General features: G+C 69.4%; 58 protein-coding genes (2 of these 58 cut by a window edge). 29 read left to right on the top strand and 29 right to left on the bottom strand.

The window, feature by feature from the left end; genetic code table 11:
* From ACWZJV_RS07825 to ACWZJV_RS07810, 4 genes are all read left to right on the top strand, one after another.
* Positions 1-965, top strand: the end of a protein-coding gene (locus ACWZJV_RS07825; protein ID WP_008362013.1) for a DEAD/DEAH box helicase. Its footprint begins 1,243 nt before the window's first position; 965 of the gene's 2,208 nt are visible here — the last part of the coding sequence; its start codon lies off the left edge, out of view; it ends in the stop codon at positions 963-965.
* An 84-nt stretch (positions 966-1,049) separates the two neighbouring features.
* Positions 1,050-1,190 (top strand): hypothetical protein, encoded by a 141-nt coding sequence (locus tag ACWZJV_RS07820; protein ID WP_196873127.1) that lies wholly within the window; start codon positions 1,050-1,052, stop codon positions 1,188-1,190.
* A 106-nt stretch (positions 1,191-1,296) separates the two neighbouring features.
* A complete protein-coding gene (trxA, locus tag ACWZJV_RS07815) occupies positions 1,297-1,665 on the top strand; it encodes a thioredoxin (protein WP_196873128.1) in 369 nt (122 codons plus the stop codon).
* 43 nt (positions 1,666-1,708) lie between these two features.
* Positions 1,709-2,008: a chorismate mutase gene (locus ACWZJV_RS07810; protein WP_196873129.1), complete on the top strand. Its 300-nt coding sequence runs from the start codon at positions 1,709-1,711 to the stop codon at positions 2,006-2,008.
* Between the two features lie 25 nt (positions 2,009-2,033).
* On the opposite strand, the gene ACWZJV_RS07805 is transcribed toward ACWZJV_RS07810, so the two are convergent.
* Positions 2,034-3,284, bottom strand: coding sequence for an FAD-binding protein (locus ACWZJV_RS07805; RefSeq protein WP_457180923.1), 1,251 nt, complete (start codon positions 3,282-3,284; stop codon positions 2,034-2,036).
* A gap of 127 nt (positions 3,285-3,411) precedes the next feature.
* Here ACWZJV_RS07805 and ACWZJV_RS07800 point away from each other — a divergent pair, with 127 nt between their 5' ends.
* Both ACWZJV_RS07800 and ACWZJV_RS07795 read left to right on the top strand, forming a co-directional pair.
* Positions 3,412-4,557, top strand: a complete 1,146-nt coding sequence (locus tag ACWZJV_RS07800; RefSeq protein ID WP_457180921.1) for an endo-1,4-beta-xylanase — start codon at positions 3,412-3,414, stop codon at positions 4,555-4,557.
* Positions 4,558-4,646: 89 nt separating this feature from the next.
* On the top strand, positions 4,647-4,835 hold the full coding sequence (locus tag ACWZJV_RS07795; protein ID WP_457180919.1) for a hypothetical protein: 189 nt from the start codon (positions 4,647-4,649) through the stop codon (positions 4,833-4,835).
* A 12-nt stretch (positions 4,836-4,847) separates the two neighbouring features.
* Here ACWZJV_RS07795 and ACWZJV_RS07790 read toward each other — a convergent pair whose 3' ends face one another.
* The 10 genes from ACWZJV_RS07790 to ACWZJV_RS07745 all read right to left on the bottom strand — a co-directional run bounded on the left by ACWZJV_RS07790 (position 4,848) and on the right by ACWZJV_RS07745 (position 15,252).
* Positions 4,848-6,347: a CoA-acylating methylmalonate-semialdehyde dehydrogenase gene (locus ACWZJV_RS07790; protein ID WP_196873133.1), complete on the bottom strand. Its 1,500-nt coding sequence runs from the start codon at positions 6,345-6,347 to the stop codon at positions 4,848-4,850.
* 20 nt (positions 6,348-6,367) lie between these two features.
* Entirely contained in the window at positions 6,368-7,669 is a 1,302-nt protein-coding gene (locus ACWZJV_RS07785) for an aminotransferase class III-fold pyridoxal phosphate-dependent enzyme (protein WP_457180916.1), read from the bottom strand.
* A 153-nt stretch (positions 7,670-7,822) separates the two neighbouring features.
* Positions 7,823-8,950, bottom strand: coding sequence for an ABC transporter substrate-binding protein (locus tag ACWZJV_RS07780; protein ID WP_457180914.1), 1,128 nt, complete (start codon positions 8,948-8,950; stop codon positions 7,823-7,825).
* Complete coding sequence (locus tag ACWZJV_RS07775) at positions 8,947-9,726, bottom strand: ABC transporter permease (RefSeq protein ID WP_457180912.1); 780 nt, start codon at positions 9,724-9,726, stop codon at positions 8,947-8,949. Before ACWZJV_RS07775 ends, ACWZJV_RS07780 begins: the two co-directional genes overlap by 4 nt.
* Positions 9,723-10,589, bottom strand: coding sequence for an ABC transporter ATP-binding protein (locus ACWZJV_RS07770; protein WP_457180910.1), 867 nt, complete (start codon positions 10,587-10,589; stop codon positions 9,723-9,725). The genes ACWZJV_RS07775 and ACWZJV_RS07770 overlap by 4 nt, the downstream gene beginning before the upstream one ends.
* Positions 10,586-11,464, bottom strand: a complete 879-nt coding sequence (locus ACWZJV_RS07765; protein ID WP_008362033.1) for an ABC transporter permease — start codon at positions 11,462-11,464, stop codon at positions 10,586-10,588. The genes ACWZJV_RS07770 and ACWZJV_RS07765 overlap by 4 nt, the downstream gene beginning before the upstream one ends.
* 2 nt (positions 11,465-11,466) lie before the next feature.
* Positions 11,467-12,492 carry a TIGR03842 family LLM class F420-dependent oxidoreductase gene (locus ACWZJV_RS07760; protein WP_457180908.1) on the bottom strand — a complete coding sequence of 342 codons (1,026 nt, stop codon included), beginning with the start codon at positions 12,490-12,492 and terminating at the stop codon, positions 11,467-11,469.
* A 4-nt stretch (positions 12,493-12,496) separates the two neighbouring features.
* Positions 12,497-13,930 (bottom strand): dihydropyrimidinase, encoded by a 1,434-nt coding sequence (gene hydA / locus ACWZJV_RS07755; RefSeq protein ID WP_457180906.1) that lies wholly within the window; start codon positions 13,928-13,930, stop codon positions 12,497-12,499.
* 10 nt (positions 13,931-13,940) lie between these two features.
* Positions 13,941-14,789: a nitrilase-related carbon-nitrogen hydrolase gene (locus ACWZJV_RS07750; RefSeq protein ID WP_008362039.1), complete on the bottom strand. Its 849-nt coding sequence runs from the start codon at positions 14,787-14,789 to the stop codon at positions 13,941-13,943.
* 163 nt (positions 14,790-14,952) lie between these two features.
* Positions 14,953-15,252 (bottom strand): hypothetical protein, encoded by a 300-nt coding sequence (locus ACWZJV_RS07745; RefSeq protein WP_040756489.1) that lies wholly within the window; start codon positions 15,250-15,252, stop codon positions 14,953-14,955.
* A 250-nt stretch (positions 15,253-15,502) separates the two neighbouring features.
* Here ACWZJV_RS07745 and ACWZJV_RS07740 point away from each other — a divergent pair, with 250 nt between their 5' ends.
* Together ACWZJV_RS07740 and ACWZJV_RS07735 are read left to right on the top strand one after the other, a co-directional pair.
* Positions 15,503-16,780, top strand: a complete 1,278-nt coding sequence (locus ACWZJV_RS07740; RefSeq protein WP_008362042.1) for a DUF445 domain-containing protein — start codon at positions 15,503-15,505, stop codon at positions 16,778-16,780.
* Between the two features lie 178 nt (positions 16,781-16,958).
* Positions 16,959-17,201, top strand: coding sequence for an RNA-binding S4 domain-containing protein (locus ACWZJV_RS07735; RefSeq protein ID WP_008362043.1), 243 nt, complete (start codon positions 16,959-16,961; stop codon positions 17,199-17,201).
* A gap of 135 nt (positions 17,202-17,336) precedes the next feature.
* Here the strand turns inward: ACWZJV_RS07735 and ACWZJV_RS07730 are convergent, their stop codons facing one another.
* The 8 genes from ACWZJV_RS07730 to ACWZJV_RS07695 form a co-directional block, all read right to left on the bottom strand.
* Positions 17,337-17,711 (bottom strand): FKBP-type peptidyl-prolyl cis-trans isomerase, encoded by a 375-nt coding sequence (locus ACWZJV_RS07730; protein ID WP_008362044.1) that lies wholly within the window; start codon positions 17,709-17,711, stop codon positions 17,337-17,339.
* Between the two features lie 6 nt (positions 17,712-17,717).
* Complete coding sequence (locus ACWZJV_RS07725) at positions 17,718-20,339, bottom strand: DUF4153 domain-containing protein (protein WP_457180902.1); 2,622 nt, start codon at positions 20,337-20,339, stop codon at positions 17,718-17,720.
* Positions 20,336-21,037 (bottom strand): response regulator transcription factor, encoded by a 702-nt coding sequence (locus ACWZJV_RS07720; RefSeq protein ID WP_040756491.1) that lies wholly within the window; start codon positions 21,035-21,037, stop codon positions 20,336-20,338. The genes ACWZJV_RS07725 and ACWZJV_RS07720 overlap by 4 nt, the downstream gene beginning before the upstream one ends.
* Positions 21,038-21,114: 77 nt before the next feature.
* Complete coding sequence (locus tag ACWZJV_RS07715; RefSeq protein WP_008362047.1) at positions 21,115-21,546, bottom strand: CBS domain-containing protein; 432 nt, start codon at positions 21,544-21,546, stop codon at positions 21,115-21,117.
* Positions 21,547-21,599: 53 nt separating this feature from the next.
* A complete protein-coding gene (locus ACWZJV_RS07710) occupies positions 21,600-22,472 on the bottom strand; it encodes an inositol monophosphatase family protein (RefSeq protein ID WP_008362048.1) in 873 nt (290 codons plus the stop codon).
* Between the two features lie 98 nt (positions 22,473-22,570).
* Entirely contained in the window at positions 22,571-23,584 is a 1,014-nt protein-coding gene (rsgA, locus tag ACWZJV_RS07705; protein ID WP_457180899.1) for a ribosome small subunit-dependent GTPase A, read from the bottom strand.
* A gap of 4 nt (positions 23,585-23,588) precedes the next feature.
* A complete protein-coding gene (aroA, locus tag ACWZJV_RS07700; protein WP_457180897.1) occupies positions 23,589-24,896 on the bottom strand; it encodes a 3-phosphoshikimate 1-carboxyvinyltransferase in 1,308 nt (435 codons plus the stop codon).
* Between the two features lie 69 nt (positions 24,897-24,965).
* A complete protein-coding gene (locus ACWZJV_RS07695; protein WP_457180895.1) occupies positions 24,966-27,533 on the bottom strand; it encodes a sigma-70 family RNA polymerase sigma factor in 2,568 nt (855 codons plus the stop codon).
* Between the two features lie 293 nt (positions 27,534-27,826).
* Here ACWZJV_RS07695 and ACWZJV_RS07690 point away from each other — a divergent pair, with 293 nt between their 5' ends.
* The 5 genes from ACWZJV_RS07690 (at position 27,827) to ACWZJV_RS07670 (ending at position 32,741) form a co-directional block, all read left to right on the top strand.
* Positions 27,827-28,549, top strand: a complete 723-nt coding sequence (locus tag ACWZJV_RS07690; protein ID WP_457180893.1) for a hypothetical protein — start codon at positions 27,827-27,829, stop codon at positions 28,547-28,549.
* A gap of 41 nt (positions 28,550-28,590) precedes the next feature.
* Complete coding sequence (locus tag ACWZJV_RS07685) at positions 28,591-29,361, top strand: SOS response-associated peptidase (protein WP_457180891.1); 771 nt, start codon at positions 28,591-28,593, stop codon at positions 29,359-29,361.
* Between the two features lie 4 nt (positions 29,362-29,365).
* The gene (locus tag ACWZJV_RS07680) at positions 29,366-30,004 is read left to right on the top strand and encodes an alpha/beta hydrolase family protein (RefSeq protein ID WP_008362060.1); all 639 of its coding nucleotides are present in this window, start codon (positions 29,366-29,368) and stop codon (positions 30,002-30,004) included.
* Between the two features lie 75 nt (positions 30,005-30,079).
* Entirely contained in the window at positions 30,080-31,861 is a 1,782-nt protein-coding gene (locus ACWZJV_RS07675; RefSeq protein ID WP_457180889.1) for an IlvD/Edd family dehydratase, read from the top strand.
* A 10-nt stretch (positions 31,862-31,871) separates the two neighbouring features.
* Entirely contained in the window at positions 31,872-32,741 is an 870-nt protein-coding gene (locus ACWZJV_RS07670; RefSeq protein ID WP_457180887.1) for a fumarylacetoacetate hydrolase family protein, read from the top strand.
* Here ACWZJV_RS07670 and ACWZJV_RS07665 read toward each other — a convergent pair.
* Positions 32,731-33,819, bottom strand: coding sequence for a LacI family DNA-binding transcriptional regulator (locus tag ACWZJV_RS07665; protein WP_231380185.1), 1,089 nt, complete (start codon positions 33,817-33,819; stop codon positions 32,731-32,733). The two genes, ACWZJV_RS07670 and ACWZJV_RS07665, sit on opposite strands and share 11 nt — an antisense overlap.
* A gap of 250 nt (positions 33,820-34,069) precedes the next feature.
* On the opposite strand from ACWZJV_RS07665, the gene ACWZJV_RS07660 reads away from it, so the two are divergent.
* The 6 genes from ACWZJV_RS07660 to rsrA all read left to right on the top strand — a co-directional run bounded on the left by ACWZJV_RS07660 (position 34,070) and on the right by rsrA (position 39,817).
* Entirely contained in the window at positions 34,070-34,978 is a 909-nt protein-coding gene (locus ACWZJV_RS07660; protein ID WP_457180884.1) for a carbohydrate ABC transporter permease, read from the top strand.
* Positions 34,975-35,841, top strand: coding sequence for a carbohydrate ABC transporter permease (locus ACWZJV_RS07655; RefSeq protein WP_457180882.1), 867 nt, complete (start codon positions 34,975-34,977; stop codon positions 35,839-35,841). The genes ACWZJV_RS07660 and ACWZJV_RS07655 overlap by 4 nt, the downstream gene beginning before the upstream one ends.
* Before the next feature lie 33 nt (positions 35,842-35,874).
* Complete coding sequence (locus ACWZJV_RS07650; protein ID WP_457180880.1) at positions 35,875-37,203, top strand: ABC transporter substrate-binding protein; 1,329 nt, start codon at positions 35,875-35,877, stop codon at positions 37,201-37,203.
* A gap of 73 nt (positions 37,204-37,276) precedes the next feature.
* The gene (gene arfA, locus ACWZJV_RS07645; protein WP_457180878.1) at positions 37,277-38,785 is read left to right on the top strand and encodes an arabinosylfuranosidase ArfA; all 1,509 of its coding nucleotides are present in this window, start codon (positions 37,277-37,279) and stop codon (positions 38,783-38,785) included.
* Positions 38,786-38,912: 127 nt separating this feature from the next.
* A complete protein-coding gene (locus tag ACWZJV_RS07640) occupies positions 38,913-39,557 on the top strand; it encodes a sigma-70 family RNA polymerase sigma factor (RefSeq protein ID WP_269210709.1) in 645 nt (214 codons plus the stop codon).
* Positions 39,554-39,817: a mycothiol system anti-sigma-R factor gene (gene rsrA / locus ACWZJV_RS07635; protein WP_008362072.1), complete on the top strand. Its 264-nt coding sequence runs from the start codon at positions 39,554-39,556 to the stop codon at positions 39,815-39,817. Before ACWZJV_RS07640 ends, rsrA begins: the two co-directional genes overlap by 4 nt.
* A gap of 67 nt (positions 39,818-39,884) precedes the next feature.
* Here the strand turns inward: rsrA and ACWZJV_RS07630 are convergent, their stop codons facing one another.
* A complete protein-coding gene (locus ACWZJV_RS07630) occupies positions 39,885-39,959 on the bottom strand; it encodes a 50S ribosomal protein bL37 (RefSeq protein WP_370249596.1) in 75 nt (24 codons plus the stop codon).
* 79 nt (positions 39,960-40,038) lie between these two features.
* A complete protein-coding gene (locus ACWZJV_RS07625; protein WP_457180875.1) occupies positions 40,039-40,878 on the bottom strand; it encodes a DUF2785 domain-containing protein in 840 nt (279 codons plus the stop codon).
* A gap of 83 nt (positions 40,879-40,961) precedes the next feature.
* Between ACWZJV_RS07625 and ACWZJV_RS07620 the strand changes: the two genes are divergently transcribed.
* A complete protein-coding gene (locus ACWZJV_RS07620; protein WP_196873149.1) occupies positions 40,962-42,452 on the top strand; it encodes a sensor histidine kinase in 1,491 nt (496 codons plus the stop codon).
* Positions 42,453-42,488: 36 nt separating this feature from the next.
* Here ACWZJV_RS07620 and ACWZJV_RS07615 read toward each other — a convergent pair whose 3' ends face one another.
* The gene (locus ACWZJV_RS07615) at positions 42,489-42,743 is read right to left on the bottom strand and encodes a WhiB family transcriptional regulator (protein WP_008362075.1); all 255 of its coding nucleotides are present in this window, start codon (positions 42,741-42,743) and stop codon (positions 42,489-42,491) included.
* 334 nt (positions 42,744-43,077) lie between these two features.
* Between ACWZJV_RS07615 and ACWZJV_RS07610 the strand changes: the two genes are divergently transcribed.
* Complete coding sequence (locus tag ACWZJV_RS07610; protein WP_457180873.1) at positions 43,078-43,425, top strand: hypothetical protein; 348 nt, start codon at positions 43,078-43,080, stop codon at positions 43,423-43,425.
* Here the strand turns inward: ACWZJV_RS07610 and ACWZJV_RS07605 are convergent.
* The 3 genes from ACWZJV_RS07605 to sodN form a co-directional block, all read right to left on the bottom strand.
* A complete protein-coding gene (locus tag ACWZJV_RS07605) occupies positions 43,422-44,171 on the bottom strand; it encodes a SigB/SigF/SigG family RNA polymerase sigma factor (protein ID WP_457180871.1) in 750 nt (249 codons plus the stop codon). The genes ACWZJV_RS07610 and ACWZJV_RS07605 overlap by 4 nt on opposite strands.
* A 49-nt stretch (positions 44,172-44,220) precedes the next feature.
* Positions 44,221-44,601 (bottom strand): ATP-binding protein, encoded by a 381-nt coding sequence (locus ACWZJV_RS07600; protein WP_008362079.1) that lies wholly within the window; start codon positions 44,599-44,601, stop codon positions 44,221-44,223.
* Positions 44,602-44,731: 130 nt separating this feature from the next.
* Positions 44,732-45,133, bottom strand: coding sequence for a superoxide dismutase, Ni (sodN, locus tag ACWZJV_RS07595; protein WP_008362081.1), 402 nt, complete (start codon positions 45,131-45,133; stop codon positions 44,732-44,734).
* 54 nt (positions 45,134-45,187) lie between these two features.
* On the opposite strand from sodN, the gene ACWZJV_RS07590 reads away from it, so the two are divergent.
* The 4 genes from ACWZJV_RS07590 (at position 45,188) to ACWZJV_RS07575 (ending at position 49,699) form a co-directional block, all read left to right on the top strand.
* Complete coding sequence (locus ACWZJV_RS07590) at positions 45,188-45,562, top strand: S24/S26 family peptidase (RefSeq protein ID WP_196873152.1); 375 nt, start codon at positions 45,188-45,190, stop codon at positions 45,560-45,562.
* Positions 45,563-45,725: 163 nt separating this feature from the next.
* The gene (locus ACWZJV_RS07585) at positions 45,726-46,928 is read left to right on the top strand and encodes an NAD(P)-dependent malic enzyme (protein ID WP_457180868.1); all 1,203 of its coding nucleotides are present in this window, start codon (positions 45,726-45,728) and stop codon (positions 46,926-46,928) included.
* 61 nt (positions 46,929-46,989) lie between these two features.
* Positions 46,990-47,958, top strand: coding sequence for a zinc-binding dehydrogenase (locus ACWZJV_RS07580; protein ID WP_196873153.1), 969 nt, complete (start codon positions 46,990-46,992; stop codon positions 47,956-47,958).
* Positions 47,959-48,169: 211 nt separating this feature from the next.
* Positions 48,170-49,699: an MDR family MFS transporter gene (locus tag ACWZJV_RS07575; RefSeq protein WP_008362089.1), complete on the top strand. Its 1,530-nt coding sequence runs from the start codon at positions 48,170-48,172 to the stop codon at positions 49,697-49,699.
* A gap of 51 nt (positions 49,700-49,750) precedes the next feature.
* On the opposite strand, the gene ACWZJV_RS07570 is transcribed toward ACWZJV_RS07575, so the two are convergent.
* Positions 49,751-50,386, bottom strand: a complete 636-nt coding sequence (locus ACWZJV_RS07570; protein ID WP_008362090.1) for a TetR family transcriptional regulator — start codon at positions 50,384-50,386, stop codon at positions 49,751-49,753.
* A 146-nt stretch (positions 50,387-50,532) separates the two neighbouring features.
* Here ACWZJV_RS07570 and ACWZJV_RS07565 point away from each other — a divergent pair, with 146 nt between their 5' ends.
* The 3 genes from ACWZJV_RS07565 to ACWZJV_RS07555 are packed head-to-tail and all read left to right on the top strand — an operon-like array spanning position 50,533 to position 53,006.
* The gene (locus ACWZJV_RS07565) at positions 50,533-51,627 is read left to right on the top strand and encodes a flavin reductase family protein (protein WP_457180864.1); all 1,095 of its coding nucleotides are present in this window, start codon (positions 50,533-50,535) and stop codon (positions 51,625-51,627) included.
* 24 nt (positions 51,628-51,651) lie between these two features.
* Complete coding sequence (locus tag ACWZJV_RS07560) at positions 51,652-52,776, top strand: fatty acid desaturase family protein (protein WP_457180862.1); 1,125 nt, start codon at positions 51,652-51,654, stop codon at positions 52,774-52,776.
* 26 nt (positions 52,777-52,802) lie between these two features.
* Positions 52,803-53,006 (top strand): hypothetical protein, encoded by a 204-nt coding sequence (locus tag ACWZJV_RS07555; RefSeq protein ID WP_457180860.1) that lies wholly within the window; start codon positions 52,803-52,805, stop codon positions 53,004-53,006.
* A 101-nt stretch (positions 53,007-53,107) separates the two neighbouring features.
* Here ACWZJV_RS07555 and ACWZJV_RS07550 read toward each other — a convergent pair whose 3' ends face one another.
* A complete protein-coding gene (locus ACWZJV_RS07550; protein ID WP_008362094.1) occupies positions 53,108-53,284 on the bottom strand; it encodes a DUF6104 family protein in 177 nt (58 codons plus the stop codon).
* 12 nt (positions 53,285-53,296) lie between these two features.
* A complete protein-coding gene (locus ACWZJV_RS07545) occupies positions 53,297-53,983 on the bottom strand; it encodes a TetR/AcrR family transcriptional regulator (protein ID WP_457180858.1) in 687 nt (228 codons plus the stop codon).
* Positions 53,984-54,068: 85 nt separating this feature from the next.
* Between ACWZJV_RS07545 and ACWZJV_RS07540 the strand changes: the two genes are divergently transcribed.
* Positions 54,069-55,269 carry the 5' portion of an MMPL family transporter gene (locus ACWZJV_RS07540; RefSeq protein WP_457180856.1) on the top strand. 983 nt of this gene lie beyond the right edge of the window, so only the first 1,201 of its 2,184 coding nucleotides appear in the window; it begins with the start codon at positions 54,069-54,071; its stop codon lies off the right edge, out of view.

The raw sequence follows: 55,269 nt of genomic DNA, 5'->3' as shown, positions 1-55,269 counted from the left end.
AGCCGCTCAACGGGCTGCTCGAGGGGCTCGAGGAGACCGGGCTGACCCCGCAGGACAACAGCTTCTACGGTGCCGCCCGCCGTGTCGTCGTCAACCAGGGCATCGTGCGCCGCCGCAAGATCGACGTCGCCAGCGACATCCCGGCGCGGCGCGTGGCCGACCTCCCGGTCGAGCTCGACGACGCCGAGGGCCGCTCGATCCGGGCCGCCGAGGCCGAGCTGGCCAAGCGGATGATGCAGCGCTACGACACCGCGATCGAGACCCGGGTGACCGGTGCCAAGCCGGCTCCGGGCGAGCTCGACCTCGAGCTGATCCGTCGGGTCGCCACCTGGGAGCGCGAGGACCAGGACGCCTCCACCGGCGAGAACGTCTTCGGCATGATGCGCCGCATCGGCCGGGCGAAGGCGTCGCTGGCCGCCGACTACGCCGCCCAGCTGGCGCGCAACGTCGGCAAGGTCGTCTTCTTCGCCAAGCACATCGAGGTCATGGACACCGCGCAGAAGCTCTTCGAGGAGCGCGGCATCCGCTACTCCACGATCCGCGGCGACCAGACCTCGAAGGCGCGCGAGAAGGCCATCGACGAGTTCATGAACGACCCCGAGGTCGAGATCATCGTCTGCTCGCTGACCGCCGCCGGCGTCGGCGTCAACCTGCAGGCCGCCTCCAACCTGGTCCTGGCCGAGCTCTCCTGGACCGACGCCGAGCAGACCCAGGCGATCGACCGGGTCCACCGCATCGGCCAGACCGAGCCCGTCACGGCCTGGCGCATCATCGCGAGCCAGACCATCGACACCCGGATCGCCGAGCTGATCGACTCCAAGGCCGGCCTCGCGGCTCGTGCCCTGGACGGCTCCGACGAGGAGGTCACCGACTCCGCCGACGTGCAGCTCGAGGCCCTGGTCTCGCTGCTCACCGACGCGCTCCGCAAGCGCGAGTCGGGCCGCCGGGGTCGCCGCGCCGCCTGACCCGGTCTCCGGGACTCGATCCGGGCCCCATCTCAGGGAGAATCCTGAGGTGGGGCCTGGGTGCTGCGGCGTACGCTTGCTCACATGTTCTGGATCATTCTCCTCCTCGTCGCGGCGGCCGTCGGTGGCTACGTCTTCCGGGTGCCGATCGTCGCCAAGCTGACCGGGCAGCCCCGCAGCCGCATCGAGCGGCACATCGGGCCGAAGGCCAAGCGCCTTCCCTGATCCCGCGGGCAAGCGCCCCGGGAATCCTCAGCGACACCCGTGCGTTGAGGCGTACGTGTCCGCCGATCCGGCGCGCACACGAATTCAGACCGGAAGTGAGAGCCCCATGCCCACCGTCGAGCTCGGCGCAGAGAACTTCGAGAGCACCGTCACCGACAACGAGATCGTTCTCGTCGACTTCTGGGCGTCTTGGTGCGGCCCGTGCCGCCAGTTCAGCCCGATCTACGACGCCGCCTCCGAGGAGCACCCGGAGATCGTCTTCGGCAAGGTCGACACCGAGGCCGAGCAGGCGCTCGCCGGTGCCGCCAACATCACCTCGATCCCGACGCTGATGGCCTTCAAGAAGGGCAACCTCGTCTTCTCCCAGCCCGGTGCGCTGCCCGCGCCCGCGCTGAAGCAGGTCATCGACGCGGTCGTCGACCTCGACATCGACAAGGCGCTGGCCGAGCAGGCCTCGAAGGAGTCCGGCGAGTAAGACTCGTCGTGGCTCCCCGGCGCCCATCAGGTTTGATAGCGCTGTGACCGAACCCGATAGCGCCGCCCACGAAGAGCTCCTCCGTCTGCGCGGCAGCATCGACAACCTCGACGCCGCCCTCGTCCACCTTCTCGCCGAGCGCTTCAAGTGCACCGAGCAGGTGGGTCGGCTGAAGGCGCGCGCGGGGTTCCCTCCTGCCGACCCCAACCGCGAGGCGATCCAGATCGAGCGGCTCCGCCGCCTCTCCGACGACGCCGGCCTCGACCCGGAGTTCGCCGAGAAGATCCTCAACGTGATCATCGCCGAGGTGATCCGCAACCACCGGCAGTTCCTGGAGAGCTGACCCCGGAAGTCTCAGCCCAGGCAGGTCAGTCGAGCACCCGGGCCAGCCAGGCGTTCCAGAACCGGCGGTCCGGGTCGAAGCGGCGAACCAGGTCCTTGAAGTCGTCCCAGCGCGGGAAACCGGCGCCCGGCTCCGAGGTGGCGAAGAGCTTGCCCCAGTGGGGCCGGGTTCCGGCCGGGAGCCGCTGCTCCAGCTCGGGCAGGAGCTCGCCCACGCCGACGGGGTCGGCGTTCCAGGTGAAGTGCAGCGCCAGGACGTCGGTGCCGTAGGCGGGGGAGAGCCACAGGTCGTCGGCCGCGACCGCACGGATCTCGCCGACCTGCAGCAGCGGCCGGACCCGGTCGGCGAGCGACCGGACGGCGTCGACGGCTTCCTGCGCGCGGTCGAGGGGCACCAGGTATTCGCTCTGCAGCTCTGCGCCGACACTGGGCTGGAAGTCGAGCCGGAAGTGGGGCAGCCGCTCGTGCCACGGTCCCGGCACCCCGAGCTGCTCGGTGCACGGGGCCGGGTCGAGACCGGGGATGACATGGCGAGGCTGGGCCGCGAGGACCGTCCCGGGGATCTCCGGAGTCGTCGAGCGCGACTTCACCCAGACCCGACCGACGGAGCCGTCCGGCTCGTCCTCCCAACGCGTGAAGATCGAGACCGAGTAGGCCGCCCCGAGGATCTCGGTGAGATGTTCTCGCAGGTCAGCGTAGGTGAGGCCGTCATGAACCGTCTGCCTGATCTCATAGGTCGGCGAGGTCGCCAGCTCGAGATGGGTCACGACTCCCAGGGCGCCGATGCCCACCACGGCTCCCGCGAAGTCGGGGGACCCGGCCTCCACGCGCACCAGCTCGCCCCGGCCGTCGACGATCTCCAGCGCGGTCACGGACGTGGCCAGCGACCCGTTGCCGATCCCGGAGCCGTGGGTGCCCGTCGCGACCGCTCCGGCCACGGAGATGTGGGGGAGCGAGGCGAGGTTGGGCAGCGCCCGTCCGCGCTCCTCGAGCCAGGCGGCGAGCTCGCCGTAGCGCATCCCGCCGGGCACCCGGACAACCTCCCCGGCCAGGCTTGGCGAGGACTCCAGTGCGTCGAGCGAGACCAGCACTCCCGAGGTGTCCGCGAGATCGGTGAAGGAGTGCCGAGAACCCAGCGCCCGCAGCCGTGGCTCGCGCAGCACGAGGTCGCGTACGTCCTCCACGGAACGTGGTCGCACGAGCGCGCGGGCGGTGTAGTCATAGCTGCGGGCCCACGTCGATCCGGGAGCTTCGCGGGCAGGGGTCTCGGTGCGCATGGATCGGATCGTAGCCGGGTGCGAGCTTCTGCGCGCCTCTTCAGAAAACGTTATCGACAACGATTGACAACCCCGCCCCGCGAAGGCCAGTCTGTGATGCCGATCACACTCATTGACTGGAGGCACCGTGAAAATTCGCTATCTGGCCGCCGCCGTCGCCGCGACGGTCGCAGTCGCCGGCACCGCGTCATCCACCGCTCACGCTGAGCCGCGAGGCTTCCAGCCCCCGCCCGACTCGCTCCGCTCCTACGGCTCCCAGATCGGCCTGCGTGTCGGGGTGGCGGTCAACCCCGAGGTGCTGGCCGACGACGTGCTCGCCGGCATCGCCGCCGACGAGTTCTCCAGCCTCACCCCCGAGAACGAGATGAAGTGGGAGACCGTCGAGCCCACCCGCGGCACCTACGACTGGTCGGGTGCCGACGCCGTCGTCGAGTTCGCCGAGGCCCATGGCCAGAAGGTGCGCGGTCACACCCTGCTCTGGCACAACCAGAACCCGGCCTGGCTGACCGAGGGCGTCGCCAACGGGACGATCAGCGCCGGCGAGCTCCGCGCGATCCTCAAGAAGCACATCACCGACGAGGTCAGCCACTTCCGCGGCAAGGTCTACCAGTGGGACGTCGCCAACGAGTTCTTCGCCGACTCCTGGAGCCCCGCCCCGCTCCCCAACGGCATGAACGGCGACAACTTCTGGATCAAGCACCTCGGCACCGGCATCGTCGCCGACGCCTTCCGCTGGGCCCATGCCGCCGACCCCAAGGCCCAGCTGTTCTACAACGACTACAACATCGCCGGTGAGGACGGGAACAGCGCCAAGTCGACCGCGGTCTACAACTGGGCCAAGGAGCTGATCGCCCAGGGTGTGCCGATCCACGGGATCGGCAACCAGGGCCACCTCGACACCCAGTACGGCTTCTCCGGCGAGCGGTTCCGCGCCGACCTGCAGCGCTACGCCGACCTGGGGCTGAAGGTCGCGGTCACCGAGGCCGACGTACGCACCTTCGTCGACTCCGCCGAGACCCAGGTCCCGACGGACGACCTGGCGCTCTTCGCCCATCCCTACGAGTTCTCGCAGATGCTCCAGGCCTGTCTCGCCGTACGTGCCTGCACCTCGTTCACGGTCTGGGGCATCGACGACACCCACTCGTGGGTACCGGGCTGGTTCGAAGGACAGGGCTACGCGCTGCTCTGGGACGTGAACAAGCAGCCCAAGGTGGCGTACACCACGCTGAAGCAGGACCTGCGGCTGGCTCTGGGGGCGCCCCGTCGCCGCTGAGGCAGCCGAGCCGCAGCTGGTCGTGGCGACTCCCGCCCGCCGGTGGTCTACTGGAGACCGAGCACATCGATCGATCTGAGCGAGGGTAGATGAGCGAGCACGCAGCAGAAGCAGACCTCGAGGAGCAGGCGACCGACGTCGTGAAGACCACCGTCGACGACGAGGCGCCGCTGGACGCCGAGGAGACCGTCACCTCGGCGCCGGACGACGTCGACGAGGCCGACTACGCCGAGCAGAAGCTCGACGCGGGCGGCCCCGACGACGACTACGACTACTGACCGGGTAGGCGGCTAGGAGTTCTGCGGGAACCCGAGGTTGATCCCGCCGTGCGAGGGGTCGAGCCACCGGGTGGTGACGGCCTTCTCGCGGGTGAAGAAGTCGAGCCCGGCGGGACCGTAGGCCTTCGCATCCCCGAACAGCGACGCCTTCCAGCCGCCGAAGGAGTGGTAGGCGACCGGCACGGGGATCGGCACGTTCACACCGACCATGCCGACCTGCACCTCGCGCTGGAACCGGCGCGCAGCGCCGCCGTCGTTGGTGAAGATCGCGGTGCCGTTGCCGAACTGGCCCGAGTTGATCAGCTCCAGGCCCTCCTCGTAGCCGGAGACGCGGACGACCGAGAGCACCGGGCCGAAGATCTCCTCGGTGTAGACGGTCGAGGTGGTCGGCACCCGGTCGACCAGCGTCGGCCCGACCCAGAACCCGTTGGGGTCGCCGTCCACGTCGATCCCGCGGCCGTCGACGACGACCTCGGCCCCGTCGGCGGCCGCCACGTCGACATAGCTCGCCACCTTGTCGCGGTGGGCTCCGGTGATCAGCGGGCCCATGTCGGTGCCGCGGGTGCCGTCGCCGGTCTTGAGCGTGGCCATCCGGGAGGTGATCTTCGAGATCAGGCTGTCGGCCACCGAGTCGACCGCGAGCACCACCGAGATCGCCATGCAGCGCTCACCGGCCGATCCGAAGCCCGCGTTGACCGCCGAGTCGGCGACCAGGTCGAGGTCGGCGTCGGGCAGGACGAGCATGTGGTTCTTGGCGCCGCCGAGCGCCTGGACGCGCTTGCCGGCGGCAGTGCCGCGCTCGTAGACGTAGCGGGCGATCGGGGTGGAGCCGACGAAGGAGATCGAGGCGACGTCGGGGTTGTCGAGGAGCGCGTCGACCGCCTCCTTGTCACCGTGGACCACGTTGTAGACGCCGTCGGGCAGCCCCGCCTCGGCCCACAGCTCCGCGATCCAGTTCGACGCGGTCGGGTCCTTCTCCGACGGCTTGATCACCACCGTGTTGCCGGCCGCGATCGCGATCGGGAAGAACCACATCGGCACCATCGCCGGGAAGTTGAACGGGCTGATGATGCCCACGACCCCGAGCGGCTGCTTCAGGGTGGTCACGTCGACGCCGGTGGAGACCTGCTCGGAGACGGTGCCCTTGAGCAGGTGGGAGAGCCCGCAGGCGAACTCGACGACCTCGAGCCCGCGGGCGATCTCGCCGGCGGCGTCGGAGAGCACCTTGCCGTGCTCGGCGGTCAGGATCTCGGCGAGCTCGCCCTTGCGGGCGTTGAGCAGCTCGCGGAACTTGAAGAGCACGGCCGTACGCCGCGTCAGCGAGGTCTCGCTCCACTCGTCATAGGCCTTCTTCGCCGCGGTGACGGCGGTGTCGACGTCGGCGGCCGAGGCGAAGCGTACGTGCTTCTGGACGGTGCCCAACGCGGGGTTGTAGACGTCGCCGAGACGGGTGCCGGTGCCGGGGTTGGTGGCCCCGCCGATCCAGTGGTCGAGGATGGGGAGATCGGTCATTTCATGCGTCCTTTTGAGTGTTACAGCGAGCCGAGCACGTCGTCGTAGATCGAGATCGCCTCGGCGACCTCGTCGGGGGTGACGACGCACGGAGGCACCACGTGGATGCGGTTCTCCATGGTGAACGGGATCAGGTTGCGGGCGATGAGGTCGGACTTGATCCGGCCCATCGTCGCCGCCGGGAGCGGCTCCCGCGTCTCGCGGTCGGCGACGAGCTCGAGGGCCCAGAAGACCCCGGTGCCGCGCACCTCGCCGATCACGTCGTGCTTCTCGGCCAGCGCGGCCAGCCCGGGGGCGATGTGGTCGGTGCCGATGGTCGCGGCGTTGTCGACGATGCCCTCCTCGTTCATCGCTTCGATGGTCGCCACGATCGACGCCATCGCGAGCGGGTGGCCGGAGTAGGTGAGGCCGCCGGGGAAGACCTGGTCGTCGAAGGTCGCCGCGACCGGGTCGGAGATGATCACCCCGCCGGCCGGTACGTAGCCCGAGTTGACCCCCTTGGCGAACGTGATCAGGTCGGGGACGATGTCGTAGGCGTCCAGCGCGAGCCACTCGCCGGTGCGGCCGAAGCCGGCCATGACCTCGTCGAGGATGAGCACGATCCCGAACTCGTCGGCCAACGCGCGGACACCGGGGAGATAGCCCGGCGGCGGGATCATGATCCCGGCCGTGCCCGGGATGGTCTCGAGGAGGATCGCCGCGATGGAGGCGGGACCCTCGGCCTCGATGACCCGGCGCAGGTGGTGGAGGGCGCGCTCGGACTCCTGCTCGGGCGTGGTCGCCCAGAACTCCGAGCGGTAGAGGTAGGGGCCGAAGAAGTGCACGTGGCCGCGGGCGTACTCGTTCGGGATCCGTCGCCAGTCGCCCGTCGCGACGATCGCGGCGCCGGTGTTGCCGTGGTAGGAGCGGTAGGTCGAGAGCACCTTGTCGCGGCCGGTGTGGATCCTCGCCATCCGGATCGCGTTCTCGATCGCGTCGGCGCCGGCGTTGGTGAAGAAGACCTTGTTGAAGCCGACCGGTGCGATGTCGGTGATCCGCTCGGCGGCCTCGCCACGAGCCAGGTTGGCCGTCGTCGGCGCGATCGTGGTCAGCGTCTCGGCCTGCTTCTTGATCGCCTCCACCACCCGAGGGTGCTGGTGGCCGATGTTGGTGTTGACCAGCTGGGAGGAGAAGTCGAGGTAGGTGTGCCCCGAGTCGTCCCACACCCGCGAGCCCTGCCCGCCGGCGATGACGAGCGGCTTCAGCGACGCCTGGGCGGACCAGGAGTGGAAGACGTGGGATCGGTCGAGGTCGTACGCGCGGGCGTCGCTGGCGCTGGTCAAGGCTGTCCCCTGGGGTGCGTGGATGGACATGGATCTGGCACTCACTCTACGCCGGAAACAGCAACGTAGCCGCCGAACGAGAGTACCGATTACGACGGTATATCAGGTCGACGGCTACGTTTTCGTTACATTGAGGTGCCATACGCGACTGAATCACGCGCCACCAGCGGTGACCTCCACCTCGATGGGCTTGAAGTCGGTGCCCTTGCTGTCGACCTCGTCGCCGAGCTCGTCGAGCGCCTTCTCGATGTACTCGTTGGAGTAGGCCGTCTCCGGCGGAGCCTTGGTGATCAGCTTCTCGCCCTTCTCGTTGGTCGCCGAGAGTGCGCCGTCGACGGTCTGCTTCCAGGCCGCCTCGTCGATGACCCCGACCCCGTTCTCGGCCGGCCAGATGAGCTTGTTGGTCTCGTTGAGCATCCACAGCTCGTGGGAGGGACCCCAGGTCGACTCGTGCTCGGCCATGGTCGGGGCTACCTCCTCGGCGTTGTCGCGGGCGTAGGCCCAGCCCTTGACGACCGCCTTGAGGAACTTGACGGTCGTCTCCTCGTAGTCGGCGTCCGAGGAGAGTCGCTCGGTGTCGGCCCAGAGTGCGTCCTGCAGCATCGCGCCCTCGGTGTCCTCGTAGGAGATGACGTTGAAGTCGGAGGGCTGGTAGAGCTTCCCGGTCTTGGGGTTCTCGGCCTCCAGCAGCTGGGCGTACTCGTTGTAGGTCATCGCCTGCGCCGCGTCGATGTCGCCCTGGAGGAACGCGTTCATGTTGAAGTCCTGGGTGACGATCGAGACGGACTTGGAGTCGAGTCCCTCCGCGGCCATCGCGGCGAAGATCTCCCACTCGTTGCCGAAGCCCCACGAACCGATCTTCTTGCCCTCGAAGTCCGCGACCGACTCGATGCCGGAGTCTGCCCAGGAGACCTGCAGAGTGCCCGAGCGCTGGAAGATCTGGGCGACGTTGGTCAGCTCGGCGCCGGCCTCGATCGAGCCCAGCACCTTCGGCACCCAGGCGACGGCGTAGTCGACGTCGCCGTTGGCCAGGGCGTCCTGCGGCACGATGTCGCCGCCCGAGGGGATGATCTCGACGTCGAGCCCCTCGTCCTCGAAGAAGCCCTGGTCCATCGCCGCGTAGTAGCCGGCGAACTGTGACTGCGGCAGCCACTGCAGCTGCAGCTTGACCTGGGTCAGGTCGCCGTCTCCCTCGCTCTCCGAGCTTCCGCACGAGGCGAGCCCCAGTGCCAGCGTCAAGGCGGCCGCGGCCGCCAGTCCCTGTCGTACGCGTCCGATCATCGTTTCCTCCGGTGGTCGAGGTGTTGCCCGTAGGCCCTGTGCGCCAGCCGCTCCAGTGCGGCTGTGATCGCGAAGACCAGCAGGCCGAGCACGATCGCGCCCCCGACGTACGCGAATGCCCGGGCATGGTTGGTGGTCGCGGCGTTCTTGATGGCGCTGCCGAGTCCGTTGTTGACCCCGCCGAAGTACTCCGCGACCAGCGCCGAGATGACCGCCAGCGACCCGGCCACCCGCAGCCCGGTGAGGGCGTACGGGATCGCGACGGGGAGCGTGACGGTGCGGAAGCGCTGCACCGGCCCGGCGGCGTACGTCCTCATCAGGTCGCGCTGCAGGGGAGTGGTCTGCCGCAGGCCGCGGAGGGTGTTGACGAAGACGGGTACGAACGCGGCGATGCCGCCGATGATGCGCCGCGGCGACTCCTGGTCGGTGCCGAGCATCGTGTAGAGCAGCGGCGCGATCGCGACGATCGGGATGACCGCGAGGACAGCGACCAGGGGGCCGAGCATGCCGTCGAAGAGCCGGGCGGTCGCGGCGATGCCGGCGAGCGCGACGCCCAGGAGGGCGCCCACGGCCAGGCCCCACAGCGAGTTGACCGCGGTGACCCGGAAGGCTGCCCGGATCGGCTCCCAGCTCTCCCCGAGCGCGGTGACGACCTCGCCGGGTCCGGGAAGGAAGAACGTTCCGATGCCGAGCACGTCGACGGTGAGCGCCCACAGGGCCAGGCCGAGCAGCCCCACCACGAGCGGGGCGAGCAGGCGTGCGGGCGACAGTGTCATGCGCCGGCTCCCTCGGGGGCGCGCTCGTCGGGGGCGGGTCTCGCGTGCAGCGCCTCGCGGACCTCGGTGACCAGCTTGTAGAAGCGCTCCGACTCGCGCAGCGCCTCGTCGCGGACGACGTCGGGGCCGATCCCGGTGTCCACGATCCGGGTGATCCGGCCCGGCCGCGGCGACATCACCACCACCCGTTCGGAGAGGAAGGCCGCTTCCGGGATCGAGTGGGTGACGAAGACGACCGCGGCTCCGGTCTCGCGGACCAGCCGGGACAGCTCGGTCTGGAGCCGCTCGCGGGTCATCTCGTCGAGCGCGCCGAACGGCTCGTCCATCAGCAGCAGCCGAGGTTGCTCGGCGAGGGCGCGGGCGATCGCCACCCGCTGCTGCATGCCGCCGGAGAGCTGGTCCGGGTAGTGCCCGGTGAACTCCTCCAGCCCGACCAGCGCAGCCAGCTCGGCGACCCGCTCCTGTCGCCTGCGCCTGGAGACCTTGTGCAGCTCCAGCGGCACGGCGATGTTGTCGGCGACCGTACGCCACGCCAACAGGCCCGCCTGCTGGAAGGCGATCCCGTAGTCCTGGTCCCGGCGGGCGCGCGACGCGGTCTTGCCGAACACCCGCACCGTCCCCGCCGTCGGGCTCTCGAGATCGGCCACCAGTCGCATCAGCGTGGACTTGCCGCACCCCGATGGCCCGATGAGCGAGACGAACTCGCCTGGTGCGATGTCCAGGTCGATGTCGGCCAGCGCGTGCACCTGGCCCTGCTTGCTCGGGAACTGCTTGGTCACGCCGGCCAGCGAGACGGCGGTCTCGGATGTCGGCGTCGTCGTGGGGGAATCAGGGGTCACGGTGACCTTTCCGTCGTCGATCATGCCGCCTCACCCCGCCGGTAGCGCCGCAGCGCGACACCGATGAGCCAGACGACGCCGGCGGCGAGCAGTCCCAGCACGGCCGCACCGAAGATCGGCGCCCAGGCCTTGGCCGGGTCGCCGGAGGCCTGGCCGCCGTAGCCGATCAGCTTGCGCCCGATGCCGTCCATGTAGGCGATCGAGCCCTCCGCCACGACCGTCCCGACGACGGCGGCGGCCGCCGCCAGACGCAGCGCGGAGAGCAGGTAGGGCACGGCGGCGGGCAGCTTGACCTTGCGCACTGTGGCCCAGTAGCCGGCGTCGTACGTCGTGAAGAGCTCGAGCTGCTGCACGGTCGGTGACTGCAGCCCTCGCAGCGCTCCGACAGCGATCGGGAAGAAGGCGAGGTAGGAGGCGATCACGGCGACCGACATCCACGCCGGCCACTCCCAGCCGCCGACGGCGATGTTGGAGCCCCACGACTTCACCATCGGCGCGAACGCGATCAACGGCACCGTCTGGGACAGCACGATCCACGGCAGCAGGCCGTGCTCGGCAAGCCTGAACCGGTCCATGACCAGCGCCAGCGCCAGACCGACGACCGTGCCGACGAGCAGCCCGACGCAGGCGATCCCCAGCGACACCAGCGCCGCCTGGAGGACGACCAGCCACAGCGGCGAGGAGGTCGAGGCGGAGGTCTCCGGCTCGAGGAGCCGGGTGACCATCTCCCACACGTGCGGCATCGCCAGGTCGGTCGCCCTCGGCAGGATCCGCGCCTCGCCGATGCTCCAGCCGGACTCGGGCCCGAGCTGCTTGTAGCCCTCCCACAGCGCGACCACCAGGGCCAGCCCGAGCAGCCCGGCCGCGGTCCGGGTGACCCCGGTGAGGACGCGACCCACGCTCAGGCCTTTGCTGTCACGGGCCGGTTGACCCGGGGGATCACCAGATCGCCGTACGCGGCCAGGGTCTGGTCCATCGCGTCGTGCTGCAGGTAGACGGCGAACTGGTCGACCCCGAGGCTCTTCAGCTGCTCGAGCTTGGCGACCTGCTCCTCGACGGAGCCGAGGAGGCAGAACCGGTCGACGATCTCGTCGGGCACGAACCCGGTGTGGGTGTTCCCGGCCCGGCCGTGCTCGTTGTAGTCGTAGCTCTCGCGGCCCTCGATGTAGTCGGTGAGCGCCTGCGGGACCGCGCCGCTGCCGTACTTGGCGACGATGTCGGCGACGTGGTTGCCCACCATCCCGCCGAACCACCGGCACTGCTCCCGCGCATGCGCCAGGGCCTCGGGCGACCCGTCGGTGACGTACGCAGGGGCGGCCACGCAGAACGTCAGCGACTCCGGGTCGTGGCCGGCGTCGGTGGCCGCCTTCTTGACCGCCCCGATCATCCACTCGGTGATGTCGGGGTCGGCGAGCTGCAGGATGAACCCGTCGCCGACCTCGCCGGCCGCCTTCAGCGCGAGCGGGCCGTAGGCGGCGATCCACACCTCCAGCTCGGAGCGCTTCGCCCACGGGAACTGCAGCGTGGTGCCGTTGACCTCGACCGGGCGCCGGTTGGCCAGCTCGCGGATCACCCGGGTCGCCTCGCGCATCTCCTTGATCGTGGACGGCTTCCCGTTGAGCACCCGCACCGCCGAGTCGCCGCGGCCCATGCCGCACACGGTGCGGTTGCCGTACATCTCGTTGAGGGTCGCGAAGACCGACGCGGTCACCGTCCAGTCGCGGGTCGCCGGGTTGGTGACGAACGGACCGACCTTGATCGTGCGGGTCTCGGCGAGGATCTGGCTGTAGATGACGTACGGCTCCATCCACAGCAGGTGGCTGTCGAAGGTCCACACGTAGTCGAAGCCGTACGCCTCGGCCCGCTTCGCCAGGTCGACGACCCGCCAGGCGGGCGGGTTGGTCTGGAGCACCACACCGAAGTCCATGACGTCACACCAGGTACTGGGAGAGGTCGCGCTTGAGGTAGCTGCCGTGGCCCTTGGTGCCGTGGAACTCGCCGTCGGCGACGACGACGGACCCGCGGGAGAGAACCACGTCGACGTGGCCGTCGATCTCGTAGCCCTCCCAGGCGGAGTGGTCCATGTTCATGTGGTGGGTCCTGCCCTCCCCGATGCCGATGGAGGTGTGGCCGGCCGGGTCGTAGACGACGATGTCGGCGTCGGCTCCCGGCGCGATGACGCCCTTGCGGCCGTAGAGCCCGAACATCCGCGCCGGCGTGGTCGCGATCAGCTCCACCCATCGTTCGAGGGTGATCTGCCCGGTCACCACGCCCTGGTAGAGCAGGTCGACGCGGTGCTCGATCGAGCCGATCCCGTTGGGGATCGCCCGGAAGTCGTCCTTGCCGAGCTCCTTCTGCTCCTTCATGCAGAAGGGGCAGTGGTCGGTGGAGACCATCTGCAGGTCGTTGGTGCGCAACCCCTGCCACATCGCGTCCTGGTGGCCCTCCGCGCGCGAGCGCAGCGGCGTCGAGCAGACCCACTTCGCACCCTCGAAGTCGCCCCACTCCTCCGAGCTCGCGCCGAGCTGCTCCTCGAGGGAGAGGTAGAGGTACTGCGGGCAGGTCTCGCCGAACACGTTCTTGCCCTTGTCCCGGGCGGCGGCCAGCTGCTCGACGGCCTGCTTAGCGCTGACGTGCACGACGTAGAGCGGTGCGCCGGTCACGTCGGCGAGCATGATCGCGCGGTGGGTGGCCTCCTCCTCCATCTGCCAGGCACGGGCGATGCCGTGGTAGTAGGGGCTCGTCTTCCCCGACTCGGCCAGCTGCGCGGCGAGCACGTCGATCGCCGGGCCGTTCTCGGCGTGCATCATGGTCAGCAGGCCGTGGTCGGTCGCCTTCTGCATCGCCCGCAGGACCTGGGCGTCGTCGGAGTAGAAGACGCCCGGGTAGGCCATGAAGAGCTTGTAGGAGGTGACCCCCTCGTCCACGAGGGTGTCCATCGCCTTGAGCGAGTCGTCATCGACCCCGCCGATGATCTGGTGGAACCCGTAGTCGATCGCGCAGTTGCCGGCGGCCAGCTCGTGCCAGTGCGCCAACCCGTCCTGTACGCGTTCGCCGTAGCGCTGCACCGCGAAGTCGATGATCGTCGTGGTGCCGCCCCAGGCTGCGGCCCGGGTGCCGGTCTCGAAGGTGTCGGAGGCGTTGGTGCCGCCGAACGGGAGCTGCATGTGGGTGTGGGCGTCGACGCCGCCGGGGATGACGTACTTCCCGGTCGCGTCGATCGTCACGTCTGCGTCGATGGTGCCGAAAGGACTGGCTCCGGGCGAGATGAGCGCGACGATCTTCTCGCCGTCGACGAGCACGTCGGCCTGGGTGCGCCCGGTCGCGGAGACGACCGTGCCGCCCGTGATGAGCGTGGTGGTCATGCCGGCCTCCTCAGGGTCGGGGGATGGCGGTGTACGAATCGGGCCGCCGGTCGCGGTAGAACTGCCAGTCGTCGCGCATCTCCTGGACCATGTTCATGTCCAGGTCGCGTACGAGCAGCTCCTCCTTCTCGCCCGAGCCGAGCTCGCCGACGTAGTTGCCGCGGGGGTCGACGATCTGCGACATCCCGTAGAAGTTGACCGCCTCGGGGCCGTACTCGTTGTCCTCGAGGCCGACCCGGTTGGGCGCGAGCACGAAGTAGCCGTTGGCGACCGCAGCGGCGGGCTGCTCGACCTCCCACAGCCGGTTGGAGAGGCCGGGCTTGGTGGCGTTGGGGTTGAAGACCATGTGGGCCCCGTTGAGGCCGAGCTCGCGCCAGCCCTCGGGGAAGTGGCGGTCGTAGCAGATGTACATCCCCACCTTGCCGACCGCGGACTCGAAGACCGGGTAGCCCAGGTTGCCGGGGCGGAAGTAGAACTTCTCCCAGAACTTCTCCACGTGCGGCAGATGGTTCTTGCGGTACTTGCCGAGGATCGTGCCGTCGGCGTCGACCAGCACGGCGGTGTTGTAGTAGATCCCGGTGTCGGCCTCTTCGTAGATCGGCAGCACCATCACCATGCCGAGCTCCTTGGCCAGGCTCGCGAAGCGCTGCACGATCGGCCCGTCGGCCGGCTCGGCGTAGCGGTAGTACTTCTTGTCCTGGGTGATCCCGAAGTAGGGCCCGTAGAAGAGCTCCTGGAAGCAGATCACCTGGGCGCCTTGAGCGGCCGCATCACGCGCGAAGCCCTCGTGCTTGTCCAGCATGGAGACCTTGTCCCCGGTCCAGGTGGTCTGGCTGATTGCGGCCCTGACGATGGTCATGCAACTACCTCCCAGTCATGAACCCGCGGAGCTACGAGTCCCGCCATCGTTCCTGGGAGTCGTTTCCCCTGAGTTTCCTCCTAAATACAAACATGCCGCCGAGGCCCTTGGGGCCGCGACGGCAATTTTGTTGAAACTATCTCGAGCGTGAGGATTTCTTGATCTAGGCGGCGCTCGCCGGATGACGTACGACCACGTGCTCGACGGCCCTGGCGAGCTCCTCGCGGAGCTCCGGCGCGAGCTGCGGGCAGTCGACCGAGAGGAACAGCTCCATCGCGGAGCGGGTCGCGCGGGCGCGATCGCCCGGCGTGCCCTCGGCAAGGGTGGGCGCGATCTCGGCGAGATGGGCGCTGGTCTCGACCACGGTGTTGCAGTCGTGCGGGGTGAGTGGGGCGCGGGCCTCCCGGCCGGCGCGGACGAGGACGCTGAGAACCTCCACCTTGGCGGCGGTGGTCAACGACATAGCGCTCCTCGACGAGTCGAACAGATGCGACCCCACACCGTCCGCGTTGTGCGACGACATGTATCTCCTCGGTGGGACGTGTGCCTCCCCCGAGGCACTCTCGCCCACTCCAACGATCAGGGGAAGGGATCGGTGACGCCCTTGGGTGCTTTGTAACTCACCTGTGGGCCAACCCGTGAGTAGCCTATAGAAACTAGGGTCCAGGTGTTGCTGTCGCCGTCGCGTGGGGCGACCCGGCACAATTGAGCCCATGAGTTCTCCTGGGGGCGTCGGCATCGGCGGCCTGATGGTCGAGACCGAGGCCGATGTCGTACGCCGCCAGGCACTGCGCCGCATGCGCATCGTCGCCACCGGGCTCCTGGTCGTGGCCGCCATCGTCTATCTGCTGACCCTGGGTATGCACGGGTTCTGGGGGTTCGTGAACGCCGGCGCCGAGGCGTCCATGGTCGGCGCGATGGCCGACTGGTTCGCGGTCACCGCGCTGTTCCGTCACCCGCTCGGGCTGCCGGTGCCGCACACCGCGCTGATCCCGAAGCGGAAGGACGAGCTCGGCGCCAGCCTGGAGGAGTTCGTCCAGGACAACTTCCTGCAGGAGGAGACCATCCGCGAGCGGCTCGGCGTCGCGATGCCGTCGCTGCGGCTCGCGCTGTGGCTCTCCGAGGAGGCCAACGCCAAGCGGGTCGTCGACGAGGTCTCCACCGTGGTCGCCGACGGGCTCTCCCGGATCAGCAACCGGCACATCGTCGAGATCATCCAGGACGGGTTCGTGCCCCGCCTGCGCGAGGAGCAGATCGCGCCCCTCATCGGCGGCACGCTGCAGGCGGCGCTGGACGACGGCGTCCACCACGGCCTGGTCGACCTGGCGCTGGTCGAGCTGCACGGCTGGCTCGAGGAGAACGAGGAGATCGTCACCGAGGTGCTCGGCGAGCGCGCGCCCTGGTGGACGCCGCAGGTGCTGCGCGAGCCGGTGACCGCCCGCATCCACGTCGAGCTGGTCCGCTGGATCGCCGACATCCGCGACGACCCCGAGCACCGCGCCCGCAAGGCGATCGACACGATGCTCGCCGACCTCGCCGACAACCTGCAGCACGACGAGGCCACCATGGAGCGCGCCGAGCGGCTCAAGGAGCGCGTGCTCGACCACCCCGGCGTCATCAACACCGCCATCTCAATCTGGGACGCGCTGCGCCGCGCGCTGACCACCTCGCTGCGCGACCCCGAGGGCGTCGTCCGCCGTCGCGCCCTCGACGAGGTCGTCCGCTACGCCCAGAAGGTCGTCCTCGACGAGACCCTCCAGCGCCGCTACGACGCCCTCGCCTCCGACGTCGCCGTCTACGTCGTCAAGCGCTACGGCCGTGAGGCGACCACCGTCATCACCCACACCATCCAGCGCTGGGACGGCAAGCAGGCCGCCCGCCGCATCGAGCTCTTCGTCGGCCGCGACCTGCAGTTCATCCGTATCAACGGCACCATCGTCGGTGGCCTCGTGGGCGTCATCATCCACACCATCACCGTCCTGGTCTCCTGACCCGCCGAGGCGTCACGTACGTCGGGCGAGGCGTCACGTACGTCGGGCGAGACGTCACCGCGTGCCCTCTCGTCCGACGCGAGCGACCTCTCGTCCGACCGCAGCGACGCCTCGGCCTGCGCGGCTGACGCCTCGGCCGATATTTGTGACGCCTCGGCGAGCGGGGGAGGATGAGGGGGTGAGCGAGCCCTTCGACGTACCCATCACCGACGAGGTCATCCGCCTCGGTCAGTTCCTGAAGCTGGCCAACCTGGTCGAGACCGGCTCGGAGGCGCGCCCGGCGATCACCGCGGGCGAGGTGAAGGTCAACGGCGAGACCGAGCTCCGCCGGGGCCGCCAGCTCCGGGTCGGTGACGTGGTCGAGTACGCCGGTCAGGCCGCCCGGGTCTCCGACGAGGCCGACTTCGACGTCCCCTGGTGACCCCCGGCCGAATCGGTAGTTCCGGACGCCGAAAAGTGAGTTGTGGGCGACGAAACTGGAGTTTCGTCGCCCACAACTACATTCTCGGCCGCCACAACTACCGACTCGGCGGCCGCTTCTACAGAATCGGGTGGGTTACTTCTCGACCTTCACCAGGTCGCAGACGAAGATCAGGGTCTCGCCGGGCTTGATGACGGCACCGGCGCCGCGGTCGCCGTAGGCGAGGTGGGGCGGGATGACGAGCTGGCGGCGGCCGCCGACCTTCATCCCCAGGATGCCCTGGTCCCAGCCCTGGATGACCTGGCCGATGCCGACACGGAAGTCGAGCGGCTCGCCGCGGTTGTAGGACGCGTCGAACTCCTCGCCGGTGGACAGCGCTACGCCGACGTAGTGGACCGAGACGCGGTCGCGCTCGGTGGCCTCCTCGCCGTCACCGACGGTGATGTCCTTGATGACGAGGTCGGTCGGAGGGGTGGGGTCGACGAAGTCGATCTCAGGCTTCTGGCTCATGAGAAATCAGTCTACGTATCGAGTCTCGCTGGGGCACGCCGCCGCCGCGTCGGTCGTGTCGGTCGTCGCGGGATAGGTCGGGGTCATGCCGTCGGCCCGCTCGCGGCCGAGGTTCCACTCCAGCCAGTCGCCCTCGCGGTCGTTGGTGCCGAGCACGCAACCGCGCAGGTCGTCGGGGAGCTTCTCGAGGGCCGGCACCGCGTCGTCGCTGAGCCCGGAGAGGAAGTCGGTGTCGATCTTCCCGGTCTCCTCGTAGCGCGAGACGTTGTGCTCGGCGATCCAGGCGTCCGGGTTGATCGCCGCGATCCCGAGCAGCGCCACGGCGCCGCTGACCAGCGCGAACCGGCCGAGCCAGAGCCCGCCGCCGATCGCGCGGCCGACCACCGCGGCGACCAGCCCGGCGATCACCAGCAGACCCAGCCAGGCCTCGAAGACGTCGACGAGCAGGCGGAGCTGGGTGAAGCCGTACGCCTCCTGGTAGAGGTGCATCCGATACAGCGCCGACCCGACGACGACCAGCGCCTCGGCAGCCAGCAGCCCGAGCGCGACCCGCAGCCACAGCCGGTCGGCCACGGTCTCCACCGGGGCCTTGCGCGCCGCCGCCCAGATCACCAGCAGGGTCAGCGCGGTCGCCACGGTGAGCTGGCCGAACCCCTGGTGGACGTATTCGGCGTACGTCAGCCCCGTCGTCTCCCGCAGGTAGTCCTCGCCGCCGAAGACCGCGGTCGCCTGGGCGATCAGGAAGGCGGCGAAGACGGCGACGACGACACCGACCGGGGCCAGCCACTCGTAGCGGTTGGCGACGGGCTGGGACGTACGCTCGCTGCGGTCGATCCGGGGCGGGTTCACGGCCAGGTAGGCGGCGCCCATCACGACCCCGAAGACGAACACGGTCATGAAGATCCGAGCCGCGAAGGTGTCGGGACGTACGTCCGGAACGAACCGGTCGACCCAGCTGCCCAGCACCGCGTCGGCGGTGGTGAACAGCAGCCCGAAGATCACCAGCCCGAGCAGCGAGAGAACCGTGGTGCGCGCGACCGCGGCTCCGTGACCGTGTCCGGAGACGCTGGTCAGCGTACGGCCCAGCCACGGGATCCCACGGAGACCGGCCAAGGGCCAGGAGATCCCGGTCAGCACGATCCCGAGCAGCGTCTTGGCTCCGGTCGAGGCGCAGAGGATCACCGCGATCGCGGTGAGCAGGCACAGGACGACGATCCACTCGGCGTCGCGGAACACCGCGACCGAGGAGAGCAGCGCGAACAGCACGTAGCAGACGATCGAGAACCAGCTGCGACGTCGCTCGCCCGCCAGCATCACGACCCCGCCGGCCGCGAGCAGCACGATGACCGTCCCGAGCCCGGCATTGCGGTCGGGGATCAGCAGCCCGCCGAGCAGGCCGGCGACCACAGCGCCGATGAAGAGCCCGAACCTGCCCGCGACACCGGAGTCGGGCCAGTAGGTGCCGAAGATGTCGTCGAGGACGGACGGGGTGGCGTAGGCGGCCTTGGGGTCCGTCGTGGGCGCGTCGACCGACGGGGAGGGTTCGGCGGGCTGGGCGGGTTCGGCCGCCGGGGGAGTGGTGGGCATCTGGCTCTCCTCGTGGGTGGGGGTGAGATGACTGGTGATGGGACGTGCGGGTGGCCGCAGCGGAAGGTCGACACGCACTCGGGCGCCGGCGGCCCCGGGCAACGGGTCGAGAAAGGCGATGGAGCCGCCGTGCAGGTCGGTGACCCACCGGGCGATGGCGAGCCCGAGCCCGGTCCCGCCGCCCTCGGCGGAGGCACTGAGCGTGCCGAAGGGCTCGAAGACGCGACCCCGGTCGGCGGCCGGGATGCCAGGCCCGGAGTCGAGGACCTCGAGGTGGTAGCGATCGTCGTCGAGACCGGCGCGCACGACCACCACGCCGTCGCGCGGACTGTGCCGGGAGGCGTTGTCGAGCAGGTTGACGACGAGCTGGCTGAGCCGATCGGCGTCGGCCTCGACGACAAGAGAGTCCGGCGCGTCGATCTCGTAGGTGACCGGCCGCCCGTTGACCCGTGCCTCCGCGACGCAGGCCTCCAGCAGCGGTGCGAGCTCGACAGACGACGTGCTCAACGGCGCCTTGCCGGCATCGACGCGCGCCAGGTCGAGCAGGTCCTCGACGAGCCGGCTCAGGCGCTCGGCCTGGCCGAGCGCGGTCTCGAGCGCAGCCGGGTCGGACCCGACGCCGTCCACGAGGTTCTCCAGCACGACGGTGAGAGCCGCCAGCGGCGTACGCAGCTCGTGGGAGACGTTGGCGACCAGATCGCGGCGCTGGCGGTCGACCGCGCCGAGATCGCTGGCCATCGTGTTGAACGCGCGGCCCAGCTGGCCGACCTCGTCGGCCCCGCCGGCGGGCACCGAGACCGAGTAGTCGCCCCGGGCCATCCGGCGGGCCGCGATCGTCATCTGCCGCAACGGCGAGGTCATCCCGGCGGCGAGCAGCTGGGTGACCGCGAGCGCGATCCCGATCGTGACCGGGATCGAGATCCACGGGGAGACCCCGGTGATCCGTCCGACGGAGGCGACCACCGCCGCCACCAGGGCGCTCGCCGCGACCAGCAGGCCGAGCTTGACCTTGATCGAGGAGACCCGTTCCAGCGGAGTCATTCCCCGGCCTCCAGCGCGTAGCCGACCCCGTGCACGGTCCGGACCCGCGCGGACCCGATCTTGGCGCGCAGCCCCTTCACGTGGCTGTCGACGGTGCGGGTCCCGGAGGCGTCGTTCCAGCCCCAGACCTCGGCGAGCAGCCGCTCGCGGGTGACCACGGCGCCGGGGTCGGCGGCCAGGCAGACCAGCAGGTCGAACTCGGTCGGCGTGAGCCTGACCTCGGACCCGTCGACCCACACCCGTCGCGCCGCCGGGTCCATCCGCAGCCCGCCGATCTCAGCCGTACGCCGCGGCGCCCCGGCCAGCTCGGCCGCCCGCTCCACGCGCCGCAGGAGCGCGTTCACCCGGGCCACCAGCTCGCGCGCCCGGAACGGCTTGGTCAGGTAGTCGTCAGCCCCGACGCCGAGCCCGACCAGCACATCGGCCTCGTCGACACGGGCGGTGAGCATGAGCACCGGCACGGGGCGTACGGCCTGGATCCGGCGGCAGACCTCGAGGCCGTCGTAGCCCGGCAGCATCACGTCGAGGACGACGAGGTCCGGCGAGGTCTCCTCGAAGCAGGAGACGGCGCCCGGCCCGTCCCACGCCCGGACGACGTCGTATCCCTCGGCGGTGAGCCGGTCCGAGACGGCCTGGTTGATGACCGGCTCGTCCTCGACCACGAGAACCCGGCGCGTGGCGGTCACATGTTCTGGCACACGCTCAGGCTAGAAGCCGGAGCGGCCGGAAAGGCTGCAGAAGTTGTGAAGGTCCTGTGCAGACCTGTGGAACGGCCTTACGTCTGGTGGACGTACGCCTCGAGCTGGTCGCGCTCGAAGGCGAGCTGGTCGATGCGGTGCTTGACCAGGTCGCCGATGCTGACGATGCCGACCAGGGCGCCGTCGGCGACGACCGGCATGTGCCGGATCCGGCGCTTGGTCATGATGCCCAGGATCTCGTCGATGGTGGCGTCGGGGGCGCAGGTCTCGACCTCGGCGGTCATGATCGAGGAGACCTCGGCGGCGAGCAGCGCGTCGTTCTCGTGGAGGCGCCGCACGACGTCGCGCTCGGAGACGATCCCGGCGACGGCCGCGCCGTCGCTGCTGACGACACAGGCCCCGATGCCGTGCTCGGCGAGCACCCCGAGCAGGTCACGCACGGTGGCGGTTGATGCGATCGTGACGACTTCTGCGATCGCCTTGCGAGTGAGTACGTCCGCGATCTTCATGCATCAACGGTAGCGGCTGTGACTCGCGTCACGCCAGAGGTTCGTGTGACGGTCTACTCGCTCGCCGGACGACGGAACGCGGTGACCGACCCGGGCTGGGCGGCCGGCCAGTCGGCGTCGTTGTTGCCGTCGGGGAGCCCGCCCAGGAAGGAGAGCACCGCGTCGTGCAGGTGGCCGTTGGTGGCCAGCGCGTTGCCGCCCCACGGCCCCGGGTCGCCGGCCAGCGACGTGAAGGACCCGCCGGCCTCGCGCACGATGATGTCCAGCGCGGCCATGTCGTAGACCTCGAGCTCCGGCTCGACGGCGATGTCGACGGCACCCTCGGCGACGAGCATGTAGGACCAGAAGTCGGAGTAGGCGCGGGTGCGCCAGCAGCTCCGCATCAGCGCCAGGAAGTCCTCGAGCCGCTCGCGCTCCTCCCAGCCGTGCAGCGAGGAGTAGGACATCGAGGCGTCCTCCAGGCGGCGTACGTCCGAGACCTGGCAGCGCGTCGACTTCATCAGCGACTTGCCGGTGTGGGCGCCCTGACCCTTCGCCGCCCACCAGCGCCGCCCGAGCTGGGGCGCGGAGACGACCGACATCACGACCTCGTTGTCGACCGCGAGCGCGATCAGGGTGGCCCAGACCGGCACCCCGCGCACGAAGTTCTTCGTCCCGTCGATCGGGTCCACGATCCAGCGCCGGCTGGAGGAGCCGGAGGACCCGGACTCCTCACCGGTGATCGCGTCGCGCGTCCGCGCGCGGGAGAGCGTGCGCCGGATGGACTCCTCCACGGCCTTGTCCGCGTCCGAGACGGGGGTCAGGTCGGGCTTGGTCATCACGTGCAGGTCGAGCGCCTTGAACCGCGACGTCGACAGCGAGTCGGCGTCGTCGGCCAGCAGGTGCGCCAGCCGCAGGTCGTCGTTGTAGTCAGGAGTGCTCGCCACGAGGCATCACTCTAGTGGCTCCCGCTCCGCAGCGAACCCTCCCCTGGTAACCGGTTGCCCACGAAAACACCGCCCAGGGCATGGGAAGTCGCCCCAGGTCAGAGCGCGTACGCCGGCACCGACCGCGCTTCGAGCAGACGACGGAACGACGCGACCCGCTCGGGATCGAGGCTGCCGGCCTCGATCGCCGCGTCCAGACCGCACTCGGGCTCGTCCGCTGCGTGGGTGCAGCCGCGCGGGCACTCGGCCGTCGCCTCCTCCAGGTCGGGGAAGGAGACGATGAGCCGTTCGGGCTCGACGTGGGCCAGCCCGAACGTACGGATCCCCGGGGTGTCCACGATCCAGCCCGCGTCGTCCGGCAGCGGCAGCATCAGGGCCGAGGTGGACGTGTGCCGTCCCCGGCCGGTGACCGCGTTGACGTGCCCCACCTCTCGCCCCGCGTCGGGGACGATCGCGTTGACCAGCGTCGACTTGCCCACGCCGCTGTGGCCGAGCAGGACCGACGTACGCCCGTCGAGTTTGTCGCGCAGTGCCGTCATGTCGCCGCCCCGCTGGGTGACCACCCACGGCACCCCCAGCGACCGATAGGTCGAGACCAGCGACTCCGGGTCGGCCAGATCGGCCTTGGTGATGCACAGCAGCGGGTCGATGCCCGCCTCGTAGGCGGCCACCAGCGCGCGGTCGATGAACCCGGTGCGCGGCTCGGGGTCGGCGATCGCGGTGACGATCACCAGCTGGTCGGCGTTGGCGACCACGACCCGCTCGACGGGGTCGTCGTCATCAGCCGTACGCCGCAGCACCGTCTCCCGGGGCTCGACCTCGACGATCCGGGCCAGTGCGCCCTCCGCACCCGAGGTGTCGCCGACGACCTTCACCCGGTCGCCCACGACGACGCCCTTGCGGCCGAGCGGGCGGGCCTTCACCGCCCACACCTCGACGTCGGGGACGTCGTCCATGACCAGTGTGAACCGGCCACGGTCGACCGTGATCACCCGCCCGAGGTCGGCGTCGTCGTAGCTGGGCCGGTCCTTCGTCCGCGGGCGGGTGCGGCGCCGGGGGCGGTCGTAGTGCTCGACGTCCTCGGTCCCGTAGCGCCGCTGTGCCTTCGCCATGTCGTCAGAAAAGGTCTGCCCAGAAGGGCGCGAAGTCGGTGAAGGTCTTGGACGTGGTGGTGATGTTCTCGACCAGGACGTCCTCGACGGCGGCGCCGATGATCACGCCGGCGTGGGCCATCCGGTGGTCGGCGTAGGTGTGGAACACCCCGCCGTGAAGCGTCGCCGGCCGGATGGTCAGCCCGTCGGGGTGCTCGGTGACGTCGGCCCCGAGAGCGCCCAGCTCCCGGGCGAGCGCGGCGAGCCGGTCGGTCTCGTGGCCGCGGATGTGGCCGATGCCGGTCAGGTGCGAGGGCGTCTCCGCGAGCGCGCAGAGGGCCGCGACCGCCGGAGTGAGCTCGCCGACGTCGTGCATGTCCAGGTCGATCCCGGTGAGCCGCTCGGGCCCGGTCACGGTGAGCCCGTCGTCGCCCACCTGCACCTCGCAGCCCATCAGCGCGAGCACCTCGCGCAGCTGGTCGCCCGGCTGGTCGGTGGCCTGCGGCCAGTCACGCACGGTCACGGTCCCTCCCGAGACCGCCGCCAGCGCCAGGAAGGGGGCCGCGTTGGACAGGTCCGGCTCGATCGTGCGGTCCAGGGCCTTGATCGGCCCCGGCGCCACGGTCCAGCGGTTGGCGTCGCCACCCGATGACGGAGCGTCGACCGCGACGCCGTGCTCGCGCAGCATCGCGACCGTCATGTCGATGTGGGGGAGCGAGGGCACCGGCTTGCCGTCGTGGCGGATGTCGATGCCCTGCTCGTAGCGCGCCCCTGCCAGCAGCAGCGCGCTGATGAACTGGCTCGAGGCCGAGGCGTCGACCACCACGGTGCCGCCGGGCACCGAGCCGGCGCCGCGGATGGTGAACGGCAGCCCGTCACCCTCGATGTCCACGCCGAGATCGCGAAGCGCGCGCAGCACCTCGCCGACCGGCCGCTTGCGCATGTGCGGGTCGCCGTCGAACGCGATCGTGCCGGTGGAGAGCGCGGCCACCGGAGGTACGAACCGCATCACCGTCCCCGCCAGCCCGCAGTCGACCTCGGCGTCGGCGCCGAACGTCCCAGGCGTCACGACCCAGTCGTCGCCTGAGGTGTCCACGTGCGACCCCAGCGATGTCAGTGCTGCCGCCATCAGCAGCGTGTCGCGCGACCGCAGCGCACGACGTACGACACTCGGCCCGTCCGCGATCGCGGCCAGCAGCAGCGCACGGTTGGTGAGCGACTTGCTTCCGGGCAGCGACACCGTCGCCGTCACCGGACCCTGTGCACGGGGAGCCGGCCAGGGGTCGGCCGGTCCGTTGGCAGGGTCAGCGGCACGGTCGGTCGTCGTAGTCACAGGTCCAACTTTAGAGGTTCTGGGAGCTGAGGCGGCCGTCGGTCACCGGGGATGGAACCGGCGATGGGCTCACTCGATCCCGAGCGCCTTCAGGAAACCCTTCCAGGTCAGACCGCCGGACACGGCCCCACGCTCGACCTCGGGCGTCTCGTCCGGGTCGGCGCTGTCGCTGGGCTCGTCGGGGTCGTCGGGGTCGTCGGGCAGCGACGGGCTCTCGCTGGGAACGCTCGGCGTGCTGGGCACATCTGACGGAGTCGGCACCTGGGGCACGTCCGGAGCGGTCGGCGGCGTGGGCACCTGCGGCACGTCGGGAGTGGTCGGTGGCGTCGGCACCTGCGGGACGTCCGGGGTCTCGGTGGGAGTGGGCGTCGGGGTCGGCGTGGGCTCCTGGCCCGCGGACCCGGAGACGGTGCGGTGGTTGTTGCTCGCGTCGCTGTCTTCGTAACCGTCCGGCACGATGCGGGCCTCGAAGGTCCACGTCTCGCCCGCCCTCGGGATGAAGTTGACCTGCGCCGCGGTGCCGTCACCGGTCAGCTCGCACTCGTAGGAGTAGGTGCTGCCCGTCGGCGGGGGAGCGAAGGTGCCACAGGCCTGCCAGCCGAGGTAGGCCGGCTCCAGGCCCGTCACCGTGATCACGAGGTTGGTCGACCGACCCGCTGCGGTCTCGGGGAGGCCGGAGACCTCGGCGGTGGCGGCCACGTAGCTCGTCCACCCGGCCAGGCCGAGGAACGTCGCACCGAACCCGCCGCCCTGCTGGGTGGCGCTAACCTCGACTTTTGGGTCGTGCTTCGGAGCATCCTCGAAGGTCACCTCCACAGCACCGACGTCCTTGCCGCCGTGGCCGTCCGAGATCCGATAGGTGAAGGTGTCGCCGGCGCCGTCGTAGCCGGGGGTCATCGTGTAGGCGACCTTGCCGTCGACGATCTCGGCGCGGCCGTGCGCAGGCTGGTCCACAATCTCGACCAGTTCGAGGGTGTCGTCGTTGTCGTCGGTGTCGTTGGCGAGTACGTCGATGGTGCCCTGCGCCGTCGACGGCTGGTTGCCGTTTCCGTTGCCGTTGTTGCCCTGGCCGTTGCCGTTCGACCCGGGGGTCCTGGCCAGGGTCGCGGCGTCGCCGGTGGCATTCGGGTCGGCGTTGGGCGTGGTGACGTCGACGGTGCCGGCGACCTCGCCGCCGTTGCCGTCGGTGAGGACGTACTCGATCGTGTCGGTCCCGCGCCAGCCCTTGTCGGCGGTGTAGGTGACCGTGGTGACCGGCTCGTCGGCCATCCGCAGGCCGCCGAAGATCATGCCGCTGGGGCCGCGGCCCTTGCCACCCGAGGACGTGCCGCCCACGGTGACGGCGCCGTGGGCGGGGGCGCGGACGTTGGCCTCCTTGACCGAGAGCGAGTCGCCGTTGGCGTCGGTCGCGCCCTGGGTCAGGTCGATGACCGCCTTGCCGCCCGGAGCGACCTGCACCTCGGGCAGCGGCGAGGTGATGACCGGCGCCTCCTGGGTCTGCGCCGGGGTGGTGTCGGCGGGTTGGTCGGCGGGAGGTGCGGCCGGCGGGTCGGCAGGAGGTGCGGTCGGCGGGTCGGCGGGCGGAGCGGCAGGCGGAGCGGCGGGAGGAGCGGCGGGAGGAGCCGCAGGTGCCGGGTCGGCGGGTGCCTCCGCAGCGGGCTCCTCCGCGGCCGGCACCTTCGGAGCAGGGTCGCCACCGGTGAGCACCAACCCGGCGGCCACGGCCGCGGCGGCCGCGACACCGGCACCACCCGCGACCGTACGTCCCACCGGATCGCCCAGCACCCAGTCCCTGACCCGCCCGAAGAAGAGCACGACACCGCCCTTGGCGGCGACACCGCCACCGACGGCGAGGTAGCCCGCGCCCGCGGTGCCGAGCAGGGCCGGAGCGAGCCAAGCACCCATCCCGGAGTTGACCTCGGTGAGCTCGAGGTAGATCGCGGTGCACGGACGGCAGTCCTGCAGGTGGTCGTCGACCTTCTTCGCGTCGCGCTTGGACAGGCCGTTGCGGATGTAGGCGCCGAGGTTGGCGCGGGTGGTGGCGCAGGCCTCCTCGACGGCGTCCTGCGCGTGCATCGAGATGAAGGCCTGCTTGAGGCCCTCACGGGCCCGGTAGGCGAGCGCGGAGACCGAGTTGGCGGACATGCCGAGCATCGGCGCGATCTCGGCCGGCTTCTGGCCCTCGACCTCGGTGTGCCACAGCACCTGCTGCCAGCGCTCGGGGAGCTGCTGGAACGCCTTGGCGGCGGCCTGGTTGTCGAAGCCCGACACCGCGGTGTCCTCGAAGGGCACGCCCGGGTCGAAGGGCGTCAGGTCGTCGGTGGTGGTCAGCTTCGAGGCGGCCCGGATCTTGTCCACGTGGAGCCGGCGCAGCGAGGTCAGCAGGTAGGCGCGGAACGCCAGGTCCGGGCCACCGCCCCTCTGCAGCACGTTGAGCACCTTGGCGAACGCCTCGGAGACGAGGTCGTCGACGTCTCCCTGGGACACCAGCTGACGGGCGAGGCGGCGAGCGGCCTCGACATGGCGCTCGAACAGCGTCCCGTACGCATCCAGGTCGCCACCGCGGACGGCGGTGATCAGCTCGGCGTCGCCAGGGGCGTCGAGGGTAGGTAGGGAGGTGGGGGTCGTTTCGCTCACGGCACCAGAGACGTTAGAAGGACGGAGGTATGACGCGGCTTGCGCCGACGGAAGACATGCGTTGTGCTAACGACTGCGGCGGCCCGCACGTCACGCCCCCTTCCCGGGATCGGACAACAAGTTGGAGAAAACCCGGAAAAGGTGGGTCTCTATCGCGTCATGCTTGCCGATTTCGCCCGTCACGTCCACGTGGGCGCGCAGGAGATCGGCGCACGCACCACTGTATCCATCGACCGACGATTTCGAACGAGGAACCACAGCAACGTCAGGAAACACGAGGAAAGAGGTGAGTCGTGCGGCTGTTCTCCCGGGGTTGGCGTGCGCGTGCGTCCACCTCGCCTGAGACCACAGAGCTCTCCGAGGAGCAGCGGGCGGCGCTGCCGTCGCGGTTCGAGGCTGTCGCAGAGGCGCTTGCCGAGCGCAGCAGCTATGTCGCCGAGGCCTGCTGGGTGGTCGGTCACGATCTCGCCGAGATCGGCGTACCGCTCGGGGAGAGCCTCGAGGACCTCCGGCTGACGACGCAGACCGTCCACAGCCGCGACCCGGCCTTCGCCGAGGTGCACGCACTCTCCGTCGCCTGGAGCGAGGCGACGCTCGGCTACCTGCACACGATCTCCTGTGCCGACCCGCTCACGGGCCTCTCCACGCTCGCCCACGTACGTGAGCGCATCTCGGACCTCTACCGCGAGGCCAAGGCGTGCAGCCACGCGCTGGTCGTCACCGACGCCCACGTCCCGGGCGCCGGCGGGCAGACCGACAGCATCGCCACCGCCCGCCGGATGTCGCTGCTGGGCCAGACGGCCCGCACGGTCTTCGCCGGTGCGGCCGCCGTCGGTCAGGTCGGTCACAGCCGGATGGTCGTGGTGGCCCCGCGCGACGAGACGCTGGTCAAGCGGCTCGGCCTCCTCAAGCGGATGGTCGAGCACAGCGCCGACCGGATCTGGATCGAGGGGCTTCCGGAGAACGACAGATCGGCAGGCTTCCTGCTCGACGAGCTCGCCCGCGGAGCCTCGTAATACCTGGAAACAGCACCGTCCGGCGGCGCTAAGGTGAACGTATGTGCGGTCGTTACGCGTCCAGCCGCCAACCCGACGAGCTGGCCGAGGAGTTCGAGATCGATGAGCTGCGCCTGCAGGAGCCGCTCACCGAGAGCTACAACGTGGCGCCGACCGACCAGGTCTACGCCGTCCTCGAGCGCCCGCCGCACGAGGAGAACACCTCCAGCGAGCGGCAGCTCCGTTCCGTACGTTGGGGTCTGGTTCCCTCCTGGGCCAAGGACGTCAAGATCGGCAACCGGATGATCAATGCCCGGATGGAGACGGTGGGCGAGAAGCCCGCCTACCGCCGGGCCTTCGCCAAGCGCCGCTGCCTGCTGCCGGCCGACGGCTACTTCGAGTGGTACGCCACGGAGGCCAAGGACGCTCCGCGAACTGCCTCGGGCTCCGCTTCGGCCAAGGGCAAGCCCCGCAAGCAGCCCTACTTCATCACCCCGAAGGACGGGGGAGTGCTGGCGATGGCCGGGCTCTACGAGCTGTGGCCCGACCCCGCGAAGGACGAGGACGATCCCAGCCGCTGGCTGTGGAGCTGCACGGTGATCACCACCGAGGCGGAGGACTCCCTGGGCCGGATCCACGACCGGATGCCGCTCATGGTCGAACGCGAGCGCTGGGACCAGTGGCTCGACCCGACCCGGCCCGGCGACGTGGACCTGCTGACCCCGGCGGCGCCGGGCCGGCTGGAGGCCTACCCGGTCTCGACGCTGGTGAGCAACGTACGCAACAACGGCCGTGAACTCATCGAGCCCCTGCCGCTCGAGGAAACCTGGTGATGACATGGGTGGAACCACGACGCAGATGATCGACACGCCCTACGGAGAAGGACGGCTCTACACCCGCCGGGCGCGACGACCACAGGCGACGCTGCTGCTCTCCCACGGCGCCGGCAACGGGATCGACACCCACGACCTGATGGCGCTCAACGACGCGCTGCCGGCCCAGGGGATCACCGTGGTCCGCTTCGAGCAGCCCTGGCGCGTCAAGGGGAAGCCGGTTGCCACGCCGCCGAAGTCCCTCGACGCCGCGCTGACGCTGGCCGCCAACTGGATGCGGGTGCGTACGCCGCTGGTGGTCGGAGGTCGCTCCGCCGGTGCCCGCTCGGCGGTCCGCACGGCGCGCGGGTTCGGGGCCGCGGGAGCGCTCTGCCTGGCCTTCCCGCTGCACCCGGTCAGCAAGCCCCAGGTCTCACGCGCCCACGAGCTGCTGGAGGCGAGGGTGCCGACGCTGGTGCTGCAGGGCACCCGCGACAGGTTCGGCAGGCCCGAGGAGTTCCCCGAGGGGATCGAGGTCACCCCCATCCCGGGCGCGGACCATTCCCTCATCGTCGGCAAGCGGGGTCCGGTCACCCAGGCCGACGCCGACGCGATCCTGGTCGAGTCCACCCTGGAGTGGCTGGTTCGCGAGGTCATCGCCTAGCCGCCCGTTCTGCGGGCGAGCACGACCGAGTGATTTTCAGCGCGCGCCGTGCTTGCCGGCGCTAGGGTTTACCACGTGGTAAACGCTCCCCGACTGCGCAGCCAGGACTGGTTCGACAACCCGGCCAACCCCGCGATGACGGCGCTCTACATCGAGCGCTACATGAACTGGGGCGTGACCCGGGAGGAGCTCCAGTCGGGCAAGCCGGTGATCGGCATCGCTCAGACCGGCTCGGACCTGGCGCCCTGCAACCGCCACCATCTCGGGCTGGCACAGCGCGTACGCGACGGGATCCGGGAGATGGGCGGGATCGCGTTCGAGTTCCCGGTGCACCCGATCCACGAGATGGGGAAGCGGCCGACGGCGGCGCTGGACCGCAACCTCGCCTACCTCGGTCTCGTGGAGGTCCTCTACGGCTATCCCCTCGACGGGGTGGTGCTGACGACCGGGTGTGACAAGACCACGCCGGCGTGCGTGATGGCGGCGGCCACGGTCGACATCCCGGCGATCGTGCTGTCAGGCGGGCCGATGCTCAACGGCTGGCTCAAGGGCGAGCGCATCGGCTCGGGCACGATCATCTGGAAGGCGCGCGAGATGCTCGCGGCGGGGGAGATCGACGAGGCGGAGTTCACCGAGCTGATCGCGTCGTCGGCGCCCTCGCCCGGCCACTGCAACACCATGGGCACCGCCGCCACGATGAACAGCCTGGCCGAGACGCTCGGGATGAGCCTGCCCGGCTCGGCGGCGATCCCGGCGCCGCACCGTGATCGCGGCCGGGTGGCCTACCTGACGGGCCGGCGCATCGTCGAGATGGTGCACGAGGACCTCAAGCCCTCCGACATCCTGACCAGGGACGCGTTCGAGAACGCGATCGTCGTCAACTCGGCGATCGGAGGCTCCACCAACGCTCCGGTCCACATCAACGCGATCGCCCGGCACATCGGGGTCGACCTCGGCATCGAGGAGTGGGAGAAGATCGGGCACCCGGTCCCGCTCCTGGTCGACATGCAGCCCGCCGGCAGGTTCCTCGGCGAGGAGTTCCACCGCGCGGGTGGGGTGCCGGCCGTCGTCCACGAGCTGATGCGTCACGGGCTGATCCACGAGGATGCGCTCACGGTGAACGGACGGACCATCGGCGAGAACTGCCGCGACACGGTGAGCGAGGACCCCGAGGTGATCCGCGGCTTCGACGACCCGCTCGTGGAGCAGGCCGGCTTCATCGTGATGACGGGGAACCTGTTCGACAGCGCGATCATGAAGACCAGCGTGATCTCGGACGAGTTCCGGGAACGCTACCTCTCGGACCTCGAGCACCCGAACGTGTTCGAGGGCCGCGCGATCGTCTTCGAAGGGCCCGAAGACTACCACGCCCGCATCGACGATCCGGCGCTCGAGGTCGACGAGGGGTGCATCCTGTTCATCCGTGGCGTCGGCCCGATCGGCTATCCGGGCTCGGCCGAGGTCGTCAACATGCAGCCTCCCGCCGCGCTCATCGAGCGGGGCGTGCACTCGCTGCCGTGCGTCGGCGACGGCCGCCAGTCCGGTACGTCCGGGTCGCCCTCGATCCTCAATGCCTCGCCCGAGGCCGCCGCCGGTGGAGGCCTGGCGCTGCTGCGTACCGACGATCGGGTCCGGATCGACCTCAACACGGGACGGGCGGACATGCTGGTCACCGACGAGGAGCTGGCCGAGCGGCGCGAGGCGCTCGGGGAGTTCCCGGTGCCGGAGTCGCAGACGCCGTGGCAGGAGATCCAGCGGTCCATGGTCGGCCAGCTCGCCGACGGCATGGTCCTCGAGCCCGCGGTGAAGTACCAGCGCGTCGCGCAGACCAAGGGCACCCCACGCGACAACCACTGAGGAGCAGACGATGCACCTTGTCCGATACGACAGCGGGAACGGCCCCCGGGTCGGCGTGCGCCGGGACGACTCGATCACCCCGGTGAGCGGCGTCGGGTCCATGGCCGACCTCCTCGCGATGCCCCACGACGAGCTGCGGGCCACCGTCGAGTCCGCCTCCGCGGCGCCGGTCCCGGTCGCGTCCGCACGCCTGCTCGCCCCGCTGGACGGCCGGGCCGAGCTGTGGTGCGCGGGTGTCACCTACGCCCGCTCGCGCAGCGCCCGGATGGAGGAGAGCGCCGAGCAGTCGGTCTACGACAAAGTCTACTCCGCGCAGCGGCCCGAACTCTTCCTGAAGGCACCGGCCTGGCGCCTGGTGACCGACGGCGAGCCGGTCGGCATCCGGGCCGACTCCGGACACGACGTACCCGAGCCGGAGCTCGCCGTCGTGGCCAACGCCCACGGCGAGGTCGTCGGCTACACGGTCTGCAACGACATGAGCTCCCGCTCGATCGAGGGCGAGAACCCGCTCTACCTCCCCCAGGCCAAGGTGTACGCAGGTGCAGCAGCGCTCGCGACAGGCATCAGGCCGGCGTGGGAGGTCCCCGACGCCACCGACCTCGCCATCACCCTGGTGGTCCGGAGGGGCGGACGTGAGGTCATCGCCGCGGAGACGTCGTCCGACCAGCTCGTGCGTCCGATCCAACAGCTCGTCGACCACCTGTTCGCCGCCAACGACTTCCCCGACGGTGCGGCGCTGGCCACCGGCACCGGGATCGTCCCCGACATGGACTTCAGTCTTCAGCCCGGCGACGTGGTGGAGATCGAGGTCGCGGAGGTCGGCAGGCTCGTCAACCGGGTGGAGGCCGGGAAGGAGCCCTTCGCGTGGCTCAACCGTTGAGTGCCTGAGCCGTCGCGCCGGGCTTCCGTGACGAGGCCTCCGCTGCCCCGGAAGCGGTCCCGCCGGAGGACTCCCGCACGATGACGTCGAAGGCAGCCTTGTGCAGGCGGGCCGGCCGCGACGACCCCGCGCCCCACTCGATGCGCTCGACGAGCATGCCGACCGCCGTCTCCGCGATCTCGGCGCGGCCGGGGTCGATGCTGGAGAGCGAGGGCATGGTGAGGTGGCTGATGGTGATGTTGTCGAAGCCGATCACGGCCACGTCGTCGGGCACGACGCGCCCCGCTTCGCCGAGAGCCCGGAGAGCACCGAGCCCGAGCGCGTCGGTCAGGGTGAAGATGGCGTCGAACTCCAGCCCCGACTCGATCAGCAGCCGGGCCGCGTCGGCGCCGTCCTCCGGATGCCAGGGCGCGACGACGCGCTCGAGCCGTGGGTCGTGCTCGATACCGGCGGCCGCCAGCGCCTCCCGGTAGCCCTGGATCCTCAGGTTCGAGGGCCCCATCACGCGGGTCTCGTCGTCCGGGTGGGCGCCGATGACGGCGATCCGCCGGCGCCCCTGCGAGATCAGGTGCTCGACGGCTGCGCGGGCCGCGCTGACGTTGTGCATCGTCACGTGGTCGGTGGGTCCACCGAAGATCCACTCGCCCAGCATGACCATCGGGAAGTCGACGTACGCCAGCAGGTCGCGGTCCTCGGTGCCGAGTCGCTCCGGGCTGAAGAGCAGGCCGTCGGTCTGGGGGAGCCCGTGGGTGAGGAGCTCGATCTCGTGCTCGCGGTCGCCGCCGAGCTGTCCGACGATGACGCTCAGCCCGCGCTTGGCCGCCGCCGCGATCACCGCGTCGGCCAGCTCGGCGAAGTAGGCCTGCCTCAGCTCGGGCACCGCCAGTCCGATGACGCCGGTGCGGCCCGAGCGCAGGCCGCGCGCGGAATGGTTCGGCCGGTAGCCCAGCTCGGAGATCGCCTGCTGCACGCGGGCACGCGTGTCGGGGTGCACGTTCGGATGGTCGTTCACCACGTTGGACACGGTCTTGGGCGAGACGCGGGCCAGGATCGCGACGTCGCGCATCGTCACAGCCATCGTCGCCTCGTGTTCCCTCGTGCCCCCGGTTCAGGGGCAGCCTACATCGGTGTTTCGCGCCGGCCCCCGCCTGCCCTTTCCCACACTCCGTGTGGCGAATGTCACGTTCGGGTCTTGACAGGGTCTGGCCGCAGGACAAGGATATGCGCTGATTACCACGTAGTAAATCCGCTGGTGAGAGACGTACATCGTCGTAAACCGGTGGTGATGCCCCCACCCGCGTGTGATACCTCAGCGAAGAGGAGTCTTCATGGTCGTTCTCCGGCGGCTGCTGTACTCGCAGAGGGCGGCGCCCTATCTCTTCATCGCGCCGTTCGTGATCACGCTGCTCGCCTTCTGGCTGCTCCCGCTCGCGCGCACCTTCATGCTGAGCACCCAGGAGGTGGTGTTCGGACAGGCCGCCTTCATCGGTCTGGACAACTACCAGCGGCTCTGGGAGGACCGGCTCTTCTGGAAGGCGATGTTCAACAGCGCCCGCTACATGGTGCTGACCATCGCGCTCCTGATCCCAATCCCGCTGGTGCTGGCGGCGCTCATCAACTCCAAGATCGGCAGCGACCGCGTCAAGGCGGTCTTCAAGGCCTCGATGTTCGTGCCGGCGCTGACCTCCGTCGTGGTCGCCGGGATCATCTTCCGGCTGATGTTCGCCGAGACCGGCACCGGGCTGATGAACCAGATCGTCGGGCTGTTCGGCCTCGACCCGGTCCGGTGGCTCCGCATCGACACCGGCGGGCTGATCGCCCTGCTGGCACTGGCGATGTGGCGCTGGACCGGCGTCAACATCCTCTACTTCCTCGCCGGGATGCAGTCCATCCCGGAGGAGTACTACGAGGCCGCGACCATCGACGGGGCCAGCAGGCTGCAGCAGTTCTTCCACATCACCCTGCCCAACCTGAAGCCGACCATCGTCTACGTCACCACCATCAGCGTGTACGGCGGTCTGGCGATGTTCCTGGAGAGCTTCATGCTCTACCGCGGCAACTCCTCGCCCAACGACCAGGGGCTGACGGTGATCGGCTACCTCTACCGGCGGGGGATCGAGCAGAACGACCTGGGCTTCGCCTCCGCGGTCGGTATCGTGCTGGTCGTGGTCATCATGGCCATCAACCTGACCTTCCTCACGCTCAGCGGAACGTTCAAGAAGGAGAGCGCCCGATGAGCGCCGAGCGGTCGCCCCGTACGAAGGTCCAGCTGCCCTACTGGCTCCACGGCTCGATCCAGACCACGTTCCTGCTGGTGCTGACCCTGGTCGTGCTCGCGCCGCTGCTGATCATGTTCGTCGCGACGTTCCAGGACGGCAACGACGTCATCCGGCGAGGACTCTCCTTCGACATCGATCTCGGCTCGCTGTCGCTGGACAACTACGTGATGCTCTTCACCGACTCCGGGCCGTACTTCCGGTGGTTCGCCAACTCGATCCTGCTCACCGTCGTACAGGTGGCCGGGACGCTGCTGGTGAGCTCGTTCGTGGCCTACGGCTTCGCGGTCTACGACTTCAAGGGCAAGACCGCGATGTTCATCGCCGTGCTGCTGCTCATGGCCGTGCCGTTCGAGATCATGATGCTCCCGCTGTACGTCCTGGTGAACGACGTCGGCCTGGACGACTCCTACTCGGTGATCGTGCTGCCGTTCCTGGCCGCCTCGGTGACGATCTTCTACTTCCGGCAGTACTTCCTCGGCATCCCCAAGGACCTGCTCGAGGCGGGCCGCATGGACGGCGCCACGGAGTTCGGCATCTTCTTCAAGATCGTGGTGCCGGTGGCGAGACCGGCGTTCGCGGCGATGGCCATCCTCAACGGGATGATCATCTGGAACAACTTCCTCTGGCCGCTGCTGGTGCTGCGCTCGGAGTCGAAGTTCACCCTCCCGATCGGGCTCAACACCCTGCTCACCCCGCATGAGAACAACTACGAGCTTCTCATCATCGGATCCATGTTCTCGCTCCTTCCCGTCCTGGTGCTTTTCCTGCTGTTCCAGCGGTTCTTCGTCGCTGGGATGACGGCCGGGGCGCTCAAGGGGTGACCCCTTGTACAAACCTCACAGATGGAGAGAACCATGACGACAAGGCGGAGAATCACCTCGTTACTCGCCGCAGGGCTCGCCGCGACGCTCGCGCTGAGCGCCTGCGGCGGATCCGAGGAAGAAGGCGGGCCCGACGCCCAGGGCCGCACCAGCATCGAGATGTGGGTGTTCGCCGAGCTGCACGGCACCTACTACGAGGCGATGGCCGAGGCGTGGAACGAGAAGAACCCCGACAAGGAGATCAAGCTCGACGTCACGGTCTTCCCGTACGACGAGATGCACAACAAGCTCCAGCTGGCGGTGAACTCGGGCAAGGGGCTCCCGGACGTCGTGGACATCGAGGTGAACAAGTTCTCCAACTTCGTCTCCGAGGACGGACGTACGCCGCTGGCAGAGCTGTCCGAGGCCGCCGAGCCCTACCAGGACGACATCGTGCAGGCCCGGATGGACCTGTACAACCGTGAGGGGAAGCAGCTCGGCTTCCCGACCCACGTCGGTGCCCAGGTTGCCTTCTACAACGTCCCGTTGATGGAGAAGGCCGGGGTCGACTACAAGACCATCAAGACCTGGGACGACTTCAAGGCGGCCGGCGCCAAGTACAACAAGGCGACCGGCAAGTCGTTCGGCATCGCCAGCACCGACACCAACATCGTGCAGCCGCTGATCATGGCGCAGCTCGGCGGGAACCTGTTCGACGAGGACGGCAACGTCACCGTCAACAGCCCCGAGGTCGTGGAGGCTGTCGAGATGCTGCAGGACATGCAGAAGGCTGGCGCGCTCTCGACCATCCCGGGTGGCAGCCCGGACATCGAGGAGGCCTACGGCCCCATCAACGACGGCGAGTACGCGGCCGTCGTCTACCCGGCCTGGTACACCTCCCGGTTCGTCGACTACATGCCCGACCTGGCCGGCGACATCGCGATCGCACCGGCGCCGATCATCGAGGGCGGTGAGGTCGCCACGATCGGTGGCGGCGGCACCGGCACCGCGGTGATCGACAGCTCCCCGGACAAGGAGTTCGCGATGGAGTGGCTCGCCTTCGCGAAGCTGTCGCCGGAGGCCAACGTCGCCGTCTGGGAGGAGCTCGGCTTCGACCCGGTGAACATGTCGGTGTGGGAGGACAAGGAGGTCACCCACAACCCGGAGAACAAGTTCAACAAGTACTTCCGGACCAACCTCTTCGACGTGCTCAACGAGGTCAAGGGCGACATCGGCCACTTCGAGTCCTTCGCGGACCCGAACCTGCCCAAGGTCGACGAGGTGTTCACGACCAGCACGTACAACCAGATCTTCGGGGACGGCGTCCCGGCCAAGCAGGCGCTGGACCAGGCGCAGGCCGATCTGGAGAACCAGCTCAAGTAGCCGCGAACGATCCCGGGCGCCGGACGGATGCCGGCGCCCGGGACGCCGCTGCCCAGACCAGAGAGAGGTACCCATGGAGAACGGCAAGCTGACGATCGATCCGGCGTTCACCGTCGCCCCCGTCAACAGGAGGATCTTCGGGTCGTTCGTGGAGCACATGGGGCGATGCGTCTACGGCGGCATCTTCGAACCGGGGCACCCGACGGCGGACGAGGACGGCCTGCGCGGGGACGTACTGGATCTCGTACGTGAGCTCGGGGTGACCGCTGTCCGCTACCCCGGGGGCAACTTCGTCTCCGGCTACAAGTGGGAGGACGGAGTGGGCCCGCGCGACCAGCGGCCGACCCGCCTGGACCCTGCGTGGCGGACCGTCGAGACCAACGCGTTCGGGCTCAACGAGTTCATGACCTGGGCGCGGAAAGCCGGTATCGAGCCCATCATGGCGGTGAACCTGGGCACCCGCGGTCTGGCGGAGGCGATCGAGCTGCTCGAGTACGCCAACCACCCCGGCGGGACCGAGCTGTCCGAGCGTCGTATCGCGCACGGCGCCGACAAGCCGCACGACATCCGGATGTGGTGTCTCGGCAACGAGATGGACGGCCCCTGGCAGCTGGGCCACAAGACCGCCGAGGAGTACGGCCGGCTGGCCAAGGAGGTGGCCGGCGGCATGCGACAGTACGACGCCGACCTGGAGCTGGTCGCCTGCGGCAGCTCGGGCCGCTCGATGCCGACCTTCGGCGCGTGGGAGGCGACGGTGCTCGAGCACACCTACGACGTCGTCGACTTCGTCTCCGCGCACGCCTACTACGAGCTCGAGGGCGACGACGTCGCCAGCTTCCTCGCCTCGTCGGTCGACATGGACCTCTTCATCCGCGAGGTCGTCGCGACCGCCGACCACGTCGGGGCGAAGCTCTCCTCGCCGAAGCGGATCAACATCTCCTTCGACGAGTGGAACGTCTGGTACCTGAAGAAGTTCCAGCAGGAGGGCACCCCGGAGGAGTGGACCTCCGCCCCTCGGCTCAGCGAGGACGCCTACACGGCGCTCGACGCCGTCGTCGTCGGCTCCCTGCTCATCACGCTCCTCAAGCACAGCGACCGGGTCACCGCCGCCTGCCAGGCCCAGCTGGTCAACACCATCGGCTCGATCAGGTGCGAACCCGGCGGGCCGGCGTGGCGGCAGTCGATCTTCCACCCGTTCGCGCTGACCGCGCGGTTCGCGCAGGGGGAGGTGCTCGAGCCGCGGGTGGTCGCTCCGACGATGGCGACCGCCAAGCACGGTGACGTCTCCGTCCTCGACGCCGTGGCGACCCACGATCCGGACAACGGCCGGGTGGCGGTGTTCGTCGTCAACCGGCACCCGTCGGAGTCCGTGGCCTTCTCCACCGACGTGCGCCACTTCGGCGACGCGGAGCTGGTCGAGGCGACGGTCCTGGGTGGCGAGGACCTGTACGCGGTGAACAGCATGGAGGACCCCGACCGGGTGGTGCCGAGGACGTTCGACTCGGCGAAGGTCGTGGGCGGCGCGCTCGAGGCCGAGCTGCCGCCCGCCTCGTGGAGCATGTTCGTCCTGCAGACGTCCTGATGTAGCCGGCGGCCGCCTGCAGGGATCCCTGACAGCAGGGAATGTTTGGCGGCCGCCGCGGTGTTCATGAAGCATGACCATCCTCCTCGAACGCCCTGCGGAGATCGTGGCGCCGATGGGCGCCCCGATGCTCACGCGCGTACCCTGGGACGTGATGAGCGACAACAACGATGAGGTCGACCTGGCCACCGAGACACCCGAGGAGCGCGCGCTGCGCTTCGAGCGGGACGCGCTGCCCTTCCTCGACCAGCTCTACTCGGCCGCGATGCGGATGACCCGCAACCCGTCCGACGCTGAGGACCTGGTGCAGGAGACGTTCGCGAAGGCGTACTCCTCCTTCCACCAGTTCAAGCCCGGCACCAACCTGAAGGCCTGGCTCTACCGCATCCTCACCAACACCTTCATCAACACCTACCGCAAGAAACAGCGCCAGCCGCAGCAGTCGATGTCCGAGGACGTCGAGGACTGGCAGCTCGCGCGCGCCGAGTCGCACACCTCGACCGGCCTGAAGTCTGCGGAGATGGAGGCCCTCGAGCACCTGCCCGACTCCCAGGTCAAGGACGCCCTGCAGCGTCTTCCGGAGGAGTTCCGGCTCGCTGTCTACCTCGCCGACGTCGAGGGATTCGCCTACAAGGAGATCGCCGAGATCATGGAAACCCCGATCGGCACCGTGATGTCGCGGTTGCACCGCGGCCGGCGCCAGCTGCGCGATCTTCTCTCCGACTACGTACGCACCAACGATCTCACCGGCGCTCGTGGAGGTGCGTCATGAGTGCCCACAAACACGACGCATCTCCCAGCGACTGCGCGGACTTCCTCGAGCAGATCGTCTTCCTGATCGACAACGAGCTGGCCGAGCCGGACGCCGACCAGGTCAAGCGCCACCTGCAGAGCTGCAACCCCTGCCTGGAGACCTACGACCAGCAGCGCATCGTCAAGGCGGTCGTGGCGCGCTCGTGCACCGAGGTCGCTCCCGGTGAGCTGCGCGCGAAGATCATGGTCCAGATCCAGGAGCTTCGCACGAAGTCCTGACCCGGCCACAGACGCGACGAGAGCCCCAGCCGATCGGCTGGGGCTCTCACGTCGTCTACAGCTGTGTTCAGCTGTTGGGGCGCTTGCCGTGGTTCGCGCCCTTCTTGCGGCGCGCGCGGCGCTTGCGGCCGGTCTTGCCCATGATGATCTCCTCCATTGGGGTACGTGGACCCCGAGGGGCCTCGGCACAGTCTCTCAAACCCAGGTGGGTGAGAGCCAATTCAGGTCAGGTAGGGGCGGTTCGAGTTCTTCAGCGCCGCGACCACGACCAGCAGCAGGTCGCCACGGATCTGCGGGGTGTCGTTGCTGAGCGCGAGCTGGATGTAGAGGGCCCGCAGGAAGGCCTCGGCGTTGCCGGTGAGCAGGAACGGGTCACGGTCGGGTGTCTCCGGCGTGGCGGTGGCGACGGTGACGATCCGGTTGATCCACGGCTCCATGATGTTGAGCGGGACCAGGTTGCGGCGCAGCACGGACATCGTGGCCGCCGCCAGCCGGTCGGGCTCGCCGTGGGAGTAGATGGTGTCGCCGCGGGCCAGCACCCGGTCGGCGACGACGTCGAGGATCACCGTCAGCTCGGGCTTGCCGAGATGCTCGGAGGCGGCGAGGGTGCCCAGCGCGTCGGCGCCGCGGGCGACCGCGTGCGCCCAGCCGCGCTCGGGGACGAAGGCGCGCAGGTCGCGCTCGCGCAGCAGCCAGGTGGCGATCCGGTCGCCCCACTCCAGCACCTTCTCCGCGGGCACGAGCGAGCGGGCGTTGTCGCGGGCGATGCACTCGGCCAGGGCCTCGACCGAGGACGCCCGGCGGAAGACGCCGTTGTTGCCGGAGTCGCCGAGCCCGACCACGAGACCGGCGGCCATCCCGTCGCCCAGCCCCGCGAGCAGGTCGTCGTAGACACCGCGCTGGATCCACGTCGACAGGGCCGGCACGGCCAGCCCGCTGCGTACGTCCGGGTCGGGGTCGCCGAGCATCCGGGTGAGCTCGATGGTGAGGTCGCCCAGGGGCCGGTCCGTGGGTACGGCGAGACCGGTCGAGTGAACCTCCCGCCAGTACGCCTCCGACATGGGGAACATCCTGCCAAACCCCGCCGCGCGTGGACATCCGACCCGCGCAATGCCCTACCAAGGTCTACATCTACGCTGTGCCCGTGCCCACCCTGAGTGAGCTTGCCCAGAACCACACCGACCTCGACAGCGAGGATGTCGGGTGGCTTCAGCTGCTCATGGCCGACTGGCAGATCCTGGCCGACCTCTCCTTCGCCGACCTGGTTCTGTGGCTGCCGGACAAGTCGGGTAACGGCTTCTGGGCGGCCGGTCAGATGCGCCCCACGACGGGCCCGACGGCCTACGTCGACGACATCGTCGGCATGTTCGTGCCGAAGGGTCGCCATGCCACGCTCGACAACGCCGTCGACGCCGGCCGGCTGGTGCGCGAGGGCGACCCTGAGTGGCGCGACGACCTCCCGGTGCGGGTCGAGACGATCCCCGTACGCCGCGCCGGCCGCATCATCGCGGTGCTGAGCCGCAACACCAACCTGCTCGGCGTACGCACGCCGTCCAAGCTCGAGCTGACCTACCTGCAGACCGCGGCCGACCTGACCCAGATGATCGCCAACGGCTACTTCCCGGCGGTCGGTCAGCGCAGCGACCACACCGACACCCCGCGGGTGGGCGACGGGTTCGTGAGGGTGGACGCCGACGGGGTCGTGGACTACGCCAGCCCCAACGCGCTCTCGGTCTTCCGCCGGCTGGGCCTCTCCGGCGATCTCGCGGGCCAGTCGCTGGCCGGGATGACCCGGGCGCTCGTGCCGCCGCGCAAGCGGCCCGACGAGGAGACGCTGAGCGCGGTGCTCGGCGGTCGGGCCCATCGCGACACCGAGATCGACACCGGGGTGATGGCGATCATCATGCGCTCGATCCCGCTGCGCCCACGCGGCGAGGCGATCGGTGCGCTGGTGCTGCTGCGCGACGTCACCGACCTCCGCCGACGCGATCGCGAGCTCGTCACCAAGGACGCGACCATCCGCGAGATCCACCATCGGGTGAAGAACAATCTACAAACCGTGGCCGCCCTGCTGCGGATGCAGTCGCGCCGGGTCGACTCCGGGGTGGCGCAGGACGCACTGAACGAGGCCGTACGACGTGTCGGGTCGATCGCCCTGGTCCACGAGATCCTCTCCCAGCAGGCCGTCGAGGAGACCGTCGAGTTCGACGAGATCGCCGACCGCCTCGCCTCCATGGTCGGAGAGGTCACCTCGGTCGGCGTCGCGGTGCGGGTGCGCCGGGAGGGTTCGTTCGGGTCGCTGCCCTCGGAGGTGGCCACGCCGATGGCGATGGTCGTCACCGAGCTGCTGCAGAACGCCGTCGAGCACGGCTACCGCGGCACCGGTCCCGGCGATGCCGAGACGGGCACGATCGTGATGTCCGTACGACAACAACCCGCCGGGCATCTCCAGGTGACCATCGAGGACGACGGTCATGGACTACCCGACGGGTTCAGTCTCGACACCTCCACGAACCTGGGGCTGTCGATCGTCAAGACTCTCGTCGAAGGTGAGCTCGGTGGCCGGCTCTCGTTGGGGCCCCGGCCTGGCGGCCACGGGGCGAGAGCTTCGGTCGAGCTGCCGTTGGAGCTCTAGGTGGATCTCTAGGGGTTGATGGCCTCTAGGGGTTGGTCAGACGGCGGTGCGGACACGGGAGCGGGCGTTGCGGCGCTTCAGCGCACGACGCTCGTCCTCGCTCAGTCCACCCCACACGCCGTGGTCCTGACCGGCCTCAAGAGCCCACTGAAGACACTGCTCCCGGACGTCGCAACGCCGGCAGACCTGCTTGGCTTCCTCGATCTGGAGGATGGCCGGACCGGTGTTTCCGATGGGGAAGAACAGCTCCGGGTCTTCATCGAGACAAGCCGAACGGTGGCGCCAATCCATGGCTGGGTAGACCCTCTTTCTGACGTAGGATGGGCAAGGCCCTGGTGCTGCGAGACCCTGCGAGTGGGCACGTGGCGGGGATGTGTGAATGTCTTCACGTGCGTGCTGGTCTCTAGAGTTCCAAGAAATGGACTCCGAAACAACCCCTAACCAGTGTCTGGTTCGTCACCGGACCGTAACACTCAGTCTTCCTGGGGCTAGACATTTCGGTAACGCGGTGAGTTACCCGCAAAACCGGTGGTGTATGCTCTCGCCGTTTCACGCCCGTGAGCTCCAGTCTACGGGCATGGCCTAGGCTGCTGAAGTGACCGCGCCGCATCGACCTTGGACTCTCTTGCTGACCGTGTTCGCCGCAGGCATCGAGGCCGCGGCGCTGCTGTTCTGGGGCGCGCTGGAGTTCGTACGCATCCCCGACGCCGCCTCGCTCACGACCGCGATCGCGGGCGGGCTCTTCTTCCTGCTCTGCGCCGCCGGGATCGGGTGGTGCGCCGCCATGTTCTGGCGACTGGAGTCCTGGTCGCGCGCGCCGCTCGTACTCGTCCAGCTGATCGTGCTCGGCCTGGCGTGGAACCTGCGTGAGGACCTCGCCGTCGCGGGCGGGCTCGCGCTGGTCGCGGCCGTCGCCCTCGTCGGCGTCTTCGCGCCGCCCAGCATCGCCGCGCTCGAGGAGCGCTCGAGCTAGTCCTCCTCGAGCGCCTTGCGGAGCTGGGCGAGCGAGCGGTTGAGCAGCCGGGAGACCTGCATCTGGGAGACCCCGAGCTCGGCGGCGATCTCGGTCTGGGTCTTGTTGCGGAAGAACTTCAGCATCAGCACCTGCTTCTCATGCGCGGAGAGGCTGTCGAGCACCGGCTTGATCGACTCCCGCACCTCGACGTCGTCGAGGCGCAGGTCGTGGGCGGTCAGCGAGTCGAGCATCGGCGCGGTCTCGTCGCTCTCGGAGTCGAGCGACAGCGCTGCGTACGCGTTGCTGGACTCCAGCCCCTCGACGACGGTCTCCAGGCTGACGCCGAGGCGGGTGGCGAGGTCGCGGGCCGTGGGGGAGCGGCCGAGCTCCTGGGAGAGCTCGGCGGTGGCGTCGCGCAGGTTCTGCTGCAGGTCGCGCAGGCGGCGGGGGACGCTGACGGCCCACCGGCTGTCGCGGAAGTAGCGCTTGATCTCGCCGAGGATCGTCGGCACGGCGTAGGTCGAGAACTCCACGTCGCGGGCGAGGTCGTAGCGGTCCACGGCGTTGAGGAGACCGACCACGCCGACCTGGACGAGGTCCTCGTGCGGCTCGCCGCGGCCGTAGAACTGCGAGGCGCAGTACTCCACCAGCGCCATGTTGAGGTGGACCAGCTCTTCGCGCGCGGCAGTGCGCTCGGCGTCGCTCAGGTCGGTGCCGGCGAGGGTCGTGAAGAGTTCCCGGGAGCGGGCGCGGGCGTCCTCCACCTCGCTGGTGCTCCTGGACCTCGACGACCGAATCGTCTCCTGCGCCATGTCAGCGCGCGGCTCCAAGCGGGGTCGCTCCCGCGACCAGCGAGATCCTGAGCTGGTCGCCGTCGGGGGTGGCGGTGACGTCCCTGGCGAGCGTGGTGAGCACCTGCCAGGCGAAGCTCTCCTCGTCGATCTCGGCCTCGGCGTCGCAGGTCGTGGTCACGGTGACGCCGATGGTGTCCTCGCCGAGGTCGAAGACGACGTCCAGGTCGGCGCCCTCCGCGGCGCACTCCAGACAGAGCGCCGCCGCCTCGCTGACCGCCATCCGCAGGTCCTCGATGTCCTCGAGGGTGAAGTCGAGGCGCGCGGCGAGCGCGGCGGTCGTCGTACGCAGCACGGAGACGTAGGCGCCTTCTGCGGGAAGACGCAGCTCGACCTGGGGCATCTGGGTTGTCAGTCCTTCGTGTTGGCTTGCGCCTGATTATGCAACGAGATCTCGTGCGTGGTGCCGGAAACGCACCGCAGCCGCTCCGGGAACGGAGCGGCTGCGGCGTACGGCTGATTCTCGAGGAGGCTCAGGCCTTCTTGGTCGCCCAGAAGATCTCGGCGATCTCGTCGATCTTGGCGAGGAGCTTGTCGGCGGTCTCGAGGTCGAGGGTGCCCTTGGTGCCGGAGGCGCCGGCGAGCTTGGTGGCCTCGTTGACGAGGGTGTGGAGCTGGGGGTAGGCCTCGAAGTGCGGGGGCTTGAAGTAGTCGGTCCACAGCACCCACAGGTGCTCCTTGACCAGGTTGGAGCGCTGTTCCTTGATGATGATGGCGCGGGTGCGGAAGTCGGGGTCGTCGCTGTCCAGGGCCTTCTGGATGACCGCCTTGACGGACTCGGCCTCGATGCGGGCCTGGGCGGGGTCGTAGACGCCGCAGGGCAGGTCGCAGTGGGCCGAGACCTCGATGGTGGGAGCGAAAAGTCGCGCGAACATGCGGGTCCTCTCAAAGAGTGTTCATGTGTCCTACGGATTGCGACACTACTCCGCATGGAAGACATCGCGGCCAGGGCACCCCGACACACCTGGGGGATGGCGAAGGTCGTAGGGGTCTCGATGGAGCCGACCCTGCGGGCGGGGGACCGGCTGTGGGTCGCCTACGGACGTACGCCGGTGCCGGGCCGCGTGGTCGTCGCCCGGCTCGCCGACGGGGCGGTCGTCGTGAAGCGGGCGGTGGAGCGGCGTACGACCGCGTCCGGCCGCTCCGGGTGGTGGCTGCTCTCGGACAACCCGGCCGCCCCGGGGGTGGTCGACTCCCGTCATCGGGGGCCTGTCGCGGATACCGACGTGCTCGGTGTCGTCGTGGCCAGGCTGTGGCCGCGCCCGGGCCTCCTGGGCGAAACTCTGCACGAGGGCTCCAGATGAGGGCTTCGTCACCTGTAGGAAACATCAACCGCTTCCTCCGGTAGCCTGTGCGAAACTGCCATCCGGGCAACACATCCCTGTAGATGGCGCCTTGCGCGGCTCCACCCCTCGGCTCGCGTTCGACCGCCCGACGTCCGAGTCCGTAGTTTTCTGGAGGCCCCCAATGACCGAGTCCACCCTGTCCACCGAGACCACCGAGACCACCGCCTATGACGGCGACCCGGTGTTCGAGCTCCACCGCGGCGGCAAGATGGCGATCGCGGCGACCGCATCGGTCTCCGACAAGGCCTCGCTGTCGATGGCCTACACCCCCGGCGTCGCCCGGGTGTGCACCGCGATCGCCGAGCAGCCCGAGCTGGCCCACACCTACACCTGGGTGCCCAACACCGTCGCCGTCGTGACCGACGGCACCGCGGTCCTCGGCCTGGGCGACATCGGCCCCGCCGCGGCGATGCCGGTGATGGAGGGCAAGGCGGTGCTGTTCAAGGAGTTCGGCGGTGTCGACTCCATCCCGATCTGCCTCGACACCACCGACGTCGACGAGATCGTCGAGACCGTCATCCGGATGGCGCCCTCCTTCGGCGGGATCAACCTGGAGGACATCTCCGCGCCGCGCTGCTTCGAGATCGAGGACCGCCTCAAGGAGGCGCTCGACATCCCGGTCTTCCACGACGACCAGCACGGCACCGCGGTGGTCACGCTGGCCGCGCTGATGAACGCGCTGAAGCTGACCGGCCGCAACCCGGAGTCGACCCGCGTGGTCATCTCCGGCGCCGGTGCCGCCGGTGTCGCGGTCGCCAAGATCCTGCTCGAGTTCGGCATCAAGGACCTCGCCCTGCTCGACCGCAAGGGCGTCATCTCCTCGACCCGGTCCGACCTGACCGCGTCGAAGAAGGCGATCGCCGAGGTGACCGCGGACGTCACCGGTCGCACGGGCTCGCTGGCCGACGCGCTCGCCGGCGCCGACGTCTACGTCGGCGTCTCCGGCGGCACGGTGCCCGAGGAGCTCGTCGCGACCATGGCCGACCAGGCGATCGTCTTCGCGATGGCCAACCCGAACCCCGAGATCCACCCCGACGTGGCGCACAAGTACGCCAGCATCGTCGCCACCGGTCGCTCGGACTTCCCGAACCAGATCAACAACGTCCTCGCGTTCCCGGGCATCTTCCGGGGCGCGTTCGACGTGCACGCATCCTCGATCACCGAGGGCATGAAGCTGGCCGCCGCCCAGGCGCTGGCCGCGCTGGTCGGGGACGAGCTCAGCGAGTCGAAGATCATCCCGGAGCCGTTCGACCCGCGCGTCGGCCCCGCGGTCGCCGCTGCGGTCGCCGAGGCTGCCCGGGTCGACGGGGTCGCCCGCCGGTAGCCGACCCGGCCGGTTTGGACGACCGGTTGCGCCGGCTCGGCGGGTCGGTAGGGTCGGGCGCATGTTCGCTGCGTACGCCGAGAAGTTCTCATCCGACGACCCGATCTCCGGCCTCGTGCTGGGGGAGCGGCCCGAGCCGGTCGCGCCCGACGGGTGGACGACGGTCACCGTCAAGGCGGCCTCGCTCAACCACCACGACCTGTGGTCGCTGCAGGGGGTCGGGCTCAAGGCCGAGGCGCTGCCGATGATCCTCGGCTGCGACGCGGCCGGCCTCGACGAGGACGGCAACGAGGTCGTGGTCCACTCGGTGATCTCCTCGCCGGACTGGACCGGTGACGAGACCCTCGACCCGAAGCGGTCGCTGCTCTCCGAGCGCCACCAGGGCACGTTCGCCGAGAAGGTGACCGTGCCGCGCCGCAATGTGGTGGCCAAGCCCGCCGGCATGTCGTTCGAGGAGGCGGCATGCCTGCCGACGGCATGGCTGACGGCCTACCGGATGCTGTTCACCCAGGGCGGGCTCAAGGCCGGTGACTCGGTGCTGGTGCAGGGCGCTGGCGGGGGCGTCGCGACCGCCGCGATCACCCTCGCGCGGGCGGCCGGGCTCAAGGTCTACGCCACCTCGCGCGACGAGGCGAAGCAGAAGCGCGCCCTCGAGCTCGGTGCCCACGAGGCCCTGGCCTCGGGGGAGCGGCTGCCGGTCAAGGTCGACGCGGTGATCGAGACCGTCGGGCGGGCGACCTGGACCCACTCGGTCCGCTCGCTGCGTCCGGGCGGGGCGATCATCATCAGCGGCACCACGTCGGGCCCGAACCTCGACGACGCGCTGCTGACCAACATCTTCTTCCTGCAGCTCAAGGTGATCGGCTCCACGATGGGCACCCGCAACGAGCTGGCGAGCCTGGTCTCGCTGCTCGAGGCGACCGGCACCCGCCCGCTCATCGACCGCACCATGCCGCTGACCGAGGCCAAGGCCGGCTTCGAGGCGATGCACGCCGGTGATCTCTTCGGCAAGGTCGTCTTCACGCTGTGACCCGGTAGAGCTGACGCCGGCAGTGATGCCGGCCGTGTGACGTACGGAATATCGTTCGACTCCCCCGGGTTCAGCAAGGGACCATTGAGTGTCACTGCCGGGGGGCTCGAAAAGTTTCTCGTGGCGTGATGTCGAAATCGGCCTCGCCCGTTCGATCTATGTATGAGAGCGGGCGGCACCGGGCCCCTGCGTACGACCCGAGGAACTCGTCATGACTGCTGCCGTCACAACATCGCATCGTCCGCTCGACGGTGAGAAGCGGCGTACGCCTGCCGTCATCACCCTGCTCGTGCTGGCCACCTTCGTGGTGATCCTCAACGAGACGATCATGCTCAACGCGATCCCGAACCTGATGAACAGCTTCGGGGTCACCGAGCACGCCGCTCAGTGGGTCTCGACCGCGTTCATGCTGACCATGGCCTCGGTGATCCCGGTGACCGGCTGGTTCCTGCAGCGGGTGACGACCAGGACGGCGTACGCCACGGCGATGGGCGTCTTCATCGCCGGCACCGTGATCTCGGCGATCGCGCCGGTCTTCGGCATCCTGCTCGCCGGCCGGGTCATCCAGGCGGCCGGCACCGCGGTGATGATGCCGCTGCTGATGACCACCCTGATGACGGTCGTCGACGAGAGCGACCGCGGCCGGGTGATGGGCAACGTCACCATGGCCATCTCGGTCGCGCCGGCACTCGGGCCGACCCTGTCCGGCCTGATCCTGGGCTTCGGCTCGTGGCGGCTGCTCTTCCTGCTGGTCCTGCCGATCGCGGTCGGCGTCGCCTGGTCCGGCCTGCGTCGCCTGGAGAACGTCAATGAGCCCGCGGAGTCGAGCGTCGATTGGGCCTCGGTGGTCATCGCCGCGCTCGGTTTCGGCTCGCTCGTCTACGGGCTGAGCCGGTTCGCCGAGGGTGAGGTCGGGATCCCGCTGGTCATCGCCGCCGTCGGTGCGGTGCTGATCCTCGGCTTCGTGCTCCGTCAGCTCCGGCTGCAGCGCACCGGCTCGCCGCTGCTCGACCTGCGCGCCTTCCTGCACGGCACCTTCACCAAGTCGCTGGTCCTGATGGCGGTCGCGTTCCTGGCGATGATGGGCTCGATGATCCTGCTGCCGCTCTACCTGCAGACCGTGCGCGGGCTCTCGCCGCTCTCCACCGGCCTCCTGGTCATGCCGGGCGGTCTCGCGATGGGTCTCCTCGGGCCGACCGTGGGGCGGATCTTCGACGCGTACGGCGGCCGGGTGCTCGTCATCCCGGGCTCCATCGGCATCGTGGCCGCTCTCGGCGGGCTCTCGCAGATCTCGCTGACCACGCCCTACTGGCTCGTCCTGGTGCTCCACCTGGTCCTGATGGTCAGCCTGGCCGCCGCCTTCACCCCGGTCTTCACGCTGGGCCTCGGGTCGCTGCCGGCTCACCTCTACTCCCACGGCTCCTCGATCCTGGGCACGCTGCAGCAGGTCGCGGCCGCGTTCGGCACCGCCCTGGCGGTGACCGTGATGTCCGTACGCAGCGACCAGGTCGTCGACGAGGTCGGTGCGGTCGCGGCCCACGTGAGCGGTCTGCAGGCCGCGTTCATGGTCAGCGCAGGACTGGCTCTGATCGTCGTTCTGATGGCGGTGCTCCTGCCGGCTCGGGCGGAGGGTCACGAGGAGTCTGCTGACGGGGCCGCTGAGGAGCCTGCCGCGGATCTCGACGCCGAGCTCGCTGAGCTGTGCGAGCACGGGCGCGAGCCCGCGGTCTGCGGCTGCTGAGGCGTTCGGAGTCGTATGCCTGTGTAGGGATACCCGGTCAACCGGGTATCCCTACGCTTCGGACCGCCACTGATACACCCCGATCAGCAGCATCCTCAGCTGCGTGCGCACGGTGGCGATGATCTGCTCCTCCTGCTCGGGCCGGGTGGTGGAGAGGATCTGCTCGGCCGTGGCGACCAGGACCGTCACGAACAGCGACGAGAGCACGTGCAGGTCCTTGGCGGTCCAGGTGTCGGTGCCGGTCATCAGCGCGAGGTCGGTGGCGAGCTCGCGCTCGCAGAGCTCGATCTCGCGCCGGATGGCCTCGCGCACCGATCGCGGCCCGGCGACACGTTCGCGGGCGATGAACCCGAAGTGGTCGCGGCGCCGGTGGACGTGGTCGACGAGGGCATCGATCGAGCCGTCGACGACGTCCTTGTCGGCCCGGGCATTGCGGCGTACGTCGCGGAAGAGGTCGCGCAGCGAGTCGAAGGACTCCTCGACCAGGGCCAGCCCGAGCGACTCGATGGAGTCGAAGTGGCGGTAGAACGCGGTCGGCACGATGCCGACCTGTTTGGCGACCTGGCGTAGCGAGAGCGCGGTCAGCGAGCTGTCGGCGCACAGCTCCAGCGTCGCGTCGAGGATCGCTCGCCGGGTCCGGAGCTTGCGCTCCGCACGGCTCTCCGGCTCCGCACCCGTCTCGATCACCAGACCATCCTAGGGGCAGCGGCCGGCGAGGCGTCAGGTGCACACCTGTACACCGTGATCTGGACCACGTGCGTCTTGTCTTGACGCGGGTTGTGCTGACCCGCCATCGTTGTCGGTGTACAGATGTTCACTGAAAGGCGAAACACATGGCACTCGACCTCGGCGGCCGGATCCTCCGCTCCCGCACGGTTGCGGCGCTCGCCTCCCCACACGGCATCGACCGCTACCTGACCCAGATCAACCCGATGCTGGCCGCGCACGAGGTGCGCGCCCGCATCACCGACATCCACCCCGAGGTGAGCGCGCCCGGCGCGCCCCGGGTGGCGACCGTGACGCTCCAGCCCACCTCGACCTGGCGCGGTCACCGCGCCGGCCAGCACGTCAGTGTCGGCATCGACACGGGGGAGGGGCGGCGCACCACCCGCGTCTTCACCGTCTCCAACACCGAGGGCAAGGCCGGGGAGCCGCTCACCATCACGGTGCGTGCCCACGACGACGAGCACGCGACCCCCTACAGCATCTCCAAGTACCTGACCGAGCGCGCCACCGTCGGCACCCTGGTGCACCTGTCGCAGGCCGAGGGTGACTTCGTCCTTCCCGACCGCGTGCCCGAGCACATCGTCCTGATCTCCGGTGGCTCCGGCATCACCCCGGTGATGTCGATGCTGCGCTCCCTCCAGCGGCGTACGCATCGGGGCAAGGTCACCTTCCTGCACTGGGCGCCCAGCGCGGACCGCCAGATCTTCGCCGAGGAGCTCGAGGAGATCCGGCACCAGGGCCACGGCGTCGACCTGCACCTTCTCCACACCGGCGACGGGGCGCCCTACCTCTCCCCGGCGCTGCTCTCGAAGCTGGTCCCGGGATATCGGGACCTGCCGACGTGGGCCTGCGGGCCGGCGTCGCTCATCGAGGCGGCCCAGGCTGCGTACGCCGGCACCGAGTCGCTGAAGGTGGAGTACTTCAAGCCGCCGAAGACCGCCGGTGTGGCCGGCGGCGAGATGGAGTTCGCGCGCACCGGCAAGACCGTCGCCAACGACGGCGCCACGATCCTCGACCAGGCCGAGGCCGCGGGGCTGACCCCCGAGTCCGGCTGCCGGATGGGGATCTGCTTCTCCTGCACCACCAACAAGAGCTCCGGACGGGTCCGCAACATCCTGACCGGCGAGACCTCCGAGCTCCCCGACGAACAGATCCGGATCTGCGTGAGCACGCCCGAGGGCGACTGCTCCGTGGACCTCTGACGATTCCCTCGAGGAGACACCCCCATGACCACCGTTGAGAACACCGGCAACCGCCGCCTCTCCGCCGAGGAGCTCGAAGCCTTCGGCCAGGAGATGGACGCCATCCGCCAGCGGATCGTCGCCGACCTGGGCGAGAAGGACTCGGCGTACATCTACGACATCGTCAAGAAGCAGCGCGCCTTCGAGATCGCCGGCCGCGCGCTCTTCTACCTGCCCGTGATCGGCTGGGTCCCGGCCGTCGCCTGTCTGTCGATCTCCAAGATCCTCGACAACATGGAGATCGGGCACAACGTCATGCACGGCCAGTACGACTGGATGGGCGACCCCGACCTCAACTCCCGCATGTTCGAGTGGGACAACGTCTGCCCCTCCGACCAGTGGAAGTACTCCCACAACTACATCCACCACACCTTCACCAACGTCCTCGGCAAGGACCGCGACATCGGCTACGGCATCCTGCGGATGGACGAGGACCAGAAGTGGCACCCCTACTTCCTGGGCAACCCGGTCTACGCCTTCCTGCTGATGATCTTCTTCGAGTGGGGCGTCGCGATGCACGACCTCGAGGTCGAGAACCTCGTCGCGGGCAAGCGCACCTTCGCCGACAACGCCGACCTGCACCGCGGCCTGATGAAGAAGGTCAAGCGCCAGGCGCTGAAGGACTACGTCCTGTTCCCGCTGCTCTCCGGCCCGCTGGCGCCGCTGACGTTCCTCGGCAACGCCACCGCGAACCTGGTCCGCAACATCTGGGCGTTCAACATCATCTTCTGCGGCCACTTCCCGGCCGGCGTCGCCTCCTTCTCGCAGGAGGAGTGCCAGGACGAGACCCAGGGTCACTGGTACTACCGCCAGCTCCTCGGCTCGGCCAACATCACCGGCGGCCGCATCTTCCACATCATGTCCGGCAACCTGTCGCACCAGATCGAGCACCACCTCTTCCCCGACCTCCCCGCACGCCGCTACCCGGAGATCGCCGAGGAGGTCCGTGAGATCTGCGAGCGCTACGGCCTCTCCTACAACACCGGCCCGCTGCACAAGCAGCTGTGGGGCGTCTTCAAGAAGATCTGCCGCTACGCCCTCCCCGACCGCAAGCGCCCCGCCGCCGAGGGTGTCGAGACCGCTCCCGCCCTCGAGGGGGTCGCGGCATGACGGATGACCGGCCACAATGGGTGGTCATGGCACCAGATCTGAGCAAGAACGAGATCCGCAAGGATGTCGCACAGAGCGCCGTCGAGGTCACGGCCACCACCGTCGGTCAGGTGGCGGTCATCATCACCGGCGCCGTACGTGACGTGGCCGGCGCCATCGGCGGCCTCGCCACCGAGCTGTTCGAGCTCCGCGCCGCAGCCAAGCGCGCCGAGAAAGACCTCGGCGAATAGGTAGTTCTGACGGCCGAGTCCGCAGTTGTGGGCGACGAAACTTCAGTTTCGTCGCCCACAACTGATTTCTCGTCCTCCAGAACTACGGACTCGGCGAGGGGTCAGTCCTCGGGGTCGTCGAGGCGGGCCAGCCAGGTGGCGAGCCGCTCGATGGCGGTCTCGTGCTCGGGGTGTACGTCGACGAAGGCCTGGAGCTGCTCGGCCAGCCAGGCGAGGGTGACCTCCTCGTCGCCCCGACGGGTGACGAGCTCCTCGATGCCGCGGTCGGTGAAGTACATGGGCTCAGTCTTTCATTCTGCGTTCAGCGGTGAGTCGGAGGCCGGGCCACCGGAGAGGCCGCGTACGACCATGCCGAGGGTGGCGTTGATGAGCTGGTCGCGCTCGGCGTCGGCGAAGACGCGGTAGGGGCCGTCGATGAAGAGGACCGCGAGGCCGTGGACCGTGGCCCAGGCCGCCGTCTCGGCGTTCGGGCGGAGCTCGGGGGCCAGCCAGCCGGCCTCCACCAGGTCGTCCAGGGCGGTGGTCAGGAATGCGTAGGGCGGGGCGTCGGCGAGGAGCGCGGAGATCTCCTCGGGCGGGTGATCCTCTCCGTTGTGGGGGCGCAGGAAGGCCGTGCGGAACAGGCCGGGCTGGGCGAGCGCGAACTGGACGTAGCCGCGCCCGGCGGCGGCGAGGCGCTGCACCGCGGCCTCGGCCGGGTGCGGTGCCGGCTTCTCGGCGGCCAGGAGGTCGAGGATCGTCGCGGCCAGCCGGTCCATCGCCTCGTGCTTGGCGGCGACGAGCAGGTCGGCCTGGTTGGCGAAGTGGCGGTAGGTCGCGGTGGGGGTCACGCCGACCGCGCGTGCCGCGGCGCGGATGGTCACCGCGTCCGGGCCGCCCTGCTCGGCGAGGGTTGCGGCCGCATCGACCAGGGCGTTGCGGAGGTCGCCGTGATGGTAGGGCCGGGTGCCCTCGTCCGAGCTCTCTGAGGATTTCACGGAATTCATGTTGACACCTGCCCACATCGAAGGGAAAGTTAACACCTGCAAAGTTTACGCCTGCCCACATTCCTCTGGAGGAATCATGTTCCACCGACTCGGCACCCTTGTGGTGCGAAACCCGCGCCGGGTCCTGGTGATCGGCCTGATCGCCCTCCTCGGCGCGATCTACCTGGCCACCTCGGCCTTCGGCAAGCTTGACGACGCCGGCTTCGACGACCCCGCCTCGGAGAGCAGCCGCGCGGCCACCGCGCTGGAGGAGGGCTTCGGCAACGAGGCCGGCTTCCTCCTCACCGTCAGTGCCGACGCCGGCAAGGTGACCGACGGCGCGGCCGCGAAGGACGCCCAGGCGCTCGTCGACCGCCTCCGGGCCGACGACGACCTGACCGACGTCGTCTCCTACCTCGATGCGCCCGGACCGGGCATGGTCTCGGACGACGGCACCCACGGGCTGATCTCGGTCGGCGCCAAGGACCCCGACGGCATCGACGCCGCCGCGGTGATCGATCGCTACACCGACGACACCGCGGCCGACGGAGCCACGACCGTCCACGTCGGCGGCCAGCTCGCGATCTTCGAGGAGGTCGGCACCCAGATCGGCGCCGACCTCGGTCTCGCCGAGGCGATCGCGATCCCGCTGATGATCGCGCTGCTGGTCCTCGCCTTCGGCAACGTCGTCGCCGCGTTCGTCACGATCGGGGTCGGCGGGTTCGCCATCGCCGGCACCTTCGCGGAGCTCTCGGTGCTCGGCAACTTCACCGACGTCTCGATCTACGCCCTCAACCTGACGACCGGCCTCGGCCTGGGCCTGGCGGTGGACTACGGCCTGCTGATGGTGGCGAGGGTCCGCGAGGAGCGGGCCGCCGGGGCCAGCCACCCCGACGCGGTCGTCCGCGCGGTGGAGACCGCCGGCCGGACCATCGTCTTCAGCGCCACCACGGTCGCCGTCTCACTGGCCTCGCTGCTCGTCTTCCCGCTCTACTTCCTGCGCTCCTCGGCGTACGCCGGGATCGGGGTCATGGTCATCACCGCGGTCGTCGCGGTGGTGCTGCTTCCGGCCACGATCACCCTCCTCGGCGATCGGATCGACGCCCTGCGCGTCCCGGGTGTGCGTGGGCTCCGCGGCGGCGCGGCTCCGTTCTGGACCCGGCTGGCCGGCTTCGTCACCAGGCGGCCCTGGGTCGCGCTGCCGGTCGTGGCGGTCCTGCTCGCGATGGCCACGCCGCTGGCCGGCATCGAGTTCGGCACGCCCGACGACCGGGTCCTGCAGACGTCCGCCGGGAGCC

The organism is Nocardioides sp. WG-D5, from assembly GCF_054031175.1.
The sequence above is the reverse complement of the archived record's forward strand: the minus strand, read 5'-3'. Positions and strand labels throughout refer to the sequence as shown.

Excerpts from the sequence above, each read along its gene's own strand:
- ACWZJV_RS07820 (WP_196873127.1), top strand. The coding sequence starts at position 1,050 with ATGTTCTGGATCATTCTCCTCCTCGTCGCGGCGGCCGTCGGTGGCTAC.
- trxA (WP_196873128.1), top strand. The coding sequence starts at position 1,297 with ATGCCCACCGTCGAGCTCGGCGCAGAGAACTTCGAGAGCACCGTCACC.
- ACWZJV_RS07805 (WP_457180923.1), bottom strand. The coding sequence starts at position 3,284 with ATGCGCACCGAGACCCCTGCCCGCGAAGCTCCCGGATCGACGTGGGCC.
- ACWZJV_RS07795 (WP_457180919.1), top strand. The coding sequence starts at position 4,647 with ATGAGCGAGCACGCAGCAGAAGCAGACCTCGAGGAGCAGGCGACCGAC.
- ACWZJV_RS07790 (WP_196873133.1), bottom strand. The coding sequence starts at position 6,347 with ATGACCGATCTCCCCATCCTCGACCACTGGATCGGCGGGGCCACCAAC.
- ACWZJV_RS07780 (WP_457180914.1), bottom strand. The coding sequence starts at position 8,950 with ATGATCGGACGCGTACGACAGGGACTGGCGGCCGCGGCCGCCTTGACG.
- ACWZJV_RS07775 (WP_457180912.1), bottom strand. The coding sequence starts at position 9,726 with ATGACACTGTCGCCCGCACGCCTGCTCGCCCCGCTCGTGGTGGGGCTG.
- ACWZJV_RS07770 (WP_457180910.1), bottom strand. The coding sequence starts at position 10,589 with ATGATCGACGACGGAAAGGTCACCGTGACCCCTGATTCCCCCACGACG.
- ACWZJV_RS07760 (WP_457180908.1), bottom strand. The coding sequence starts at position 12,492 with ATGGACTTCGGTGTGGTGCTCCAGACCAACCCGCCCGCCTGGCGGGTC.
- hydA (WP_457180906.1), bottom strand. The coding sequence starts at position 13,930 with ATGACCACCACGCTCATCACGGGCGGCACGGTCGTCTCCGCGACCGGG.
- ACWZJV_RS07750 (WP_008362039.1), bottom strand. The coding sequence starts at position 14,789 with ATGACCATCGTCAGGGCCGCAATCAGCCAGACCACCTGGACCGGGGAC.
- ACWZJV_RS07745 (WP_040756489.1), bottom strand. The coding sequence starts at position 15,252 with ATGTCGTTGACCACCGCCGCCAAGGTGGAGGTTCTCAGCGTCCTCGTC.
- ACWZJV_RS07740 (WP_008362042.1), top strand. The coding sequence starts at position 15,503 with ATGAGTTCTCCTGGGGGCGTCGGCATCGGCGGCCTGATGGTCGAGACC.
- ACWZJV_RS07730 (WP_008362044.1), bottom strand. The coding sequence starts at position 17,711 with ATGAGCCAGAAGCCTGAGATCGACTTCGTCGACCCCACCCCTCCGACC.
- ACWZJV_RS07725 (WP_457180902.1), bottom strand. The coding sequence starts at position 20,339 with ATGACTCCGCTGGAACGGGTCTCCTCGATCAAGGTCAAGCTCGGCCTG.
- ACWZJV_RS07715 (WP_008362047.1), bottom strand. The coding sequence starts at position 21,546 with ATGAAGATCGCGGACGTACTCACTCGCAAGGCGATCGCAGAAGTCGTC.
- rsgA (WP_457180899.1), bottom strand. The coding sequence starts at position 23,584 with ATGGCGAAGGCACAGCGGCGCTACGGGACCGAGGACGTCGAGCACTAC.
- ACWZJV_RS07685 (WP_457180891.1), top strand. The coding sequence starts at position 28,591 with ATGTGCGGTCGTTACGCGTCCAGCCGCCAACCCGACGAGCTGGCCGAG.
- ACWZJV_RS07680 (WP_008362060.1), top strand. The coding sequence starts at position 29,366 with ATGGGTGGAACCACGACGCAGATGATCGACACGCCCTACGGAGAAGGA.
- ACWZJV_RS07670 (WP_457180887.1), top strand. The coding sequence starts at position 31,872 with ATGCACCTTGTCCGATACGACAGCGGGAACGGCCCCCGGGTCGGCGTG.
- ACWZJV_RS07665 (WP_231380185.1), bottom strand. The coding sequence starts at position 33,819 with ATGGCTGTGACGATGCGCGACGTCGCGATCCTGGCCCGCGTCTCGCCC.
- ACWZJV_RS07660 (WP_457180884.1), top strand. The coding sequence starts at position 34,070 with ATGGTCGTTCTCCGGCGGCTGCTGTACTCGCAGAGGGCGGCGCCCTAT.
- ACWZJV_RS07655 (WP_457180882.1), top strand. The coding sequence starts at position 34,975 with ATGAGCGCCGAGCGGTCGCCCCGTACGAAGGTCCAGCTGCCCTACTGG.
- ACWZJV_RS07650 (WP_457180880.1), top strand. The coding sequence starts at position 35,875 with ATGACGACAAGGCGGAGAATCACCTCGTTACTCGCCGCAGGGCTCGCC.
- arfA (WP_457180878.1), top strand. The coding sequence starts at position 37,277 with ATGGAGAACGGCAAGCTGACGATCGATCCGGCGTTCACCGTCGCCCCC.
- ACWZJV_RS07640 (WP_269210709.1), top strand. The coding sequence starts at position 38,913 with ATGCTCACGCGCGTACCCTGGGACGTGATGAGCGACAACAACGATGAG.
- rsrA (WP_008362072.1), top strand. The coding sequence starts at position 39,554 with ATGAGTGCCCACAAACACGACGCATCTCCCAGCGACTGCGCGGACTTC.
- ACWZJV_RS07625 (WP_457180875.1), bottom strand. The coding sequence starts at position 40,878 with ATGTCGGAGGCGTACTGGCGGGAGGTTCACTCGACCGGTCTCGCCGTA.
- ACWZJV_RS07615 (WP_008362075.1), bottom strand. The coding sequence starts at position 42,743 with ATGGATTGGCGCCACCGTTCGGCTTGTCTCGATGAAGACCCGGAGCTG.
- ACWZJV_RS07600 (WP_008362079.1), bottom strand. The coding sequence starts at position 44,601 with ATGCCCCAGGTCGAGCTGCGTCTTCCCGCAGAAGGCGCCTACGTCTCC.
- sodN (WP_008362081.1), bottom strand. The coding sequence starts at position 45,133 with ATGTTCGCGCGACTTTTCGCTCCCACCATCGAGGTCTCGGCCCACTGC.
- ACWZJV_RS07590 (WP_196873152.1), top strand. The coding sequence starts at position 45,188 with ATGGAAGACATCGCGGCCAGGGCACCCCGACACACCTGGGGGATGGCG.
- ACWZJV_RS07585 (WP_457180868.1), top strand. The coding sequence starts at position 45,726 with ATGACCGAGTCCACCCTGTCCACCGAGACCACCGAGACCACCGCCTAT.
- ACWZJV_RS07580 (WP_196873153.1), top strand. The coding sequence starts at position 46,990 with ATGTTCGCTGCGTACGCCGAGAAGTTCTCATCCGACGACCCGATCTCC.
- ACWZJV_RS07575 (WP_008362089.1), top strand. The coding sequence starts at position 48,170 with ATGACTGCTGCCGTCACAACATCGCATCGTCCGCTCGACGGTGAGAAG.
- ACWZJV_RS07565 (WP_457180864.1), top strand. The coding sequence starts at position 50,533 with ATGGCACTCGACCTCGGCGGCCGGATCCTCCGCTCCCGCACGGTTGCG.
- ACWZJV_RS07560 (WP_457180862.1), top strand. The coding sequence starts at position 51,652 with ATGACCACCGTTGAGAACACCGGCAACCGCCGCCTCTCCGCCGAGGAG.
- ACWZJV_RS07555 (WP_457180860.1), top strand. The coding sequence starts at position 52,803 with ATGGCACCAGATCTGAGCAAGAACGAGATCCGCAAGGATGTCGCACAG.
- ACWZJV_RS07550 (WP_008362094.1), bottom strand. The coding sequence starts at position 53,284 with ATGTACTTCACCGACCGCGGCATCGAGGAGCTCGTCACCCGTCGGGGC.